Consider the following 57,035-nt stretch of genomic DNA (forward strand, 5'->3'; position numbering starts at 1 on the left):
CGCTCCGCGCAGTTCGCCACCGCCGTAGACGCCCAACTCGCCCCAACCGAGATTGTCGACCATCATGATGACAACATTGGGTCGTTCGGCCGTCTCTGCGAGCGTCGAGGTTCCGGAAAAGACAACGGCAGCTAACGGGAGCAGGAGCGCACTGAACGGATTTCGCATCGGGTTTCCCTCGTCTCGGTTTCACGGTTCGAGGAGGACGTACAGTCCTCGCGTTATCGCCAGGCCCATTGGTAGGACAACCGTCCTAATCTTGGCTGAGCAGGTAGGTCTGTGTCAACGTTGCGTTCGGGGCGGATGCAAAGCTATCTGGTAGCAATGGACAAGAAGATCGTACATTACATACCCGGTTCGGTGGTGGACCTGCTTCAAGAACTGGTTTCTCAGCGCCCGGTTGCGAAAGGCGTCGAAGGGCTTCCGAACGGCGACAGGACCAAGCGTCGGATACTCGACGGGGCGTTGTCACTTTTCATCAATGCCCGAGCAGAAGATTTCACCATGCGCAATCTGGCGAACAGTCTGGATATGCGGGTGGGCAATCTGACCTATCACTACAGGACCAAACACGATCTCCTCGATAGTCTGGTGCGGGACCGACTTGCTGATTACGCAAACGAAATCCTGATATGTCTGCAACTGGACGAGGCCACGCCTCAGGATGCGCTCGACAGGGTCGTGATACTGCTCGTTCAGGATCTGCGCCGACCGGAGATCGCCTTCTTTCCGCAGCTTTGGGCGCTTTCCTTGCATGATGCCACCGCAGCCAGACTGATGGACAGTCTGCATGAGGCAGAGCGTCAGGTGATCTCGGGTTTGATCGGAGCCAGCAAACCTCACTGGCCGCAAACAGACTGCGATGCGCTTGCTCTTCACGTCACTGCGGCAATCGAGGGTCTCACGCTGTTCATTGGCCAGAGCAAGAAGTCCCAAGGGATCTACGCTGCGCCCGAGGATGAGATTCTTCGCGTGCTAAGAAGAGCGATGTAGTCTCGAAGCAGTCGAAAGCAGTCATCCGAGCGATTCGATCAGATGACTGGCAAGTCGGCTAAGTTGCCGCCGGTGCAGCCCGCAGCATTGGTCAACTTGGGCTCGCACCGGCCGACCGATAAAATTCGCAAAATGACCGGTTCGCAGTCGGAGCAGCCGTCCGTGGCGCGGCGCCGAATTTCAGCCCCGGGTAGCAATGTGGGTTTAGTTCAGGGCGCCTTTGGATCCATCATCGCGTGCAGTGTGGCTTTCGTATCGAAATCGAGATTTGCTAGACGCGGCGGGTACACTCGTCAGCCGTCACCTTTCCGGCAAGAGCGCCGCTCGGCCTGGCCTTGGTCTTGCAACTCATAGTGCAAGGTCCAATCGGCTCTTTGCGAAAGCGAATTCTCGTGAGCGCCTTGCCCGTCGGATGGCGTCGAACAGAAGCTCGGGTCATGGCTTATTCCCGCTTGACGCCCTCCCCGCGATTCCCTAAACACCCCCTCGCCGTGGCGGAGTAGCTCAGCCGGTTAGAGCAGCGGAATCATAATCCGCGTGTCGGGGGTTCAAGTCCCTCCTCCGCTACCATTTTTTCATTTTAATGTTGGGCTCTTAGTGTAAGCATGCGTCTTTTGACACATACTTATCTGGAATCAGCGGCCATGGGACAGATAGGCGTGATTGCGTAGTGGAGGATTTCTGGCTCATCTGAACCGTTAAGGAGTGACGGTGAGACATGTATCGGGAACACCGAAACAGCCGGCCGAAAAGGTCGTCGTGGACATCCGTCGCAAGACACGGCGCCAGTTCAGCGCGCAGGAGCAGATCCGCATCGTGCTGGAAGGTTTGTGTGGCGAAGTCAACATCGCGGAACTCTGCCGTCGCTAGGGGATTGCCACTAGCCTCTACGACACATGGTCGAAGAAGTTCCTGGACGCCGGCAAGAAGCAGCTCGCTGGCGATACGACACGTCAGGCCACAGCGCCGGAGGTGAAGGAGTTACGCTCGGGGACGGCGGCGCTCAAGGAGCCGTCGCCGACCTGATGCTAGAGAAACGATCGCTAAAAAAAACATTCTCGGGGATGGGGACGACGAAGCATGAGGCACCCAGCCTCTGAAACGCTTAAGATCATTCGAATCGTTGAGCAGTCTCACCGCCGGTTAAGCGCACACTGGAGACGTTCGGCATTCCGCGGACCATCTTCTATCGTTGGCACGACCGCTACATGTCTCCGGGCGAAGCCGGTCTCGAGGATCATTTTTCGCGGCGGGATCGAGTCTGGAACCGTATCCCGGACACCGTACGCTGCCAGATCGTGGATCTGGCCTTGGATCAACCCGAGCTGTCGCCACGTGGGTTCGCGGTCCGGTTCACGGATGCGAAGCGCTACTTCGTCTCCGAGGCCACGTTTACGGGCTCCTGAAAGCACGTGACCTCGTCACGAGCCCGGCCTCCGCGGTCATCAAGGCTGCGGATGAGTTCTACGAAAAGACGACCCGGCCGAACCAGCTCTGGCAGACCGACTTCACCTACCTGCAGGTCATCGGCTGGGGCTGGTTCTATGTATCGACGGTCCTCAACGACTACAGCTGTTGCATTGTCGCCTGCAGCTCTGCAGACGATGCGCGCCGGAGATGTCACATCGACCTTGGAGGATGCCTTGGTGGCCTCAGGATACGACAGCGCGACGGTCGCCAATCGACCGCGACCGCTCAGCGGCAACGGATCGTACTGTATCTCTGGCTATCTGGCAGCTTGGCTTGAACAGCAGGGTATGGATCACGTCCGCGGCGTCCCGAACCATCCCCAGACCCAGGGCAAGATCGAGCGTTGGCATCACACCCCGAAGAACCGCATGCTGCTCGAGAACTATTTCCTGCCCGGCGCGCTCGAGGAGGCCATCGGCGACTTCGTCGGGCACTACAGCCACCAGCTGATACCACGACAGCCTCAGGAAACTGACCTCGGCGAATGCCTACTTTGGCAGGGCAGACACCATCCTCAAAAAACCAAAGGAGATTCAACGGAACACAATCGAGAAACGGCGCCTGCTTCTTCGCCAGACAGCCGCGTACCCTAAATCACGAAAGAGCCAGGCCCTCCGCTCACCGTAAGACCACCGTCTTCCAAATCATCTGACGACGGACAATCGTGGGGTCGCGGCATCACTTCAACACTAAGCGCCTGCACCCATCGCTGGGTTGCCGCCCACCGGCTCCAGAGGTCGTGCAGTGGCTGGCCCCCTATCTGGAGCCGCTTCGCTAGCCACCCTGATAGTAGCAACCGAGCCCACATGCACAAAGACAGAAACCGGACAAACCGATGGGGCAGGCCATACCTAGCTCAGTCAAAAGCCTCTGCGACTACGAACCGCCTGAAAGCATACTGCATTGCGAGCGTTGCCAAGCCTCCAATTAGGATCAGCGCCAGCCAACTGACCACGCCAGCCAAGACCAACGTGGTCTTGAGCGTTATGAACGCGAATGCCCCAAGACCACCCGCTACCATCAAGGCAAAGAGAACGATTAGCATCTTCGCTATGAACTCGAGTAATGAACGACCGAGAAACTCGAAGTCCGCCCGACCCATCGGTATGAGTTTTGCCGGGAACAGCAAGAAGATCGTGTTCTCGACCGCGTAGATCAGAAGCGTCAGCGGAAGCGCAAACACCGCCAGTGCCAGAGCGACGGGAGCGGTGACACGATGTTCAAAGAGCAGGAGGCTGACAATCAATGTGAGCGCAACGACGAAGGACAGCAGCACCTGAACCGCGAGTTGGCCTGCACAGATGCGCCACGGCGCGATCGGCAAAGTCTTATATGTTTCCATCCGGCTCAAGTCGCCGCGAAAATCGCATATCAACGTGCGTGGAAGGATGAACCCGAAGAAGAAGAATACCATCATCAATGCACGGTCGTCCGTGATCGGTATTCCGGTCGCCGAAGAAACGGGCCCCGCGCAGGCGGCCACACCAAGGAATACGGTGATTACCTTCGATGAGTTGCGGTCGGCCTTGATGGCCTGGCGCCAGGCAATGGGCCCCAAGCCTCCGAGCATCGGCGCAGTGCGGATCGAGTGAACCTCGGTCCGATCGATAGCCCAGAACGACCCTCCCTGCTTTATCCGCTCCCAGCGGTCGCTCTTTCGGGCGTATTCGCCCAGAGAGCGCTCCGACGTGCGACCGTCCAGCATGACGACCGTCCACAACAGCGCGACATTGATTAGGACCGCGAGGGTGGCCCAAAAGGCCATATGAGAAACGTAGGTTCTTGCCAGAAACAGTTCTGTAAAAACGATGTAGGGCATCAGGAGGACGGTGCCGATCCAAGAGTGGCGCACCTCCGACAGAAGGTCGAAGACGTTGCGGTCAGGGACAGCCCAGGCGTGGATCATGGCGGCGACCGCAATTGCAAACACCGTCGCAGTCGCAGGCCATTTTATCCGCGCAAGCCGGTTACCTTCGAACGCCTGCCACGCCATGCCCGCGGCTGCGCTGTTCAATTGAACAAACAGGAGCGTCAGAAGCGTGGCTGTAAAGGCTGAAAGAGCTGAACCCGTTTGCGCTTGCGCAAAGGGTGCGATGAGTGCGGCGCTCAGCGCGGCACCGGCAGTATATGCGATGAACTTGTACAGGATCAGATCGCGACGGCTGAACGGTCCGACAAAGAGGAAATTGATCTCCGTCGGCGAAAAGTGAAACGACGGACCCGTCGTCAGCGCCACCGTAAGCAGCGTCATCCCGAGCAGTCCAAGCGGCATGAATGTGCTTATTTGATCGCGCATGGCCTGTGAATCGAGACCTGCACCGCCAAACAGGCGCACGTTCGGAACCGGCTCGCCTGTCGCGATCAGCAGCCAGATGATCCCGCCCAGCGCAAGAAAGAACAACGCGCCGCGCAGGCTCATTATCTGCATCATGCGCAAGCGAAGGCCGCCGCGCATTCGCATGGCGAGAAGGCGAAGAAGAGCAACGTCCATGACTCAGATTTCACTCATCTTTTTATCTTGTGTGATCGTGAAATAAGCAGCTTCAAGCGCCGAATTACTGTCGGATTGACCAAATTCTGCAAGGAGATCGCTCATTGTGCCAAACCGACGGCACTCACCAAGGTTCAGCACCATGACATGTGTGCACAAGGTCTCGAACAGGCTCAGGAGGTGTGAGCTTATGATGATTGCCGCACCGTCGCGCGCGCGTTCGCGTATCGCCTGCTGAATGCCGCGAATACCCTGGGGATCGAGCCCGGTCAGGGGTTCATCGAAGAGGATGACCTTCGGATCGTGCAAGAAGGCGCAAGCGATCGCCACTTTCTGACGCATGCCACGTGACAGGTTGTGAACGAGCGTGTCGCGCTTGTGCAAAAGGTCGAATGACTGAAGAAGCGCTTCAGCGCGTTCCTCGAAGCTCTCGACCTTGTAGGCGGCGGCGGTGAAGGCCAGATGTTCCCAGACCGTCAAAGTGTCGAACAGCCGTGGATCGTCGGGAATGTAACCAAGGCTCTGTTTGGCCGAAATGGGCGCCTTGACGATGTCATGGTTCGCGATGGAGAGGTGCCCCGACGTCGGTGGAACAATACCGCAAAGGGCGCGCAACGTCGTCGTCTTGCCCGCCCCATTCGGGCCGACCAGTCCAAGGATCTGGCCGGGTGCGACCCTGAAGCTGAGGTCTTTGACGGCTGCGAAACCCTTGTAGTGCTTGCTGAAGTTCGTGACTGTGATCATCGCTCTTTGCTCGACAGGCGGTGCACTGCCACATTAGAGCGGCAAGCTCGAAATGGGAATCGGGGATTCCTGTGGGGCGCGGTTTGTAGTTCTCCATATTTGGAGGTGGATCACGGGTTGGCCCCGATGACTGGATTTCCGCCGCCGGATCGCGGCCTGCGTCGCGGCAACCAAGAGCTGCCACGCCGCAGCGGCAAATGTTCGACGTCTCGCTGAACTGCGTCGTCATGCTGATCCAGAGCTTTCGTGAGACCGGGGGTGCCCGATCCGGCCCGATAGGCGCGATCGCTTGGTGCCACTGCAGGGCTAACTTAATGCCGACGTTGAGGCGCGACCGGACATCCACAGTGCCGGAACCCGGCGCCCTGGTGGCAGCGGAGCGCGGCGCCGCCACGGAGCAACTTTGTTTCCCGATGCCCTATGCGCCTCGAGTTCTCATTATGATAATCCGTTATCGCGACGGAACGCGGCCGCACCCGGGGGCAGTAGAAGCGCGATGACTGAACCAATCTTCGCCAGCCCCGGATGCGTGACCCGCCGCACTGGCTGGTGTTTTTTGATGAGACGTCGACCACAAACCAGCTGCTCCGGTTCAGGGGCCGTGCGCCTGGCGGCGACCGGCTGCTGGCTGAGGCGCCCTTTGGCCGGCAGCGCTCATATGATGGGCGCAGTCCTGTGGGCTCCGGCGACAATGGTGGGGTCCCTCCCCCGACGTTCCCGAAGTTTGTTCACCAACCTGCTGAACCGGTCCGTTTTCCGCCCACAGTTCGCACGACTGCACGAGCGCCATGGCCCTGCAGGGATCGCAGGCGCTAGTCGCCGCACTCGCTGATCCCCATCATGATCGTTCGATCCGCGCCGGAATGCGGGTGGGGGACCAAACTACTGAGCCGGCGCGCCGTCGTCGCTGTGTCGAGCATGTGCGGCAGACGCTTAGCGTGCGGAAGCGCCGCGCCTGCTCTACATTGGGACAGCACCGATTCATGCAGAGAAAGGTTCCACAGAACCGCTCCGATGAGGAGGCGCTCACAGCAGGCGTTATCGAGTCGGCTTGGCAACAGGGACGCCATGGTTGCCGGCGGATTGCAGCCCAGCTTTGGCAGTCCGGCTTGCATGTGAACCACAAGCGGGTGGCGCGGCGCGCACTTGTCCGCCATCGATCCGAGGACTATGGCGCGAGGGGCTGAAGGTGCCTCACTAGCAGAAGAAGAATGGACGGCTCTGGCGGACCGGTGGATCCTGTGTACGGCTCCGGCACGAACGCCTGAACCTCGTCTGGAGCTACGGTTTCGTTCAGGACCGGAGCGGCGGTAGCCGAGCTTATCGGGCCCTTAATGTAGTCGATGAGTACACGCGGGAGGCGCTGATGATCCGTATCGAGAGGAAGCTCAATTCAACTGACGTCCTCGACGCCCTGACGGCCCTTTTGATCCAATGCGGCCCGCCCCGGTTAATTCGGCCGGACAACGGCCCTGAGTTCATTGCCCCGAAGGTTCGCGACGATCGGCGCCAAGTGCGCTCATATCGAACCTGGCTCTCAGTAGGAGAACGGCTATTGCGTGTCATTGTACGCCAGGTACCGGGACGAGTTGTGGCGCGACGAGGTGTTCTACTCGCTGAGAGAGGCACAGTTCCTGATCGAGCGATGGCGGAAACACTACAACACCAAATCTCACAGCTCACTTGCCTACAGGTCGCCCGTACCAGAGGCGGTCATATTGATGGATTGGAGACCAACCACGCATTAGCGTTCAGCCTGGACCACACAACGGGATCAGCCCACATTGTAATCTACAGCCTTCAGCGCTTTTATATTAGGCGTTAGGAACTTTACCATCCAGTTGAGTTTCGCCATGGTGCCTCTGTGACTCGAAAGGAACGTATCGCCGAGTTCAGAGTGGGAAAGACTACTCAAATTGGCTGTTAATCCTGTCACAGATCAGACGGGGGAAGTTGCAGCGTAGATGACGAGATCAGAAACGGTCATAGTAGCCGGTATTATGGGCTGGTATCCCTACGGCGGCATCGCTTGGCAGTATCTCCACTATATGGAGGGTTTGCGGCGATTGGGTTTCGATGTCGTCTATTTCGAGGACACGGGTTATTGGGCGCCAGATAATGCTGTCAGTTTCATCACTGATATTATGCGACGGTACGGCTTCGATGGAAAATGGTTCTACCGTTCGGTCAGCGCTGAAGAGCCTTATGGCATGGATGATGATACGTTCGCGCGGGTGCTGTCTCAGGCTGCTGCGGTGTTCAACGTCACCGCGTCTACGGTCCTCAAGGACGAGTTTAAAAAGGTGCCGCTTCGCGCGCATATCGAAACCGACCCGGTAGAGTTCCAACTGAAATATAACCTCTACAAGTTGGGAAAAGCGTCCGCTGAGGATGAGCGCTTTACCGAATATCTTGAGAATATCGACAACCACACTCACCATTTTACATTCGGTGAGAATTTCGGTGCCTCGGATTGTCCGGTTCCGATAGAGGATTATAGCTATATTCCGACAAGGCAACCTGTCGTTACCGACTGGTGGGCAGGGCGAGATAGAGCGTCGGCAGCGGTGCAACCCAAGCGCTACACGACAATCGCGAACTGGGATCAGGAAGGCGAAAAGGATGTGGAATGGGATGGCAGGCCACAACGATGGAGCAAGAGTGCAGAGTTTCGTCGGTTCATCGATCTGCCCAAGCGCGCATCTGGCCGGTTCGAACTGGCACTCGCCAATCTATCGGGGAAGAACGCGAAGATCACAGCAGAAGAGATCGGCGCTCTGACCGAGGCAGGCTGGCACCTCGAGGACGCGGTTCGCATCTCGGACGATGCGGATACCTATCGGGACTACATCACCGGTTCGAGCTGTGAATTTACCGTCGCCAAAAGCCAGTACCACATTTTGCGTAGCGGCTGGTTCAGCGATCGGAGCGCCTGCTACCTTGCTGCCGGGGCTCCTGTGATTACGCAGGATACCGGGTTCGGGAACATCCTGCCCACCGGACTGGGTCTCTACCCCTTCACAACTATGGAAGATGCGGTTGCGGCGACTGAGGCGATCGAAGCGGATTATGCGGCGAACTCCGATGCCGCGTTGCAGATCGGTAGAGAGTATTTTGAGGCAGAGAAGGTCGTTGGTGCCATGACAAGCGCCATGGGCCTGACCTGAGGAGCCCCAAGACCTATCTTCCGACGTCCGAGTCCTCCCGCAACAATTCCTCGATATCCGTACCGCGCCCAACAGGCAGACGCGCGATGCGATATTGGTCGGCGATAGGCAGGTCGTTGATGCCGCCACCGTAGAGAAAGGCGGTTGTGTAGCCGACTTCGCTCAGGAAATCGGCCGTCAGACTGGGGTTGTCGGCATTGCCATAAGGGTAGGCGAGAGAGTCGACAGGTGTGCCCAATCGGTCTTCAAGTACCTGGCGTGAGGCTTTCAGCTCATAGGCGAGATCCGCATCCCCGATCTCGGACAACTGCGGATGCGTTACGGTATGGCCCTGCACCGCGACGCCGTTGGCATTCAGTTCAGCCAATTCGCTCCATCCACACATTGCTTCGGTCGGCTCGACATTGAAGTCAAAGCTGTTGGTCCCACCCACGTAGGCCGTCGGAACAAAGACGACTGCAGGATAGCCCTTGTCTCGCAGCGCAGGTAGCGCCTCGGTCAACGTAGAGAGGTAGCCGTCGTCAAAGGTGATGAGCAATGCGCGTTCCGGAATGAGGGATGGGTTCGCAAACGACCGGCGAAGCAGGTCCAGGTCAATGACGTCCCACCCGGACCTCTCGATGACGTCGAGCATCCTGGTGAATTCGGTCGTCGGTACGTAGTTCCAGGTTTCCCAGACCGGATCCGAGGGTTCGCCGATCTTGTGCAGACCGAGGACGGCGAGGCGGCGGCTCATAATGGGTGGCCTCGAGATTCGCTCGATTGCCGGTGAAGCGGCACCCGTCGAGTGGTCCTGATGCTTTCCTGTTGCATCAGAGCGCGCTGTTCATGACAGTTTCCGCAATGCGCTTTGCGTCGAATTCTTCCACCGCCAAGGCCCTCGCCGCCTCGCATTGTCGCGCATAGTCGCTCTCGACGATCTCGAAGGCTTCGCGTGCCGACTCGTGCGTGGAAAAGCGGTGCATGCCCTCGCCGTTGCGCAAGATCGTGCTGGGCCCGGTATCCTGAACGACAACGGGCTTGGCACTCGCAAGATAGCAGAGTGTCCGGTCGCTGACCCATGCATTGGCGAAGTACATGCAGGACGGTTTGGCGCAACTGAACTCGCCGCGTGATCCGGCGATGTAGGACATGTAATCCGTTGGAGTTGACGAGACCTCAGAGGCCAACCTGATGCGCCAACCGCGCTTGAGCATGAACCTAAGATCATCAAGGTCATAGCCGTAATCGCGTAAAGCCTCCGCGGACGAGGGGGCGTCGTCCGAGTCGTAGGTTGCCGTAGCTTTGTCGAGGTCGCCGGCTTCTACATCCAAGGCAAGTTCCAGCGTAACCGGAAGTTCCTGTGCCAATATGGAGTACTCGATAAACGTCGCGCGCTTGTTGTTGTCGAGCATGGTCCCTTGGCCATCCGTCAGCCAATGGTGCCCGTACCAACCAGAAACGGTTGTGTATCTTTGGGCATCAGGAGAAAGCGCCGGTTGCCAGGTTTCGGTATCAACGACGGGCCGGGTGCGCTTCCATTCAACGCCGCAATCGGGGAAACGGGCGTCGGGCCGTCCTACGGTTTCTCCGGTTGAGAAATAGATGTCATGCGGCGAGAGTTCGACCTGGCGGTTGCCGACCCAGAACTGAAGGAGGCCAGGGTCTATATCGACCAACGCGGTTTTCCGAAATCGCGCGAGGATACTTGCCGGGAGCATGTAGTTGAAATTCAGCAGTAGATCGATCTGACCAAGGTACTGGTCGAGCGCGACATCAGACATTACCGGAATTGATCGCAACCGGTCTACGTCCGGATCATGTTGCACCAGGAGTGCCCGGCCCTCCAGTCCGATCCGTGCAAGGCGGGTCTCGTGCACTTTCATCGTTTCGGGCGTGATATCCGCCAATGCAGGCACGTGCTCGAGCCAATAAACGTCACAGCCGGCGCGGCGCAGGCCGAGCGCCCAATTGGCGTAGACCCACCAGTGCCCCCCTCCCGTCGGGTACGTCGCCACATTGGTGACGGAGATCATCACACGCGCCATAGGTCTCCATCCTCAACTTCTCGCCCCGATAACTCTACGTGTCCGGAGGATTCGAGCAAACCCATAGCGTGCGCTGTTTTTGATGAGTAATCGAATGAAGCGGCTAGTGCGGTAACCGTATTTGCTGGTTTCGCGTGGAGCGCGAAGTCTATTCCGTCCCGAAGCTGCTCTACTTTAATTCGCCTGACAAACGGCAGCTGTTTTATTATTGTGTAAACATGATCTTGGCACCGTCTGATCCGCTCGGGGACGAAAACCCGTCTGCCGCAATTTGTGTCGTGGGCTCAGGCCCTGCGGGCCTCGCCGTTGCAGCAGCTTGCCGCGAAGCTGGGCTTGACGTGCTCATGATCGAAGCTGGCTCGGACGGTCCTCGCCGATCCGACCCGTGTGTGGAGGTATCACCAAGCGGGCTCCCTTACGGAGACGTATCGGAAATGCGCGCAATCCGACTGGGCGGGTCGGCGTGGCTTTGGGCCGAAGGATTTGGCGCATGGGCCCGCGGGCATGTTCAGTTGCGCCCTTTGAACCCTTGGGATTTCTGCTCCGGAGACGGGTCTGGCGACAATGACTGGCCAATAAGCTTTGCTGACATCGCCCCGGCTACCCATCAAATACTGTCTTCGGTCGGCCTCGCAGACCACGGGTATGCGCTTGCGGGGCAGGGGGCAGACATGCTCGAAGCGATCGCGCCCCCTCACGAAGATTGGTCCATTTTACCACTACCAGGCTTTACACCGGTGCATTTCTTGTACCTTCACAAGGATGCATACATGGAGCGTGTGCTGGGGCGCTTGAGCGCCGATCCCGGCTTGCGGATTGCCGTAGATACCGTCGTGTGTGGTCTTAGATTGAGTGATGCCGGCGATCGTGTCGCCAGGGTGCTTTGTCACAGTAAAGCTTTGGGCCATTTTTCTTTGGCTGTCGGTGACGTTGTACTCGCGACAGGTGGTATCGAGAACGCCCGCCTACTCCTTGAACTCGAACACTCATTGCCGGGGAAGTTGCACAAATGCATTCCCGGAGAGCGCTTCATGGACCATCCCCAGGGCATCTGTGGTCTGCTGGTTCCTCAAGTGCCGTATGCGCCAGGAATGCAGCGCTGCTTGGCACTCGAAGCCGACAGGGCCGGCCAGATGGTACGCTGGATGTTCGAGTTGGAAGCGGCTACGGCGCAAGCGAAAGGCTTGCCGGGGATCGGCTTTAATCTGTGGCCAACTGAACCCGAATGGCTTCCGGATGAGCTGTCAAATATCGCGTGCGCGCTCAGTGGTGATGGTTCTCCGGCGAAACCTAACGAAAGCCGCTCGGCCTTAACTGCCATTTCATTTATGTCAGAGCAAATGCCCAACCCGTCGAGTGCGGTCACGCTCGGTAATGAAACTGATAAGCTGGGACGACGGTGCGCGAAGATCGATTGGCGGCTGGAGGCGACTGACCTTCAAGCGGTCCTTGGGGGTATTCAACTTTTTCGCGATGCGATGAAGAAGACCGGTCAGGGCAAGGTCTACCTTCCTGGCTTCACCGAGAATCCCGAGAAAGAGTTCCTTGCGATGCACTGGTCAGGTTCGGCGGTGCCGCTCGCAGGCTCGCATCATCATATGGGCACTACGCGGATGCATCACGATCCTTCACGCGGTGTTGTTGACGCAAATTGCCGTCATCACCAGCTGTCAAACCTATACGTGGCTGGCTCATCGGTCTTCACGACTGGAAGTTACATAAACCCTACACTTACAATAATGGCGCTGGGTCGTCGCCTTGGCCAGTATCTGGCTGGTTCGCGCCAGTTTTCAAGTGGAGGCGTGTAGGTGTCGTCGATTTACAAATGTTCGCCAGAACCGTTTTATTTAAGGTTGGAGTTTTTCAATGATTTAGGATCAATTAATATTATTATTGGCGTGTGATTTTGGTTGGGTTCGGTTTGGAGGTGGGCCTTTTTCATAAGATAATCCGTATTTTTCCATACGTTTGGGTTGAGCGCCGATCCTTGCTCATTATCCTAATGGTCTCGGTAGCGGCGAGTGCTCTTACAGTGTTGGCGCCGTGGCCGCTGAAGTTGTTGGTGGATGTCGCATTGGCCGATGCCAGGCCCGGGAGTGTTTTGGAGCGGCTCGGAATCGGTGATATATCCAGCCGCAGCATTGTCTTGCTCTGCGGCATCGCAACAGTGCTCATCATGGTTTCGGTCACACTTGCAGGTAATGCGCTGCAATGGTTATGGGCGGCCGCCGGGCATCGAATGCTTTATGCGCTTGCAGGGGACATGTTCTCTCAGGTCCAACGTTTGTCGTTGGTTGATCACGCAAAGCGAAACACTGGCGATCTTCTCAGTCGTATCACTGGAGACAGCTGGTGCGTTTATAGTCTTTCCGCAAAGCTGCTTGTGACACCTGGTCAGCAAATCTTGACCCTAGTCGGGGTCGCCGCTGCCGCAACGGCTATCAGCCCGAGCCTCACAGCTCTGATGTTCCTCACAGCACCTGCTGTTGTCTGGTCAATCTTTCATTTCGGACGCCCGATACGCAGTCGGGCCCATGGCACGCGCGGGGCGGATGCAGCAATCACAAGTTTCGCTCAACAAACAATAGTCAGTATCCCGCTAGTTCAGGTGTTTGGACTTGCGGACCGAAATGCTCGAACGCTCGCTGAACTAGGCAACTCTGTCGTCGGCGCGGGGCAGCGTATGGTTATGGCAGTCGATGGCTACGCGCTGATAAACGCTGTAGCGCTGTCGTCAGGATCGGCGCTCATTCTCTTTTTCGGCGCAATCCAGGTCTCGAACGGAGATCTCACGATTGGCAGCCTGTTGGTGCTGATGGCCTACCTGAACAGCCTCACGATAGCCGTTCGGTCCCTACTGGGGAATTACGGTCAAGTTCGCGCCATCGAGGCGAGCCTGGATCGGGCGATCGAAGTAATAGACATGGAGCCGAGGGTCCGAGAGAAGCGCGGTGCGCCGGCGCTCGTATTGCGCAACCGACACGGCGCCAAGGTCGAGTTCGACAAGGTTTCCTTCGCTTACGACGCGGATCGGCCCGCGCTTCGCGATATCGATCTTACGATTGGTGTGGGAGAAACCTTGGCTCTCGCGGGGCCTACGGGTGCAGGAAAGTCGACACTTGCCGGCCTCATCCCGAGGTTCTTCGACCCGCAGGCCGGCGAGGTTCGGATCGACGGTCAGCCTGCTGCGGAAGTCTCGTTGAGTAGCCTTCGTGCTCAAGTTTCGATTGTCTTGCAGGAGCCGTTCCTGCTGCCCCTGTCGATCGCAGAAAACATCGCCTTCGGACGGCCGGATGCATCATTCGAGGATGTCGTCGCCGCGGCGAAGTCCGCCAATGCCGATGAGTTCATCCGACGCTTGCCTGACGGCTATGAAACCGTTCTCGGCGAGCGGGGCGCGCAGTTGTCCGGGGGTCAGCGTCAGCGCATTTCGCTCGCTCGCGCCATTACCCGAGATGCACCTATCCTGATCCTGGACGAGCCGACATCGGCCATCGACCCCGAAACCGAGGAGATGATCCTCGGCGCCTTGTCGCGCCTGCGAGAGGGGCGGACGACACTGGTCATCGCCCATCGTTTGTCGACGATCGAAACTGCTGACCGCGTTGGTTTTCTGGAAGGTGGACGTCTTGTGGAACTTGGGACGCACGCGGAGCTCTTGAGCCGGAAAGGGCGCTTTGCCCAGTTCGCCGGGTATCAACTACGCGATCCGGTTTCGAGGCCGCCGCGGTGACGGTGCTGGGCCTCACGCTCCGCGCCGCCCTCCGCCACCGAACCCCGTTGGTGCTTACCGTCGCGATCGTGGGGGTTCAGATCCTCATAGCACTCGCGGTGCCTTGGCCGCTGAAACTCGTAGTGGACAATGTGTTGGGAAATGAGCCGCTTCCCGGTGCGCTGTCGGTTATCGCCCCAATCGTCGGCCCCGGGCATGTCGCGCTGGCTCTCGGGTTTCTTTGCATCGCCTTCGTTGTTCTGCACAGCTTGAGACAGTTAAGCCAGTTTGCGCGAAACTACGTGATGGCGCGGGTCGAGGGGCTTTTGCGCATGGACATGGCGGCGGAGCTGTTAAGGCATCTTCAGAACATAAGTGTCATGTTTTTTGCGAAGGAGCGTGTGGGTGATCTGACGCAGCGGCTGACCGAAGACAGCCGTTTTGCGGCAGATCTGATCAGCCTTGTCTTTCTGCCTGCGTTGACGTCGCTGGGTACTCTGATCGCGATGCTGGTTGTTTTGTCGGCGCTGTCTCCGACTCTTGCCTTGGTTGCGCTGTGCACGGCCGCACCGGTTCCGTTCGTCGTCCTTTACTTCAGAAAACAGATCAGCGACCGCTCGTTCGAGCAGCAGGAAAGCTTCGGCGATGTCATGGCCGAGGCAGAGCGGTCGATCACGTCGATCCAGGTCGTGCAAGCTTTCAACCGGGAAGACGATGGGAACCGTCGGTTCCGCTCGCAGACCGAGCGGGCCGTGAAGGCGGTCCTTCGTGCAACATCCGTTCAGCTTTCCTTTGATTTCGCCTTGGGTGCGATCAACGCGCTAGGTACTGCGGCCGGATTGGTCGTTGGCGGGCTTCTTGTGCTGGAGGGGCAGGCCACTGTCGGAACGCTACTGATCGCGCTGAGCTATCTGCAGGCGGTCATGGGGCCGGTCGGTGAACTGGCTGCGGTCGCTGCCGCATATGGTACCGCCGTGGGCAAGGGCCGTCGCGTCGTCGATATCCTCGACAGAGAGGTCGACGTGCAGGATCGTCCGAACGCAGTGCCGCTTGCGGCGACGCTGCCCGGCACCGGCCACTCATTCCGGTTCGACAATGTCCACTTCTCATACTCCGATGGATCGCCTGTCATTGAAGGGGCCAGTTTCCAGATCGCCGCAGGCGAGACCGTCGCTCTTGTCGGGCCGACTGGCGCCGGCAAGTCGACCCTGGCTGCCCTTCTTATGCGGCTGGCGGACCCCACGTGCGGCAGGATCCTGATCGACGGCACAGACTTGCGGGACGTGGCTTTACGATCGCTCCGTGAGGCGTTTTCGGTTGTGTTGCAGGACAGCTTCCTTCTTCCGATCTCTGTCGCTGACAATATCCGGCTTTCAAAACCAGATGCGACACCACAACAGGTCGAGCAGGCGGCGAGGATGGCACAGGCTCATGATTTCATCAGCGATCTGCCGGATGGATACGAAACCGTCATAGGCGAGCAGGGAGCGACCCTGTCCGGCGGACAGAAACAGCGGATATCATTTGCCAGAGCGATGTTGCGGCAAGCGCCGGTTCTCATCCTCGATGAACCGAGCTCTGCTCTCGATGTGGAGACCGAGGCCGCCATGTTCGATGCGCTGGCCGAGCACTGCAAAGGCCGGACCGTGGTGCTGATCGCGCACCGGCCGGCGACGTTGCGTGTCGCAGACCGGATTCTGCAACTGAAAGACGGCCGGATATCGGAACTCGCCCAGCGCGACGGGCCGCCTGCGGAGAGCCCGGGAGGTGCGGCGCGAAACCCTTGAGATATTTCACCAGGAGGTGCCGTAGCAAATTTTGGGCTGCCGATCCGAAGTCGGTTTTCGACTTCGCCTGCTGTAAAGTGCTCTCCACACGGCAAAGTACGTAGATGGGCGCAGGTCACGGGACGGCGAAGGTGAACTATGGCTAGGATCGTAGTGTGCGGATACATCATTCGTCACCCGCTGGCGGGGAATATGCACGCCTTCCTGAGCTACGTTGCAGGACTGTCCCGACTTGGCCACGAGGTCACCTATATCGAGGAAAGCGGGTGGGACGCATCGTGCTTCGATCCCAACAGCCAATGCCATACTGACGACCCGACGGCCGGAATCGCAGCCTTTCGCACCATGTTGTCGGCCTATTGTCTCGACACGGTACCTTTCGCCTTTGTTGATAGGAAGACGTATGAAGTTCATGGCAATCTGAGCGCCACGCTGAAGGCGACGTTCACGCAAGCTGATCTGGTCATCAACGTTGGTGGCGTATGCTGGCTGGAGGAGTTCGAGCACGCGCCGCGGCGCGCTCTGATCGACATGGATCCACTGTTCACACAGTTGGGCAGGTTCGCACAAACCGACCTTTCTCGATATGACGCCTTGTTCACATACGGTCAGAACATCAACGGTGAAGATTGCCTGGTTCCTACGCTCGAGAGGCGTTGGGTTCCTGTTCTGCCTCCGGTCGTGACTGATATCTGGGACAATGCCGAGGGCGCAGAAGACTTGGACCTCTCCAACCCGAGGTTCACTACCGTCGCCAATTGGAGTGCCTATGGCGATATCGTTTTCCGGGACGAGGTATTCGGACAGAAGAACTTGGAATTCGAGAAGATCATCGACCTGCCAGAGCTCTCGGATGCAGCGTTCGAGTTGGCAACAGAGAATATGGGCGAGGATGTTCGGCATCGCTTCATCCAGAGCGGATGGCGGATCATTCGGGGTCGAGACGTTACTCTGAGTGCGACGGCCTATGCGGAGTACCTGCGTGAATCAACCGGCGAGTTCAGCGTGGCGAAGAACGCTTATGTCAAAAGCCGCTCCGGTTGGATTTCGGATCGCACCGTGTGCTACCTCGCCACCGGCAGACCTGCGATTGTCCAGGATACCGGGGCCGGCGGGCGCGTTGAGGCCGGGGAGGGGTTTCTGACATTCAACGCGGTCGGGGACGCTGTCGAATGCGTCGCCGACGTTCTGGCCGATTACGATTTGCACCGGCGAAGAGCGCGGGAAATTGCCCGAGAGATCTTCGACTATTCGAAAGTACTGCCGGGCCTCGTGGAAGCCGCGCTCGCCTGACATAGATGCAGGCTTTTCGCACGGACGGTCTCCGGCTCGGCAAGCGAAGCTTTTAGTCAATCGGATGCTGGACGGAATAATGGCGTTGCCGTAGGCTTTTATAGAGCGTTTAGAGCGTTCTCATAGATGCGTGATCGAGCGTTGTCGGTGTTGGCGGGGGAGTATAATCCGGTGCCGAATGATCCTTCGGTAAATATCGCGATACCGACATTCAATCGGGCAGACCTGCTTCGATTAAGTTTGCACAGTGCGCTGTCACAGGATTATTCAAACTTTCGGATCACGATTATCGACAACGCATCTTCGGACACGACAGACGCCGTCGTTAGATCGTTTCCTGGTGAACGTGTCACCCACATCCGCAACAACGAGAACATTGGGCAGTTTCGCAATTGGAACAAGGCACTCTCGCTTAACGACTCCGACTTCGTCATGATCTTGCAGGACGACGACATCATTCACGAGAGCTTTGTTTCGAAGTCGGTAAGAGCGCTTGTGGATCGGCCAGAGGCTGCGTTCTCCTTTTCGGATGCGAGTGAGATAGATATCGCCGGCGACGTCATCGCGAACCAGAGGAATTGTGACCGGATCCCGCCTGGGCTGCTGCAAGGAGATGACTACCTCGAGAGCATCGTTTCGGGTGAGAATTTGGTTGTGCACATGTCCAGTGTGATGTTGCGACGATCGGCCCTTGAAGCAATCGGCGTTTTCGATACGCCTCATTCCAGGACCTCGATCGATTTCAATCTGTTCTTCCGTCTCGCATCGAAGTTCGATCTGACATTCGTGGCTGAAAACCTGGTCCAGATACGCCGGCATGAGGGCGCCTATCACCGGCGTGCCGAAGTGGACACGCGGCCTCTGGCAATGTTGGGCGAGCGTCTTGATGCAGGTGCGTATCTCTTGAAGTCGAACAAGGCCAATGACCGTCGGTTTCGCGACTGGCTATGCGAAAGACTAGTTCACCTGAACCTGCGCCGCAGCGAAATGATGTCCCAGATGCTGCCTGATCTAAACTTGGCTGAAGAAGAAAAGCGGCTGATTGCCGAGGCCGAAATCAGGGCGCTCGACCCGTTGGATGGTCCAGCTATCATCGTCGATGACGGCGCATTCGGATCATTGAGCCTGGCGGGGCGGCGCGCTCTGCCCTTTCTAGAGAAGGACGGTTCCTTTTGGGGGCCGCCTGACACTGATGAAGTTGCCATTCGTGAGCTTGAACGCATGCGAGAGGGCGGGGCGCGATTCATGATCTTCGTCTGGCCGGCATTCTGGTGGTACGACTTCTACCGCGGTTTGCGTGACCATCTGTTTGAGCGCTATCGCTGCCTGACGAACAACAGTCGACTCATTGTTTTCGATTTGGGGGGATGAAGAGCCCCGGGACGCCTCTGCTGAGCATCGGTTTGCCCGTCTTCAATGGCGAGAATTTTCTCGCACAAGCCATCGAGTCCCTCCTGTCCCAAGACTTCCAGCAGTTCGAGCTAATTATATGCGACAACGCCTCGACCGACCGAACCGAGGCCATTTCCCGGGCATTCGCTGAGCGCGACGCCCGTGTTCGATACTCTCGCAATTCCGAGAACCTGGGTGCGGCGGGGAACTGGAACAGGGTCTTCGAGCTGTCGTCCGGGCATTTCTTCAAGTGGGCTGCGCATGACGACATGCATGAGCACCGCTTTCTCTCCAGTTGCCTCGCGTTGCTTGAAGCCGAACCGGATGCCGTTCTTGCCTACACCCGTGCGATCTCGATCGATGCTGACGCACACCGCTTGCGGGAATGGTCATCGCATCCCGACATTTGTTCTTCAGACCTTTCGGTGCGATACGCGCGATGGTTGGCTGTGCCGACGGATCCTCTGCCGTTGCCCATCTTTGGCGTCATGCGTGCCGATGTACTGCGCCGCACTCGGGGCTTCGCCTCTTACCCCGATGCCGATGTCGCTTTGCTGACTGAGATGAGCCTGCACGGCCCGTTTGCGGAGGTGCCAGAACCACTGTTTCTGCAACGGGAGCACGGCGGGCGCGCGGGTCCAAAACTGGCAGGGGACCCCTATTCGGCCGTGAACTTCTGGGATGCGCGGACGGTGCGCCCCTTGGGACTACCGCACTGGAGTCTTTTGGCTGGCCAGGTTTCGGCAATCTTCAGAGCGCCCCTGGCCCCCTCGCAACGGCTGGCCTGTCTTAGAATACTTGCAGGCTGGATTGGGCGGAAACGCCGTCTTCTCTCCAAAGACATGATGATTTCGTTGGGTCACATGCCGGCGGTCGGGCCGCCGGTGCGACGCTTGATGGAAAACATGCGCCTCAAGGCATGGCGCCGTCAGATCGACGAAACCCTGCGAGAGCTCGATGCGACGATCCCGCCAGACGCCGAGTATCTGTTTGCGGATGACTCCGCGTTCGGAAGTGAGATGAAAGAAGGTCGCAGGATGCGATCGTTCGTGGAGGATCCGGATGGGCATTCCGTTTCCCCAGAAAGTGACGACGCTGCAATTTACGAACTTGAGCGATCGCGCGAGGCGGGGATCACTTTCCTGGCGATTGCCTGGCCGTGCTTCTGGTGGATGGGCTACTACAAGGAATTTGCCGACTATCTCGACAGTACCTATCCGCGCGTTTTGGAATCCGAGCAGCTCATCGTTTTCAGGCTGAGGGACGAGGCTGGTTCCGCCGATGGCCAAGGCGAGGTGGGTGAGAACGCCTAGTCTACCGAACTACAGGGCGCTGGACATGGGGGCCTCGGTTCGGGGCAGCGGGAGAGCGTGCAGTTCGCTCAGCCTTTCGGCTGCAGGACGAATTCTATCCCGACATACGGCCCGGAATCCGAGGTTCGCCCGCCTCCGGCGAAAGTGCTCGTTTCGCGGTCCCAGCGCTTTCCGAAAGTTGCGCGCAGCCGTCCGTCGATACCGTCCAGGTCGAGGAGGTCCTCGGTCAACTCAAATCCCCCGTAGAGGGAACGCTCAACGAGATCGAAATCGCCTCCGTCGAAGTCGCCCTCGTACAGGTAGTAGTCACCACCGAGTACAAGGTCGATACCTGGAGAGATGCCGAGATTAAGCGAAATACCCGCCTCTATCTCGTTCTCGATGGATGATGGATTGAAGTTCACGGTTCTGTCGAGCGAAGTGTACCAGTACGTGGACCACCGGTCTGCCGCATAGCTTGCCGCCAGATCCATCTCCAGGAGCCGATAGTCGCTGGCCAAGGATCCGCCCCCGACAGCCTGATAGTATTCCCACTCCGCATCAGCTGTGAGGTAGACCCCCCTTAATGTCCGTCCGGTGCCCAACGTCACGGAATAGTAGCGATCTGGCGCGCTTCCATCCGGCAAATGCACGTTCTCGAAGGTCATGGAAATGTAAGTGTATCGCCCGGGATCATAATCTGGCCCGCCATAAGTGGACGCGGTGATTTCGAAGCCGTTGCGGGTTTCATCCTCCCGGGGTCCCGCGAAGCCGACCTCGCGTTTCAACTCGAATATCACTTCGAGCCCGGGTGACCGAATACGCGTCCCAAGGCCGAAGGTTTCGGTGCCGGGGAAGGGAAACGGGCTGTCAAGAATGACCTCATCCACCAGGTCCTCTACGCGGACGTAATCCTCCGAGCTCCGCGCATATTCGAAGATCGCCTCGACCTGCGTGTTCTTGACGGAATAGACGTCCAGCGCCGTGATCACGTCGATTGCGGCGCCGTAGAGAGGCCCCTCGCCGTCATCGTCATCATCCGACCGCGACCCGCTGCCCAGGAACTCGAGGGACAGGCGCTGAGTAAGATCCAGTTCGAAGTTCAGTTCCGCGTATCTGGCGCGGTCCACTGCATCTCTTCTGGCGTCAAGATCGAACACACTGGAGATACTGGCCCCTATGAGGCCAGTCCGGTCGCCAAGCACAAAGGGGTGCTCGACACCAAGAATTGCAGAACCCTGTTCCGGGCCATCGAATGTATCGCCCTCGTACTCTATTCCGTAAATGAGGCGCGGTTGCTCCGGATCGTCTTGCGCCAGCGCCGAGCCGGGCACGAAGCCTGTGGCGACCGGAATGAGTAGCCCCACCGCCGTGCCTGCCGAAAGCCCGAAGCGCACCCTCAAAAAGGTCCAGTCGGTGAAGCAGGATCGGTTCGCAATAGGCCGGCCCAAGTCTGTTATATTTCCCCGCTGAACTCTCCGTCTTTTCAATCCGAGGGACGGGAGCATCTTCATTAGCTTATTTTGTTTTTCGTTATCTGTAACCATTATTCATTCAGGAACGCCGGTGCGATATTTTCCAGCAAGATTGCATCTGCTTGGGACAGTGCGCTCCACACGATCATGGCAAGAACCATAAGCGCCATGCCCAGTGCCGTGGCAGCTATCCATGCGCCTGACAGGGCTGCAGCCACGGAGAGTCCTGCGAAGAGCGCAAGCAGCAGCCACACGGGGCGAAACACGACTGGCCAGCTTTTGAGGCGGTAGAGCTGTTGGCCGCCACCATGATCCTCGTTCATGACCAGCAATCGGATCTCGCCGAATATCGTCGGGCCCACGGCAAGGTCCCAGTCATCGAAATCGCCACCGCTCACGTGAGGCTGGTTTTCGATGGCTGCACGCAGCCGTTCGACGACTTTGGAGGAGTCTGTCCAAGCCTCGGTCCACCATTCCATTCGTCGATATCGTGCAACGGGGCGCAGCCTCGCGTGTCCGCTCCCCCACGGGCCAAGGCGAAAGCGAATCCGACCTATGAGGCGATGGAGCGGCTGAAGCAGGTGCAGCGCGAACACGATCGCGCGGAGCTGCCAATCAGGGCGTCGAGGTGGAACCTCTGGATAGGATGTTTCGAATTGGGCAAGTTTCGCGCCGCGAATTGCCATCGTCACGCTGAGCGCCAACGCACCTAGACCGAGTGCCAGCGCAATGAACAGCACCGGCCAGTCAAAGCCAAAGACGCCGAGTGTGAGGAGGATTATGGTAAGGGCGGCCCATTCAGGCATCAACGGCAGAGCTCCAGCGGTTGTTTCCCTGCTGCCATAGATCGATTGGAACGGAGCAGTGCCCCAGCGGCCGAAATAGATATGCTGGGGGCTGAAGAGTGACTGCAGTTTGCCGCGGCCATAGAGCTGACCGACCCAAGTGAGGTGTCCGGCACGGTTATAGCGGTTGGGCCATTTCTCGGCCAGAAGGGCTTCTGCCCGTGCATATCCGCGTTGCTGTTTGAGGTAGGTCGCGATCGAGGGACGACGGTGATGCCAGACCATTGCGGAATGGCTGAATCCGATAACACCGCCGGCTTCCTCGATCCTCCAGCAAACATCGACGTCATCGCCCGCTACGCGGAACCTCGGATCAAATCCCCCTATAGCGACAAGTGCGTTTCGTCTGAAGGACATGTTGCATCCTGGGATGTGCTCTGCGACGTCGTCACTCGAAAGCACGTGGATCGGACCACCAGGCGCGTTAGCGACGCATTCGGCAAGATCAGGGTCTTCCGGCGGTGCGAGATTGGGACCGCCAACTGCATGAATGTCTGGAGATTTGAAGCCTTGGGCAAGGTAGTGCAGCCAGTGCGGATCCGGATAAGCATCGTCATCGATATACGCGACAATCTCTCCGGTCGCGTTCTCAAAGCCGGTATTTCTGGCAGCGGAAAGGCCGCGGTTCTCGGTGGAAATTAGATGGACGCCCTCGCGATCCGCGATCGCCGCGGTCCCATCGGTGGAGCCATCGTTGACCACGATTATCTCGTAGTCCGGATACTCCAGGCGCGACAGGTGATCGAGAGTCTCTGCTATTGTTCGTCCGCCGTTGTACGAGCAGACGACGACCGAGATTCTCGGCCAGTGCTCCCGGGCAATCGGGACCCGCGCGAATTCAGCAGACACTGCGTCGAGCGCGGGCTTCGGGTGTCGGTCTCTGTCCACCAGGCCGAAATCCCAGTCGGTGATCTCATGGCCTGAGCGGTGCCATTCGTCGGTCCAGGCGAACACGAAGGCGCCGGCGACACCGGCCTCGAATACTGTGCGAAGCTGACTGGCCAATGAACTCGCCTGCTTCTCCAGGCCGTTTCGATGGCTGTCGAGCCCGATCTCTCCCATGAGGAGGGGCTTTTCGCCCGCGATGTTCTGCAATCGGGCGAGATATGCCGACAGGCGCTCCATATCCTCGAGATACACGTTGAAAGATACGAAGTCCGAGAAGCTGAGATCCAGGTACTCGGTCGTGGGAAAGTTGACGTAGGTGACCAATGCGCCGGGATCCATGCGGCGCACCATCGACGCCAGCCGTGCGAGAAACTCGGACACACGGTTGCGACCGTGCCAGCGGACGACACTGGCGGGTATCTCGTTGCCCACGGCAAAGGCAAGGATCGCAGGGTGCCCCGCAATCGGTCGGATGGCAGCTTCTAGTCGACGTTCGATATCCTCGGCGCGGGTCGGTTCGTCGAGGAACGCGACGTGTTGCTCCCACGGAAGGCCGACAAGGACAACCAGACCATGATCTTTGGCAATATCAAGCAGCCACATCGGCGGCACGATGTAGACGCGCACGGCGTTCGCACCCATGCGCGCGATGGCGGAAAAATCGCTGGCGACAGTCGCTCTGGGCGGGAAATCCCCCGTTTCCGGAGATGACGCAAAGGTGCCATAGGTTACGCCGCGAATGTAGAGCTTGCGATCGCCGAGGAAAAGAAACTTGCCGCGGACCCGGGGCCGAACCGTCGCGCTCGCGGTGGGGGGCGCTTTGAACGGAACCTGAAGCTGCATGGCGGTATTCTACCCTCTAGGCTGTTGCTTGCGGTGCTTCTAGGCGACGTGGTCGATCAGACTGCCACGTGCGCGTCTCCACGCCGCGGTGTCGCTTACGATCTGGTCAATCTCCGACCTGACCGCCTTCCACCCCAAAGCCTGTTCGGCACGGCTCGGGTCGGCAACGAGGGCCGGAGGGTCGCCCTGACGGCGCGGGCCATATTCGACCACGGGCGCCGTCCCGACCGCGCGGGTGACTGCCGCGATTACCTCGCGGATCGAGGTACCCTTCCCGGTACCGAGGTTGAGGGTGAGACCACTACCGGACTCAGTGATTCTGCGAAGCGCCGCGACATGCGCATCCGCGAGGTCGCAGACATGGATATAGTCACGGACCGCCGTGCCATCCGGGGTGGGGTAGTCGGTGCCGTTGACCGTAACCGACGGCCTGCGCCCAAGCGCGGCATCCACGACAAGCGGGATCAGGTGCGTCTCGGGGTTGTGCGCCTCGCCGATCTCACCATCGGGATCTGATCCGGCCGCGTTGAAATATCGCAGCGACGCTGTGCGAAGCCCGTGTGCCGCGCCGTACCACCGGGCCAGTTCCTCGAGCATTACCTTTGAACTCCCGTATGGATTAACCGGCGCCTGCGGCATCTCTTCGTGAATGGGAATGCTGTCGGGCTCTCCGTAGGTGGCACAGGTCGACGAAATCACGAGGGAATCGACCTCGGCTTCACGCATGGCGTCGAGTACATTGATGGCGTTCGCGACGTTGTTCCGGAAATAGGCCGAAGGGTCGCTCATCGACTCGCCCACGTATGCGTAGGCGGCGAAGTGCATCACCGCGACGACGTTGTGGGTACGCATCGCGGTCAACAAGGCGTCCTTGTCTTCCAGTGGCGCAGCCACGTGCGGCCCCCAGCGGACCGCCCATGCGTTCCCGCGCCTCAGGTCGTCATAGACAACGGGGCGAAAGCCTTGCTTCGCCAGAGTTTTGGCGCAGTGGCTCCCGACAAAGCCCGCGCCGCCAGTCACCAGAATTGAGCCACTCATGCCATGAACTGCGTGGAGCCTGCGGCGCGCTTCTCGTTCGCCACCTGGTAGCTGGCGATCCGGCCGCTTGATATGATCTGCTGGAAGTAATCAAGCGTTCGCGTCAGCCCCTCTGCAAGAGAAACAGTCGGTTCCCATCCAAGCTGCTTCTGTGCTGCGGAGATATCGGGGCGGCGGCGCCGAGGATCGTCCTGTGGAGCGGGGCGAAACACCAGATTGATCTTTGAACCCACGATTTCACGGATCCTCTCGGCCAGTTCCAGCACCGTGATCTCATGCGGGTTGCCGAGGTTGATCGGTCCACTGACATCCGCCGGCGCGTGACAGAGCTGCCAGATACCTTCGACAGTGTCGTCGACATAGCAGAACGACCGCGTCTGCTCGCCCGAGCCATAAATTGTGAGGGACTTCCCCGTCAGTGCCTGGCGGAGGAAATTCGATACCACGCGACCGTCGTAGGGATCCATTCTGGGGCCGAATGTATTGAAGATCCGGCAGACGCCAATGTTCGTTCGCCTCGTGCGCTTCATGTCGAACAAGATCGTCTCGGCGGCGCGTTTCCCTTCGTCGTAGCACGCCCTTGGACCGATCGGATTGACAGCGCCGCGGTAATCTTCGGTTTGGGGGTGCACCTCCGGGTCACCATACACTTCACTGGTCGATGAGTGTACGAGCCGGGCCCTGTTCTGGTCCGCGACCATAGCCGCGTTCAGGGTACCCTGAACGCACGTTCGCAACGTGTGTATCGGGTCCGCGCGGTATCGCGGAGGCGAGGCGGCACAGGCCAGGTTGATGACGAGGTCTATCTCCGCCTGAAAGGGGTCGATGACATCGCCTTCGACGAAGCGCAAATCTCCTGGCATGTCGGAAAAATCAAGGTTCTCCGAAAAACCTGTAACGAGATTGTCCAAGACGATTACATCGTGTCCCGCATTTAAGAACTTATACGTTATGTGCGAACCGATGAAACCGGCTCCGCCGGTAATCAAGACGCGCCGACCAGCCATGATACCCCCACATTGCAGCGGCAGCTGCACTGTTACCGTTTACACAGAGTACTATTGGTGAAGTTTCTTGGACTGCCCGCTCTGAGCTTAACAAATTACTTACTCACAGAAAACACATATTGGAAATGCGGGCTCATTATCAACCTTAAGCTGATATAATGTGTTCGACGTGTTCATTGCCTCGCGGGCGCCGCCGAGTGTTGTGAAGTGCTAATAGGAGGGTAAATCTGATTGCTGAACTGCGGCTTGGCTGAGCCGCCGCGCCGGTCGAACCCCTCATGTTTGGACTGAGTGGGTTGGAAAGGACTACGCGCGCCGTAGCCCATTTGATGAGCCCCTGTACGATTGTTCACTCGGTACTTGCTGTGGAGAGCATTGAGCGCCCAGAGTTTGGGGAGGGCAAAAACAAAATACACGCTACGTTCTTAATTACCCTATAAACAGGATGTTTTATTTTGCCCAATAATTACATTCCGGACTCGAGCTGATTTCATCCAGGTTTTCATGCGGTTTCACCGATTGATGTTAGGCTTGGAAGTGAAGCGCTTGGCTTGGGTATTTGAGGGTCCAGTGCGGAAAGTGGCTGCGGTAGTAGCTCCTCGATTCATTGAACCGGTTGCTTGTGCGGGCTGTTGAATGGGCGTCTCGCTAGCGAGAGGCGTGTCGCCGCATCACACTGCGCGTCGGGCCGATCGGCCCTCTTCGCAGTGGATCTGTAGATCCGCTTGCGGTTCGCCTTCCAGCCTTCCCTATGAAGAAGGGCGTACAACCACCGAAAGCCATAGCGTCTGTGCGCCTCCACATGATCCCTCAGACGGATGCCTCCACGTCTGAATCGCCTCGCGACTGAAACCAATAGGGGGCCGCTCAAAGACCATCGAGTGCAGGCCCAGCGTTCCTACTGCGCGAAATTAGTGTGACAGTTCCAAACGATTTCACGGCGCGGTCTAACCTCAGCATTTCATCTGAGGGCGACCGGCAGCATGGATCTGCCCGCAGTCAGTTCGGTGACCAGTCGCTTGAGCTTGTGACCTGCTCCCCTCTGAGTCCGCGTTTATAGGTTAGCTTTGTTCAGGGTTTGGTCCTACTCTGAAGTCCGGTAATATAACAGCAGGGTGAGCCCGTCGAAGCTCGAGTGCGCGTGAGGATCCCATTTGGATCCGCTGCTGAAAAATGTAGGCGCACTGACCGAAGTTTCTGGCAGCGCTACGGATGAGCGGATCGGGCGCGAGCAGACACTTCCTACCAGCTTAGGTCTGCTACATGCTCGTGGGCGGTAGCGTCGACCTTCTTCGAGACGCCGTGGCTTCCGATACGCGATATATTGCATCCGCTGTGCTGGAGAATATCGCGCGTAATCCCGCTTCAGGCACATCGGCAAACAGTTTGCAGAGCGTCGCGCATTGGCGTTCTAGCGGGCAGTTGACCCGTTCGACCGGCAGGTTCGAGCCATAGAGCATACGGCTGGGGCCGATGCGGGACAGGGCATGCTGCAGGAACGGGTGCAGGATATCAGGTGCCCACGCGCGGTCCACGGTCCAAAGACCCGAGACCTTGAGGAACACATTGGGGAGCGGCGCCAGGGCATCGATCCCGGCTCTCCAGGTTGAGGCGTTGCCGGGAAGCTTCGGCTCGAGGTGGGCGAAGTGGTCGAGAACGATCTTCAGGTCCGGGTGTGTGCGGGCGAGTGCTGCGACCTCGTGCAGTTGTTCTGGCACAACGACCAGCTCCAGGCACAGGTCGTGACAGGCCAGGACCTCTGATGTTTCGAGGAAGCGGGAATCCGACATAACGCCGGGGCTGTGCGCGACACGCCAGCGACCGGCCGTGTCCCACGCGACCGGGGTGCGTATTCCGCGCAGGGCGGGGAAGGCGAGATGGCGCTCGATCAGGCCTTGCGCCCCAGGGGCAGAAAGATCCGCTTCGGCCACGATCACGATAGGATGACCGCTTTCGTCCGCAAGAGACTGGACCCAGCGGGTTTCCTCGACCGGATCGGCGGCGCCGCAGTTCGCCTGGACATGCACGCTGCCGGAGAGGGGCAGGCCCGCGAACTCGGCCTGATGCTCGCGCGGCCCGTAGTCTCGTCGGATCAGTGCCTTGTCCCCGAAGCGCGCGGGCGGGGCTTCGGGCGACAGCCAGCGATAGGGAAACCGGTCCAGTTCCCAGAAATGGTGGTGGCCGTCGATCAGGGGGATATCGCCCAGAAGGTCCCTCAACCGAGCGATGCCATTTTGCGCGCTGTCCATATCGGCCATGCTCAATAGGTCGCGCGGCCGCCCGACAGATCGAACACCGAACCGGTCGTGAAGCTGTTTTCGCGCGAGCAGAGCCAGGCGATCATTGCTGCCGCCTCGTCCAGTTCAAGGAACCGTCCGCGCGGGATCTTGGACAGCATGTAGTCGATATGCTCCTGCTTCATCTGGTCGAAGATCCGGGTCCGGGCGGCGGCGGGTGTGACGCAGTTCACCGCGATGTCCTTGTCGGCCAGTTCCTTGCCCAGCGATTTCGTCAGACCGATAACCCCGGCCTTCGAGGCCGAATAGGCCGAGGCGTTGGGGTTGCCCTCTTTCCCGGCGACCGAGGCGATGTTGACGATGCGTCCGTAGTTCTGTGCCAGCATGGTCGGGACGACCGCCTTGTTGACGTGGAAGGTGCCGATCAGGTTGATCTGGGTGATCAGATGGAACTCCTCGACAGGGTAGTCCGCAAGCGGGGCGTTCGACCCTGCGATGCCCGCTGAGTTCACCAGAATATCGACGCGGCCATGCGCTTCGAGCGTCGCGTTCATAGCGGACTGGACGCTGCCCCAATCCGCGATATCGACTTCATGGGCCGTCGCGCCCTCCAACGCTTCGGCGGCCTCGGCGGCCAGCGCCCCATCCCGGTCCCAGATCGCGGCGCGTGCGCCGCCATCGGTCAGTTTGCGTGCGACCGCCTGGCCGATCCCTTGCGCGCCGCCGGTTACGATTGCGGTCATTCCCTCGAATTGCGTCATGATGCGACTGTCATTCCTTCGTTTCTGGCAATCTTCTGTTCCGCGCCGCCGGCTTGTCCGGAGGCGACGATGGCGTGCAGTGTCTCGACCGCGCGAGCGCCGACTTCGCCGGGGCTTTCGTTCGTGCCCCGGCCTTGCGCGAGGTCCGCGAGCCGGTCGGCTGCGCCTTCGCAGCTGTAGGTCCAGGCGCCCGGCGCGACCTCGGCGGTCTCGGACCGGCCGTCGGGCAGTTTGAGCACAAGCCGTTCGGTCTCGATGTCCAGCAGGACGGAGCCTTCGGTGCCGTAGATCCGCAGTTCGACCTCGAACCCGTGGCCTTGCGGTACGCCGCAACTGCCCGACAGGACGCCGGTCGCGCCGCCTTGGAACCGAACGGCCGCGGCGTCGTGCAGGTCGATGCCAGCGGGCGAGTCGAATAGCATCGCCCTCACGCTGTCCGCCCGCAGATCGGTCAGCCAGTACAGCAGGCCGAGCGCGTGCGAGAGTTGCCCGTAGGCGTAGCCGCCACCCGCGTCAGGAGATTCCCAAGTGCTGCGGTCGGGCTGGATGGCGATATGGCGCCAGTTCGCAAGGCCGCCGCCGGAAAAGATCTGCCGTGTGAACGAGGCCATGTGGCAGACGACATGCTCGATCCGGCCGATCCGGGCGACCATCTCGCGCATCCGATCGAGGCCGGGTTTGTAGTGCCAGCCATAGGCAACCAGAAGCTCGCGACCGGCTCGCCGGGCGGTGGCGACAAGCTCCCACGCCTCGGCGGGATCAAGACACATGGGTTTCTCGACCAGCACATGGCAGCCTTTCTCAAGAAACGCCTTGGCCTGCTCGAAGTGTAGGTTGTGCGGGGAGGAGATGACGGCGATGTCGATGTCCCGGTCCAGTACCTCGCGCCAGTCCTCGGTGGCGAAGGCGAAGCCGAACTCGGACCGGATGAGTTCCAGTTCGGTTGCGCCCAACCGGCAGACGCTGTCGAGAACGACGTCGTCGCGCGCGGCGAGCACCGGAATGTGCATGCGATAGGCGAAATGGCCCGCACCGATGATAGCGGCTTTCACTGCCATGCGCGGCACCGTTGGCTTTGGTTAATCATGTGCTTTCCCGTATTTTCAGGTGATACCCGATGTCCTGCACCGGCTTGCCCGCCGACTCGCCGCCGAGCCGCTGCAGCACGAGGTTCGCGGCAGTCTCGCCGATCTCGCGGCCCTTGATCTGAACGGTGGTCATCGGAACAGGCAGAAGCGCCGAGAGGCTGAGGTCCCCGAAGCCCGCGATGGCGACGTCCTGCGGCACCTTGAGGCCATTGGACAGGGACCAGAGCATCGCGCCATGGGCCGGCAATTCCGCCAGGAAGAAGACCGCATCCGGTTTGCGCGCGCGGTTCATCATTTCGCGTATCAGCGGCCCGCCGCTATCGATCGAGGCGGGGTGGTCGAACTCGACGATGGTGTCGTCGCGCACCTCACGCCCGGCCGCGTTCATCGCGGCGATGAAGCCGCGGGTCCGGTCGATGGCCTGGTCGTTGCTTGACGTCGCGCCCCCGGCAAGGACGATGTCCTTGTAGCCCTTGCCGATCAGGTAGCGTGTCATCTCGGCCGCCGCCTCGAAGTTGTCGAAACCCACGGCAGTGTCGATGATCTGGTCGCGCACGTTCCAGGTCTCGACCACCGGCCCGTGGAAACTGTTCAGCAGTTTGCGCGTTCCGTCGGTGTGCGAGAACCCGGTGACGATGATCGCGTCGGCCTGCCGGGCGATGAAGGTGCGCACGGCCTCTTCCTCTTTTTGCGGGGACCAGGCGCTGACGGCCAGCAGCATCTGCAATCCCTTGCCTTCCAGCACGCCGGTCAGGCCTTGGGCGAAATCCGCGAACAGCGAGCTGGCGAGGATCGGCACCACGACCCCGATCATGTCCGAGCGCTGCGACAGCAGGGACCGGGCCGTCAGGTTGGGGATATAGCCGATCTCCTCGATCGTCTTCTGGATCTTGTCGCGGGTTTCCTGCTGGACCGTCTCGGGCTGGCGCAGTGCACGCGACACGGTGATCAGCGACACGCCGGACGCCTTGGCGACGTCCTTCAGGGTGACTTTCTTGCGCTGGCCGGTCTCCGTCGGAGGCATGTCTTTGTCCGTATTTGTCGTCGATTGCGCACGAGAGTACCGCGGCGCGGCGGGATTTGAACCGGTTTCCTTCCGGGGTCGTACGCCGATAAAACGTCATTGACATTCGAGTATCATTGCGATTAGCGTCCGTCAACAAGCAATGACATACGAATGTCATGCAATATTCGCACGCAGCGAAGCGTCGCCCGGTCGGGCTTTCAGGGAGGAAGAATGATGATCAGACCGCTCAATCGCCGACAGTTCCTCGGCACCACCGCAGCCGTGGGCGCCAGTGCGCTGCTGCCAGCGGGAGCCGCCCGCGCCGCATCCGGCGATCTGTCCGTCTGGAAGTTCGGCGGCACGCCCCAAGAGGTCGAGCACTGGGCGCTCCGCAACGAGGCGTTCGCAGGCGCGAATGCCGACATCGACCTCAACTATTCCTATTTCAACGGGCAGATCCGCCGCCAGAAGATCCTTGCCGGGTTCCAGACCAACCGGCTGGCGGATGTGATCGTCGCCTTCGGGCAGGACATTCCCGAATTCGTCGGGTTCGGCATGGTGCAGCCGCTGGACGATATCGCAGGCGACCGCATGGCAGGCTGGAAGGATCGTCTGGTGCCGGAAGTGCTGAACTCGGGAATGCACGACGGCAAGCTCTACGGTCTGCCGACCTATGTGGACATGGCGAGCTTCCTGGCGGTGAACCTGGACGCGCTGGAAGAGGCCGGGTTCGACCGCCCGCCGGAAACCTGGTCCGAACTGCGCGAATACGCCAAGGCGATGACCAAGCCGGACCGTCCGGGCATCGCGTTCCCGGCCACGACGGCGCCGGTCGACATCAACATCTTCGAGGGGCTGGCCTACGCCAATGGCGGCCGGATCTTCGACGAGGAGACCGAGAAGGTCACGCTCAACGATCCGGGTGTCGTGGACGCACTGCAGCTTTACGTCGACCTGATCGCGGACGGCTCGACCCCCGCCGCGACCTCGCTGACCGAGACCTTCTTCCGCGATACAGCGCAGCTCTTCGGGCAGGGGCGCTCGGCGATGTGGATCGGGCTGTCCTGGCTGAACACGCCCTGGGGCGTTTCGGAGGACGTTCGCTGGACCGGCGTCCCGTTCCCGCGTCCCGACAGCCCCAGCGGCAGCTTTGCACCCGTCAACGCGATCATGGATCCGACGGCGATCCTGATGGTCTCGTCGCGCGCGCAAAACCCCGAAGCGGGGGTCGAGTACATCGATTTCTGGTCGCAGGACGAGCAGCTCGAGATTTGGGGCGGACGGCCCGAAGTCGCGCGCATTCCCGCCGGCAAGGCGGCCTGGGACAACGAGGAACTGGCCGAGGTCTGGCCGAATTGGGTCTCGGCCTATGACGCAGGCACGCTGTTCGAGGGCGCGGCCTCGATGCCGCGGTTCATCGGCGTCTCGGCCATCGAATCGGCGCTTGGCACCGCAATCCAGGAGGCTGTTCTTGGGCAGAAGACGGCGCAGCAGGCGCTGGATGACGCCAATGCCGCCGCACAGAGCCAGATCGACCTGATCCGCGGCTGACCTCACGAACCGGATGGGCCCGAAGACAATGCAAAGCGATCGCCTGCTGGCGTATTTCCTTATCCTGCCCGTGGTGGCCGCCGTTCTGGCGTTCGTCATCGGGCCCACCTACAACGTCGCGACCCTGAGCCTGACCCAAGTCGTCATGGGGCAGGAGCGCGGCTTCGGAACGCTCGGGAATTTCCGGGCGCTCCTTGCGGACCCTGTGTTCGGCACTGTCGTGCGAAACACAGCGATCTGGATCCTTGGCGGTACCGTCCTGTGCGTCAGCGTGGGACTGGCCGTTGGCACGTTCCTCGCGGTCGAGTCCCGCCTGACCACCGGGCTACGCGCGCTGATCCTGCTGCCCTGGGTGCTGCCCGACGTCGTGACCGCGATGGCCTGGAAGTGGATGCTGCACGGGCAGGTCGGGATCATTGGCCAGACGCTCGAGTCTACCGGCCTGACCGAGCAGACCGTTTCATTCCTCGGCGATCCGGACCTGGTGATGTGGGTCCTGGTCGTGGTGCTGATCTGGCGCAAGATGCCGCTTGTGGCCCTGATCCTCTGCGCTGCGATCCGGTCGGTTCCCGACGATCAGCTCGAGGCCGCGCGGATGGACGGCGCGACGGCGCTGGAACGCTTCCGCTTCGTGGTGCTGCCGAACATCGCCTTCTCGCTGACCGCCGTGACCGTGATCTCGATGATCTGGATCACCGCCGAATTCGCGCTGCCCTGGATCATGACCGGCGGCGGGCCGGCCAACGCCAGCCAGATCATGGCGACGTACATCTACCAGCAGAGCTTCGAGTTCTTCAATTGGGGCGTGGCCTCGGCCATGTCGGTGATCAACCTCGTGATGCTGGTCGCCATCGTCGCCCTCTATCTCTACGTCAATCGCCGCTCCTGGGCATCGGAGGGTTCGAAATGAACGAGCAACCCCGCACCCTGTACTGGACGCTGCTCAGCCTCGTCGGCCTGCTGATCGCGATCTACATCCTGTTCCCGGTGTTCTGGCTATTCCTGGCATCGTTCAAGACCCAGGCAGAACTGGCGCAGCTGCCGATCTCGTTCTGGCCGCAGACGCCGACTCTGGAGGCATACGAGGCGCTGTTCTCTCCGACGCATCAGAAAGGGCAGTTGCTGGACTGGCCCCGACTGATCGGGAACAGCTTCTTCATTGCGGTGACCTCGACCGTCATCGTCGTCACTTTCGGCACGCTCGCCGGGTATGCATTCGCGCGGCTGCAGTTTCCGGGGCGCGATCTGATCCTGGGCGGGTTGCTGGTCAGCCGCATGTTCCAGGGGGCCGCACTGCTGCTGCCGACCTATCGGCTGATGAGCATGATCGGCCTGCAGGACAGCCTGTTCGGTCTGGTGCTGCTTTACAGCGCCTTCGGCCTGCCGTTCGCGACCTGGATCATCGCCTCCAGCCTGCGCGAGATCCCGCGCGAGCTGGAAGAAAGCGCCATGATGGACGGCGCCAGCCGGTTGCAGAGCATGGTCATGATCGTTCTGCCGCTGGCGACCCCGGCACTGATCACCGCCGCGATGTGGCATTTCGTCGGCGCGTGGTCCGAGTTTGCCTTCGCTTCGATCCTGCTGGAGTCGAACGAGAACAAGACCGTCACCATCGGCCTTGCCAGCTTTGTCGAGCTCTTCACGCTGGAGTTCCAGTACGTCGGCGCCGCTGCCACCATCGTCGCGATGCCGATCATGCTGATCTTCTTCTTCGGTCAGCGCTACTTCACCCGCGGCCTGCTGCAAGGGGCGGTGAAGGGATGAGGATCGTCAGCGTAGACGCACGGGCCGTGGACTGCAGTTTCCAGTCGCAGAAGCTGCAGACCTCGCGCGTGGCCTCGCCCATGTCCCGCTTTCCCCGGTTCGCCGAGAAGCGCGCCAGCTGGATGTGGCCGACCCGCAAGGCGTTTGTCCGGGTCGAGGCCGAGGACGGCAGTGTCGGCTGGGGCTGCACCAATGGCGGCGAGGTGGTCGCCCTGATCGTGGCCGAGCATCTGTCCCGGCTTCTGGTTGGCGAGCAAGTCTCCGACCGCGCCGAGCTTGCGGAGCAGATGGTGCTTTCGCTGCTGCCCAACGACCGGTCCGGTTTCGCGATGATGGCCGTCGCGGCGGTGGATATCGCGCTTTGGGATCTGGCCGCGAAGCTGGAGGGCGTTGCTCTGGTCGAGCTGCTGGGCGGCGCTAAAGCCGATGCGCTGCGCGTCTATGCCACCACGCCCGAGCCGGAGCGGCTTGCCGGTGCGGGCTTCCAAGGGCTGAAAGCTGCCGCTCCCTTCGGGCCAGAAGCCGGGGCCGAGGGGTTGGCGGCGAACATCGACCTGCTCGAGCGGTTCCGCGAAGCTGCGGGGCCGGATACGCCGATCATGATCGACGCCTTCATGGCTTGGGATGCCGAGTACGCCCTGCGGTTTCTCGATGCAGCCGCGCATCTGAACCTGCACTGGCTGGAAGACCCGCTACCGCCGCATGATCTGGACGGCCTGCGTCGCATCCGGGGCGAGCGGGGCAGGGACGTCACCTTCGCCCTCGGCAATTTCTGCTTCAGCCGCTGGGACTGCAAGCAGCTGCTGGACGAAGGGCTTGTCGACGTTCTGCAACCCGATGTGGCCTGGGCCGGGGGGATTACCGAGACGCTGGCGATCCTCGACCTCGCCGAACGCGCGAAGGTGCCGGTCATCCTGCACAACAGTTGCGAACAGCCCTGGGCGCTGGCCATCGCCGCCAGCCGCCAAAGCGATCCGCTGGTCGAGTTCGTGGACCGTGGCGACAGCTCGCCACTTTACGAACTGCTTGGCCCCCGCGCCGCGATCTCGGACGGCCTCGTCACGGTGCAGGGCGATCCGGCGGGCAACAGGCCCCAACAGAATGTCGCGCAGCTCTTCGACGGCGAGCGCCAGACCAAACTCGAAAAGGTGAGGTAACCAACATGGGCTCGGTCAACCTGAGAAATATCCGCAAGGCCTATGGCTCGGTCGAGGTCCTGCACGGTGTCGATCTCGACGTGTCGGACGGCGAGTTCACCGTGCTGGTCGGCCCCTCGGGCTGCGGGAAGTCCACGCTCCTGCGCTCGATCGCGGGGCTGGAGACGATCAGCGGCGGCGAGATCTCGCTTGCCGGATCGGTCATCAACCACCTGCCGCCGAAGCAGCGCGACATCGCGATGGTCTTCCAGAGCTATGCCCTCTACCCGCACATGACGGTCGCGAAGAACATGGGCTTCTCGCTGCGGCTGGCCAAGCAGCCCAAGCCCGAGATCGACAGCAAGGTGAACGCCGCCGCCGAGATCCTCGACCTGAAGCCGCTGCTGGACCGGTATCCGCGTCAGCTGTCGGGTGGTCAGCGCCAGCGTGTCGCCATGGGCCGCGCCATTGTCCGAGACCCGGAATTATTTCTGTTCGACGAACCGCTGTCGAACCTCGACGCCAAGCTTAGGGTGCAGATGCGGGCCGAGATCAAGGAACTGCACCAGCGCCTGAAGACCACGATGATCTATGTCACCCACGACCAGATCGAGGCGATGACGATGGCCGACAAGATCGTGGTCATGAATGGCGGCCACATCGAGCAGATCGGTGCCCCTTTGGAATTGTTCGACCGTCCCGCGAACATCTTCGTCGCCGGGTTCATCGGCTCGCCTTCGATGAACTTTCTGCCCGGCCGGATCGCGGGCGGCAAGGTCGAGACCGAAGCCGGGGTGGTGCTTGGCGATGCGCCGGTATCCGCGCAAGACGGGCGTAGCATCACCGCAGGCATCCGCCCCGAGGATCTGAACTTCGCAGACACCGGTCTGCCAGCCGAAGTGGCGGTGATCGAGCCGACCGGAAGCGAGACGCAGATCCTGCTCAGGACCGCCGCCGGGCAGTTGACCCTGACCACGCGCGAGCGGCTCGGGCTGGCCGTCGGCGAGACGGTGCACTTGGCCGTGACGCCCGGGCGGCTGCATGTCTTCGACGCCGAAACCGGCGCGGCCATTCGCGACGGGCGCCCGCAATGAAGATCACCGACGTACGGGTCATCCGCTTTCGCACCCACGCCGATCGTTGGGACATTCGCCGTGCCGGGTTGCTGCCCAAGGCCGAGGTCATTGAGACGATCACCTGCATCGACACCGACGAGGGCGTCAGCGGCTACTTTCTCGGCGGCGGCAAGCATGGCGACCAGGACGGCATGTTTCCCGATGAACAGCGGATGATCGAAGGCCGCGTGCGCGACATGCTGATCGGGGTCGATCCGCTCGACCGCGAGAAGATCTGGAAATGGATGTGGGTCGCCAACCTGCCCGAAGTGATCCAGAGCGTCATCGACTGTGCGCTGTGGGATCTGGCCGGGCGGCTGGCCGACATGCCGGTCTACAAGCTGATGGGGGCGGCGCGCGACAAGGTGCCCGCCTATGCCTCGACCTATCCCAACATCGGCAAGCCCGAGGTCTATGCCGAGCATGCGCTCGCCTGCAAGGCCGAGGGGTACAAGGCCTACAAGATCCATCCGCACTATTTCTGGAATCCCGATACCGGACAGCCGACGCATGGCCGGCCCTCGAACATCCGCGCCGATATCGAGACCTGCCACCTGGTGCGCGAGGCCGTCGGCCCGGACATGGTGCTGATGTACGATGTCTGGGGTACCTATCACACGATTGAGGAAACCATCCGCGTCGGGCGCGAACTGGAGAAGCTGGATTTCTACTGGTTCGAGCACCCGATGCCCGAGTACCGTGTCGAGAGCTACCGCCGCCTCTGCCGCGAGCTGTCGATCCCGATCCTGGCACCCGAGATCGCCGCCGGCGGTGTCTTTACCCGTGCCGAATGGATCCTGCAGGGTGCATCCGACATGAGCCGGATGGACATCCGCCGCGGCGGCGTCACCGGCTGCCGCAAGACCGCCGTGGTCTGCGAGGCCTACGGCCAGCGCTGCGAGATCCACATGGCGGGCTGGGCAAATCTTCAGGTCATGGGCGCGACCTCCGAGGACACCAGCGAATGGTACGAGAAAGGGCTACTCGCCCCGGGCGTCGACTACGACGCGCCGCACCCGTACCTGAAGCGCAATTGCGATCCCATGGATGCGGAGGGCTATGTCGCCCTACCGACCGCACCCGGTCTCGGCTACGAGATCATCTGGGACTATATCGACGACAACAGGATCGCCGCATGAGCCTCTACCGCCGTGCATGGAGCATGCAGCTGCGCGAAGGGGCCGAGGCCGCCTATGACCGCGCGCACGCCGAGATCTGGCCGGCGCTACTCGACCAGATGAAGCAGAACGGCATCCGGCGTTATTTCCTCTACCGCGCGGGCCTCACGGTCTTTGCCTTTCAGGAACGCGCGACGCCGCATCCCGAAGCGGGAGCGCCTGTAACCGAGCTGATGCGCGAATGGTGGGCCAGGATGGCCCCGCTGATGCTCACCGGCCCCGAAGGCCGTCCGCTGCAAACCGAACTGACCGAGGTATTCGCCTTGTCCGATCCGAAGGAGCCCTGCCCATGACCGGTATCGAAGGCATCGTGCCGATCCTGCTGACGCCCTTCGACGCGGCGGGGAAGATCGACTACACCAGCCTCGAATGCGAGGTCGCGGCGACGCTGGACGCCGGTGTGCATGGCATCGGCATCGCGATCGGCAGCGAGATCTTCAAACTGACCCAGAATGAGCGCCGGGACATGCTGCGCGCGGTCTCCGCTCAGGTCGCCGGCCGGGTGCCGGTGGTGATGAACACCTCCGCCCCCGGCACGGACGTAGCGGTCGAACTGGCCGAAGAGGCGGCCGAGGCGGGCGCCACGCGGCTGATGATCTGGCCGCCCGATTTCTTCCCTACCGGCCCGGATGCCGTGGTGCTGCACCTGAAACGGATCGCCGACGCCACGGGCCTTCCGATCATCCTTCAGGACGTGCCGCAATCACCGATCCCCGCGCCGCTTGCGCTTCGCATCGCCGACGAGGTTCCGCTGGTCGACACGATCAAGGTCGAGACCCAGCCGACCGTCGGGCAGGTTACCCGCATGGTCCAGGCGCTCGACGGCAGGCTTGCGGTGCTGGGCGGTGCGGGCGGCGGCACGCTGGTCGAGGAATTCCGCCGAGGGGCACGAGGCACGATGCCCTTCGCAAGCCAGGCGCGAGAGTTCGTGGCGGCGTGGTCCTGCCTCACCGCAGGGGACGAAGCCGGCGCCGAGCGCATCCTTGAAACCCGCGTCCTGCCGGTCAGCCGCCTCGGGTTCCAGTCCGGCGACATGTTCTACCACGTCCACAAGGCGCTGCTGGAAAGCGCAGGGGTTTTCCAGACGACGACCGTGCGCCCGCCGACGGCCCCGCCGGACGGGGTGACGGCCGGCGAGTTGGCGCGGCTTCTGGACCGCCTGAGCGGGGATGTCGCGTCAACCTGATGAATGGTCGGCCCGCGTTCAACTCCGGCGCTGGAACAGGATCACGACCAGCGCAAGCAAGGACGAGCCCAGCATCAGCAATAGCGATACGGCGTTCAGAAGCGGCGTCGAGCCTTCCTTCAGGCGGTCGAACATCGCAATGGTCAGCGGCGCGTCCGATCCGACCAGCATCAGTGTCGTATTGAAGTTCTCGAAGCTCATCAGGAACGCCACCACCACCGCCCCGACCATCGCGGGGGCAAGGAAGGGCAGGGTGATCGTCCGCACCGCGACCAGCCGGCTTGCGCCGAGGTTCAGCGCCGCTTCCTCGAGCGTGCGGTCGAACTTCTGCAAGCGGGCCGAGATGACCAGCGTGGCAATCGTGGTGATGAAGCTGAACTGGCCGAGCACCACCAGCAGCAGGCCCGGGCGAAGCGCCTGCAGGTCGATCTGCGCCGCCTCCCACAGGCCATTGGCGAGCCTCGACGAGAATACCAGGATCGAGATGCCGAGAACGATGCCCGGGATCACCAGTGGCAACAGCATCAGGACGTACAGCAGTCCCTTGCCCCGGAAATCGTAGCGGTTGAACAGGAAGGCATTCGTCGTGCCGACGAAGACCGACAGGAACGACACGCTCACCGCGACAAAGGCCGAGGTGCCGACCGCGCGGAGGATGCCGCGCTCATGGAACACGCCGATCTGCGGGCGCTCGTCGCCGAAGAACCAGTTCCAGGTGAACCCCTCCCACGGCAGCGAGGGAAACTGGCTGTCGTTGAAGGCGAAGACCGCGACCACCGAAAGCGGCAGCACGAGGTAGAAGAAGAACAGCAGCACGTAGCCGCCGTAGATCAGGCGAAAGCCGCGGGATTGGGGTATGGTGGGGATCATGGCTTATCCCATCGTTTCCTGCAGCGTCCGCCCGGTCAGGCGCAGCATGCCCCAGACGATCACGGACGACAGCACCAGCAGCATGAAGCCGAAGGCGGCGCCAAGTTCCCAGTTCGAGCGCACGATGAACTGGTTGTAGATCATCTCGGTAAACCAGAGGCTATCCTTGCCGCCCAGCATCGTCGGCGTCAGGTAGTTGCCCAGCGACAGCATGAAGACCACGATCGAGCCCGAGACGATCCCCGGCATGGCGTGGGGAATGATGATCTCGCGCAGGATCGACAAGCCGTTTCCGCCAAGATCGTACCCCGCCTCGACCACGCTGTCGTCAAGGCTCTCGAGCGTGGTCACCAGCGGAACCACCATGAACAGCATCGACGTGTAGACGAGGCCCACCATCATCGCGGCGTCGTTGTAGAGCATCTCGACCGGCTGATCGGCCAGCCCCGCCCATTGCAGCAGGTTCGAGATCAGCCCGGTCTCCCGCAACAGGATCATCCAGCCGAACGTGCGCACCAGTTCCGAGACGTAGAACGGGATCAGGCACAGCATGAACAGCACCTGCTGCAGCCGTCCCCGCGCCATTTTCGCGATGTAGTAGGACACGGGAAAGGCGATCAGCAGCGTGATGGCGGTCGCGAGCACCGACATCACCGCCGTGCGGAAGAAGCTGCTCAGGTACAGCGGCTCGGTCAGTGCCTTTTCGTACTGGGTCAGACTGGTCTCGTAGACGCCGAAGCTGATGCGCTCGCGCAGCGAGATCACAAGCATGTCGAGATGCGGGATGAGGATCAGCAGCCCGAGCCACAGAACCAGCGGGGCCAGCAGCAGGATGAAGCCGATCCGGGCCTCGGCGCGCATCAGGCAGCCCCCCGGAAACAGCTCGCCTGTGCGGCGCCCCACCCGATGTGCACGAGGTCACCCTTTCTCAGCGCGGCGAACTCGCCCGATTGGGGCAGCGTCACCTCGACGGTCTCGCCCACCTCGTCCTGCACCAGCACGCGCGAGGCCGCGCCGTTGAACAGGATGTCGATCACCGTGCCTTGCAGATGGTTGTCGAAGCCGGGCAGGGCTTCGGCGCTGCCCGCAAGCCGGATCGCCTCGGGGCGGACGAAGATCTCGGCCGCGTCGCCCGTGGCCAGCGCGGTCTTGGCCGTCGCGCGGATGGACAGCCCGGTCTCGGTGCGCAACTGCAGGACGTCGCCCTCGGTGCGTTCGATCCGGCCCGACCAGCGGTTTGCGTCGCCGATGAACCCCGCCACGAAGGGCGTGTCGGGCCGGTAGTACAGGTCCTGCCCGGTGCCGACCTGCTCGAACCGGCCGGCATTCATCACGGCGATCTGGTCGGACATGACCAGCGCTTCCGACTGGTCGTGGGTGATATAGACAAAGGTCGTGTCAAAGGCCGCCTGAAGCGCTTTCAGTTCGACCTTCATGTGTTCGCGCAGCTTGAGATCCAGCGCGCCCAGCGGTTCGTCCAGCAGCAGGACATCCGGCTCCAGAACCATGCAGCGGGCGATGGCGACTCGCTGCTTCTGACCGCCGGATAACTCGTCGACCTTCCGCCCGCCGATCCCCGGCAGGCCGATACGCTCGAGCGCCTCGTCCACCTTCAGGGCAATCTCGTCCTTGGGCCGCTTCTGCCGGCGTAGGCCGTAGCCGATATTCTCGGCGATGGTCATCATCGGGAACAGCGCGAGGTGCTGAAAGACCATGTTCACCGGGCGCTTGTTTGGCGCGGTGTTCAGGACCGACCCGCCCTTGATCCGGATATCGCCGGAAGTCGGGTCCAGAAACCCCGCGATCATCCGCATGATCGTCGTCTTGCCGCATCCCGACGGGCCAAGGATCGAGAAGAAACTGCCCGGCGGCACCGAGAACGAGACATTGTCTACGGCGGTCGTGTCGCCAAACCTCTTGACGAGATCGGCGCATTCGAGATCAGGGGTCATGCGGGGTCCGTATATGTGGCGGCACCCGGATTGCCGGGTGCCGCGCGTGTCATTGGATCAGTTTGCGGCCTGAACGCGGTCCAGGACGTCGCCTTCGATGGCTTCCAGACCGGCGGGCACCGGCGGATACCACTTGATGTTGTCGATGGCTTCCTGCGGGAAGCTGGCCTGGTACTTCGCCTTCAGCGCGTCCTCGGCGAACTCGTCCGCCCCGGCCGAGGCGGTGAAGTTGCCAGCCGCTGCGGTGATCTTGGCCGCGATCTCGGGCTGCATGACGAAGTTGATCCACTCGTAGGCCACGTCGTCGGCCTGGCCTTTCGCGGGCAGCACGAACGTGTCGATCCAGCCCAGCGCACCCGAGGCAGGCGCGACGAAGGTGATGTCCGCGTTATCCTCGTTCAGTTTCCAGCCACCGGTGTCCCAGGCCATCGAGGCGGTGACCTCGCCCGAGCGTACCAGGTTCATCAACTCGTCGCCGCCGCTCCAGTAGGCTTTGACGTTGGTCTTGCACTCGATCAGCTTGGCGCCGACCTTCTCCATGATCTCGGTGTACTTCGCCTCGTCGCCATAGGCGGCGAACGGGTCTTCACCCATTGCGAAGGCAAAGCCGATCAGGGTGGGGCGCTTCAGGCGGTAGGACACCTTGCCCGCAACCTCGGGGGCGCAGAGGTCGGTGTAGTCCTTGACCACGTCGCCGGCCTCGGCGGTGTTCAGGACCAGGCCCGAGGTGCCCCAGACGTGCGGGACGCCATAGACATCGCCGTTCACGGTGGTGTTCGCCATCGTTGCTTCAAGCATCGACGGGATGAACAGGTCCTGATCCAGCTTCGACACGTCGATCGGCTTGTAGATGCCGAACTCCATCTGCGGGCCCATGATGCGGTCCTGACTGGGCTGCGCCAGGTCGAAGCCGCCGCCGCCGGTCGCGCGGAGCTTGGCGATCATTTCCTCGTTGTTGGACTTGGTGACTTCGACCGTGTGGCCGGTCTGTTCCTCGAACATCTCGACCACATCGTCGGGGGCATAGCCGCCCCAGGTCAGCAGGCGAAGCGTGTCTGCCTGCGCGGCGGCGCTCAGGCCGACCAGCATCGTGCTCGTCAGAAGGGTTGCTCTGATCATTGGTGGATCCTCACTGTTGTAGCGGATGGCTGCTACAAGCATGCGCACATTGAACCATATGGTCAAATTCTTGTTTGCGCCGATTTGGTGGTGGCGCGGCAGTTCGCATGCTTTCCAGCCTTTGCCGGTGCTTGCTGCCGTCGAGCGGGTCAAACTGGTCGACATATTTTTATAGTCGGCGGTGTACTGGCCCGAAGATGGCTACCGACGATATTAGGCAACTGTTTTTCGCCAGGCGAGCTGCCGAACCGCAAAAAGCTTGAACTTCGATCTCGGGCCGGAGGTTAGCAAAGGGCTTTGCCAACCCAATGGTGAACGACGTCAGTTCTGCATTCGGCCGGTGCGGATAGGCGTCAAGAATTTAGCCGGGGAAACCTCTTCAACCCTGCCTCCTCAAAGGCTCTTCCCGCGTCAGAACTGACTTGAAGATCACCGGCAAAGACACCTTCCGCGTGATTGACGGACCAATAGTCTAAAATAATCTGTTCACATGGTCCGTCTCCACTGAGTCGTCCTATTTGAGCGTCAGTATGTCTTTTGCTTCGATCGGGCCTTCAGCCCTTCGCGCCTCCAGATACGCTCAATTCGCTTGTAGTTCACGTGCCACCCCTCCTGGTTCAGCAGTGTGGTCACCGGCCTGTAGCCGTAGCGCCCGTAGCCTGTAGCCGTAGCGCCCGTACAGCGTAGCAAGTTCGATAATATCCGCCGTCAGGAGTTTATCATCTGGCCGGCCTGGCGGAATCTCGCGCTGTGTCGAGCGGTGCTGACCGAGCGTGCGACAAGAGCCGCGCTGCGAAACGCCAAGCGTCTGCCGCACGTGATCGATGCACGTCCGATGGCGCGAAGGGCTTAGTAGTTCGCCTTTGCGGCCTCGGCCAGGATCAGTCTGTCCAACGTCAGATCGGAGACAGAACGTCTCAGCCGGGCCATCTCCTTCTCCAGCTGCTTGAACCGTTTCAGCCGATCCCGGCTCATCCCGCGATACTGTCGGCGCCAACGTTAGTATGTCAGCTGCGGCACCCCGATCTGCCGCACCGCCTCCGCTAAGCTCACGCCTTGCCCTTGCAGCACTTCAACCTGCCGCAACTTCATCACGATGTCTTCGGGGTTCTCTCGCTTCCCAGCCATATCCTGCTCCTCCATCCTGCGGGAGCAAAGCTACCCCAGTTGGCGGACCACTTCAGTGGGGGGCATTCCAGTCGGGCGCAGCTAGTCGCTCAACATGCTAGACGGCAGCAGCGCGCATGACCTGACGCCTGATGCGAGCCTGCCTGAGACCACGTGGCATGCGCCGCGCCAACGCCCGGATAGTTGAGGCGGACAGCGACTCCGCCATACTCGTTCCTTGCGGAATAATTGCGCCTAGCAAACGGATCGCCGGGCTCGGGCTCGGAGCGCGAACGATGCTGACCGACGCGGTCGGCGGAAAGAGCCACGAACTCCCGAAACGTAGCTTGCCGCCACCGATCGCCCCTGCCTAAACTCCGGACTTGCCAACATCTCCGGCCAGCGGGCTTCGGGCATGAATAACGGTTTCTGAAGCTTGGGGAGAAGCGCCCTCATGGAAAGATTTGCCGCGGATCTGGCGCAGATGCAGCGCACGCCCCTCAGTCAAGATCACGTCGATGCCTTGCGCAAGGTGGGCACGACACGGACCATTCCGGCCGGAGAAATCGTCATCCGGCCCGGTGAGCCGATGACCGAGTTCCTCTATATCGAGAGCGGCGAAATCGAGGTGGTGCACCCGACAACGGGCGAGCGCATGATCGCCGCGACGATGGGGCCTTCCCAGTTCACCGGAGAGATCGGCATGCTCTCGGGCGCCGCGTCGATGCTCCAGATGCGGGCCTGCTCGGAGACCAGGGTCATCGCGGTCCCCAATACCGCGCTGGTCGCGCTGATGTCGCGGATCCCCGAAATGAGCGACATCATTCTCACCGTCTTCGCCGCGCGCCGCCGGGGCAATGTCGAGCACGGCCAGACGGTGCTCAAGCTTGTCGGCGCCGACGTGGACCCGGGGATACAGAAGATCGCGCAGTTCGCGTCCCGCAACAGGATCGCCGCGCAGTTGATCGACCTCGAGAGCGCCGAAGCAGCTAGAGACAGGGCCGCCTGCAACCTGCCGGAAGGATCCCCAGGCGTGGTCTTTGGCGGCGACGTGATCCCGGAGCCGACCCCGCAAAAGCTTGCTCGCGCACTGGGTCTGGAACTGGTGCTGACCGATGACGAGGTCATCGACGTCCTGATCGTCGGCGGTGGGCCGGCGGGGGTGGCGGCGGGTGTCTACGCCGGGGCCGAGGGGCTTTCGGCCGTGGTCGTCGAGGATATCGCCATCGGCGGGCAGGCCGGGACCTCGAGCCGGATCGAGAACTACATGGGCTTTCCGACCGGGATCTCCGGCGGTGACCTTGTCTGGCGCGGAGAGGTCCAGGCGATGAAGTTCGGCACGCGCTTCGCGATGCCGGTGCGGGTCGAGGCGCTCGACCGTCGCGATGGCCTGTTCTGCGCCAAGCTGTCGGATGGGCGTGAGGTCTGTGCCAAGGCCGTCATCGTGGCGACCGGCGTGCAGTATCGCAAGCTCCCGCTGGATCGGATCGAGGATTTCGAGGGCGCCGGGATCTATTACGCAGCCACCGAGATGGAGGCGCGGTTCTGCCGCGAGACCGAGGTCATAGTGGTGGGCGGCGGGAACTCGGCAGGCCAGGCAGCGATGTATCTCAGCCGCGTGGCGCACCACGTCCACCTGCTCGTCCGCTCGGACAGCCTTGCCGAGTCGATGTCGCGCTACCTATCCTCAAGGCTTGATGCCGATCCGCGCATCTCGATCCACTTCAACACGGAAATAGAGGCGCTCGAGGGGGACAGCCGGCTTCGCAGCGTGGTTCTGCGCGACAAGCCTGCCGGCAAAACGCGGCAAGTAGACAGCCGGGCGGTATTCATCATGGTCGGCGCGGCGCCCAATACTGGCTGGCTGGGTGAGCATGTCGCCCTCGATGCCCGCGGGTTTGTCCTGACCGGCACCGAAAATGGCGGACGGTCCCAGTTCGAGACTTCGACCCCGGGCATATTCGCCGTGGGGGACGTCCGCGCGGGATCAGTGAAGCGCGTCGCCTCGTCGGTCGGCGAAGGTTCGGTCGTGATGAGCGCCGTCTGGCAGCACGTGAACAGGATGTAAGGACGCCCACACGGCCCGGGGTTGCGGTCAGCCCAACTCTCGCCGTGCAGCCGGAATTACGGCCTGTTCGAAGAGCCGCATCAGATCCCCGAAATGGCCGTCGCTGCGGGCGGGAAGTTTCGGGTCTGAGGTCAGCGCCATCGTCAGCTTGAGGCTCGGGACCACGCAGATCAGCTGCCCGCCATAGCCGCGGGCGAGAGCATAGTCGTCGCCGCCCGCCTTGCCTATGAACCAGCCGTATCCATAGCCGAGGCCCGAATATGGAGAGCGCGTCCGCGGCACGAAGGATTGCTTGACCCAGGCTGCGCTCAGGATCTGTCGCCCCTGCCAGGTGCCGCCCAGCCGGTACATCTCGCCGAAGCGCAGCATGGCGGGCAGGCTCAGCGACATCTCGTTTCCTCCGAGATACCGACCTTGCGGGTCGCGGGTCCAGGCGGGGATCTCTACGTCCAGCGGCTCGCCGAGTCTGTCGCGGGCAAGGGCGAGGAGGCTCTGCCCCGTGACTTCCGTGAGCACCGCGCCGAGGATGTGGAACGCTCCGGTCGAATAGAGCATCCGGCCGCCAGGTTCGGCCACGAAGGGACGGGACAGGGCGTCCGCGACCCAGTTCGGGCTGCTGACCCAGTTGCCGTAGTTCGCGCCCGACGTTCGCTCCAAGCCCATCCGCATGGTGAGCAGTTGCTCGACCGTCAGCGCCCCGACGCCCGGCTCTGCACCGGGCGGAACGAGTTGCGGCGCAAGCTCGGATAGGGTCGAGGTCCGCGATGGGATTTCGCCCCGGTCGAGGGCGGTTCCGGTAAGGGCGGCGACGATGGTCTTTGAGACCGACTTCACTGGAACCGCCTGGCCGATCGACGGGCCGCGGAACACCTCGGACACCACCTCGGTGCCGCCGATCCGGATAGCGATTGCGTTGCACTGCTCCAGCGCTCGCGCCTGGTCGATGACTGCATCCCAGCCCGATCCTTGCGCAAATGCTGGGGCCGCAAAGAGCGCGGCGGATGACAACAGGAAATCGCGGCGTGCCAAATGGTGCATCGAAATCGTCCTTCCGGTTCCATTGCTCCCAACATGGACCCTGCGCCGCAGATATCCGAGTCCCCGGACCGCCACTGCGATCCACTTTTCCGTCATCTGTTCCGAGCCCGGGGGATAAGGACCAGCAAGGTCACGCAGTCATGGATCATCTCGTTTGCAGGGATCGTTCCGTCTTACGGCCTCCAGTCCCCGGCTGTAGGTTGGGAAGCTCCGGCACCCTCTGACAAGCTTGCGGTAGCAGCCAAACGCTCCGGGTCTCCCGTTCGCCGACGCCGGTCGTTTGTCGGCGCCACAAAGCGGGAGTTGAGGCCTTGAGAACCTACGTCACGCCAGCTCGCTACCGTCTGGGCGCGAACCGGAACCTCGGGAGCAGTTGCCTAATCGCCTTCGCCGACGGTGGTCAGGGCAACACCGGCTTCGGTCAGCATCTGCTCGGAGACTTCGAAGCTGTGATCAAGGGCCCCGTCGAAGGTCGGGCGTGGCGGGCAGACGACGGCGGTGATACCGCTCTGGATGATCGCGCGGGCGCAGTCGGCGCAGGGGAAGCGATTCACGTAGATCGTGCAGCCTTCAACCGGGGTGCCGACCCGCGCGGCATTGTAGATCGCGTTCCGCTCGGCATGTTCAAACCAGTGGAATTTTTCGCCGCTAGCGCGGTCGAAGCGGGCGTCGTCCGCGTCAGATACTCCCCGCGGCAATCCATTGTAACCGGATGCCCGGACCTCATTCGCGCTGCCGACGATGACGGCACCGACATGGAAATCCCTATCTTCGGACCAAGCGGCTATGTGGTCGGCCAGGCCGAGGAACCGATTGGCCCACTTTTCCGCGGCCATGTCAGACGACCTCGGCTGGAGAAAGCGCATCAAGAGCGGTCTTCTGCGCCTCGGTCAGGTCGGTGAAAGGCGGCAACGTGGCCTCCCAGCCCGGATCGCCGGTCCGTTGAGCTACGAGATATTTGATCGCCGGGATCAGCGGTTGGGCCGCGACGCCCGAGCGAAGCGCGGCGATCCGGTCGGCAAGCTCGGGCGATGTGTCCCCCGCCCAGACACGCGCGCAAAGCGCAGCGGAGAGGTTTGCCGTGGCCGAGATGCAGCCCGCGAAGCCCGCTTCGGCGGCCACTGACAGGCTGGTTTCCGAACTGGGGAAAACCGCGAAGCCGGGCACGTCCGAGATGATCTTTCGGCAATAGTCCAGGTCGCCCGACGAGTCCTTGATGCCTCTGAACCGGTCGGGGGCCAGACGGTGCAGCTCGGCGATTACCTCGACCGGGATCACGAGACCGGTCATCTGCGGATAGTTGTAGAAGTAGATCTGGATGTCGCGCCCAGAGAGCGCATCGTCCAGGGACATGTACCAGCGGACCAGACCGGCGTCCGACACGGGCGCATAGTAGTAGGGCGGCAGCACCAGCGCGACACGGTAGCCGACGTCGTCGGCGGTCTGGGTCAGCGCGATCGACTCCGCCAGAGACGGCGTGCCGGTGCCGACCATCAACCGCTCTGGCCCCAACGCGCGGATCGCCCATCCCATCACCTGTCGGCGGGTCTGCCCGTCAAAGGAATTGGCCTCGCCGGTCGAGCCGAGGATGTTCAGCCCGTCGCAGCCGTTTGCGAGCGCCCAGCGGCAATGCTCCAGAAACGGGGCTTCGACCGGCTGACCAGTGGCGTTCACCGGGGTGGGTACGGCGGCGATCACTCCGTTCATCGGGGTCTCCTTCAGTCTTGCGGTTCTGGCTCGCGCCTTGCGAGGCCGGCGAGGTCCGGATGGTCGGGCACCGGCGCGTCGCCCTTGCGCCAGCCACCAGGTTCGGTCATCTGCCCCGAGGCGTCATGGAACACCTCGGCGTTGATCCGGGCAAAGACAGCTTCGGCCGGGTCAAGTTCGTCGTCATAGCGGATCGCGTCAACCGGGCAGATGCTTTCGCACATGCCGCATTCGATGCATTCCGTCGGGTGGATGTAGAACATCCGCTCGCCCTCGTAGATGCAATCGACCGGGCAGGACGTTGTGCAGATCCCATCCTTCACGTCGATGCACTGGCTCTGGATCACGAGGGCCATGGTTCACTTCCCCTGCCAGACCGGGGCGCGCTTCTCACGGAAGGCGCGCACGCCCTCCTTCCCGTCCTCGGAGAGGAGGGCCGCCATCAGGGCGGGGGTCTGGAGCGCGCGGGCCTCCTGGGGTGTCAGGTGGGCGGTCTGCCGGATCGTATGCTTGATCGCCCAGAGCGACAGCGGTGCGCATCGCACCACGTCGGCGATCCAGGCATCGACCTCGGCATCCAACTTATCCGCGGGCACCACGGCATTCGCCAGCCCATAGTCGAGCGCCTGCTGCGCCGAGAGCATCCGACCGGCCATCATAACGCCCGCCGCGATGTTACGGGGGATCAGCCGGCTGAGTTGCACCATGCCACCGTCGAGCGGCAGGCGTCCGACGCGGGCTTCCGGCAGGCCGAAGCGGGCAGTTTCCGAGGCGATGACAATGTCGCAACCTAGCACCATCTCGAACCCGCCGCCGAGCGCCACGCCGTTCACGCGTCCGATCACCGGCACTTTCAGCGAGGTCCGCAGCGAGATGCCGCCGAAGCCGTTGGGGTTGGCGGCCGCCCAGTACTCGAGCCCGGTCTCGCCCTCGTCCGACTTCAGGTCCGCCCCGGCGCAGAACGCGCGGTCACCCGCGCCGGTCAGCACCACGCAGCGAATATCGGCGCGGCGTTCGATCTCGGCCCAGATGCGCTCCAGCGAGGCGTCGGTGGCGGCGTCAACGGCGTTCATGCGCTCCGGGCGGTCGATGGTGACGCGGGCCACATGGTCCGCGACTTCGAAATGGACGGTCATACCGCCTCCTGTCGCGCGGTGACGCGCAGGCCGAATTCGCGGATCACCTCGTCGGTGTGCTCGCCCAGTTTCGGCGGGGTATGGCGCACGATCACCGGCGCATCGGACAGATGCACTGGCGAGGCGACCAGCGTCAGATCCCCCAGGATCGGATGCTCGATATCCAGCAGCATGTCATTGGCCACCGTCTGCGGGTCGTCCAGCGCCTCGCCCAGCGAGCGGACCGGCGCGCAGAGCAGATCCTGCGCCTCGAGTCGTTCGATCCAGTAGGCGGTGGTGTTCTTCGCAAAGTTCTCAGCAAAGACGCCTTGCAGGAAGGGCTTGTTTGCGCGTTGCGCCGCGAGGCTGGGATAGTCCGGTGACAGATCGGCGATCTCAAGCGCCGTGCAGATGTCGCGCAGCGGGTTGGCCTTGAACGCGCCGACCAAGACCAGAGCGCCGTCGGTGGTGTCAAACACGCCGGTCAGCGGCATGGCAGCCCAGTTCAACACCTCGCGGTGCTTGGACCACTGGGCGGCCTCCTGCATCTGCATCGCCAGCATCGAGTCATAGAGCGACACGCCGACCTTCTGACCCTTGCCGGTCTTCTCGCGCCCCAGCAGCGCGGCCAGGATGCCCTGCACAAGATGCATGCCGGCGGTGTAGTCGCACAGCGTGGTGGGATAGATCGACTTCGGGATCGCTGGGTCCTGGGTCTTCTCCATCACCCCGGTCATTGCCTGGGCCAGCACGTCCTGCCCGCCCTTGTGAGCATAGGGGCCGACCTCGCCGAAGCCGGTGCCCGAGGCGCAGATGATCCGTGGGTTGATCTTGCTGAGGCTATCGTAATCGAAGCCGAGCCGCTTCATCACCCCGGCGCGGAAGTTGTCCACGACCACGTCACAATGGGCGACCAGGTCCAGCACCATCTGCCGTCCCTCGGGAGACTTGGTGTCGATCTCGACCGAGCGCTTGTTGCGGTTGAGCGACGAGAACACGGCGTTGTTCATCGCCTCTTCGCTGGGCTCGCCGAAGAAGTTGCGCGACAGGTCGCCCGCGCCGGGGCGTTCGATCTTGATCACGTCCGCGCCGAAATCGGCCAGCATCTGCGTCGCGCACGGGCCCATCATCACCTGGGTGAAGTCCAAGACGCGCACGCCATCGAGAGGGAGAGTTGGGGTGCTCATTGATCAGGCCTCGACAGGTTCTTCGACTAGCGCATTGGCTGAGGGCACATCGCCCGGGTCGGCGCCCTGGGCGCGCATCTGCTTCTGGATCAGCTTGGCGTCCACGTCGCGCAGTGCGCAGTTCGCGTTCAGCGCCTGGGTGACGGCGACGCCGGCGGCCTCGCCTTGGGACATGCATGGCGGGATCTCGCGCGACTGCTTCTGTGCCTCGCTTTCGACCGAGTAATGCCGGCCCGCGACGATCAGGTTGTCGATCCCCTTGGGCAGCAGTGCCCGGTAAGGTGTGTAGTAGTCGCGACCCCGGCAAACGCTGTCGGCAAAGTGGCGGCGGGACTTCACGTCGTCCTTTGTCACAACGTATTCGCCCTGAAGCAGGCGGGTCTGGCGGATGCCCATCTGTTCCGCCGCGCCCAGCATCTTGGCATTCTCGAAGCCCGGCAGGTTCTCGCGGGCGAAGGCCAGAAGGCCCATCATTCGCTCGCGGCCCTCGTACTCGGCCTGGACCATGTGTTCGGGCGACAGGCCGTCATAGCCGGGCATGTGCGGGCAGTTGCACCAGACGATGCCGGGCAGGGGCGTCTTGAGCCACCACATGCCCCAAGCGCCGCCGATGATGCGCCGGGCCTGCCGGTCGAGCTTCTTGTATTCCTCGGGGTTGGCGTACTCGAAGGCCTCGGCCTTGTCGGTGTCCACGTCGCACAGGCGGAACACGGTCGTCACGATGAACTGGCCGTCGATGTACGACGCGCCGGCAGATTGGCCAACGTCCAGATCCCCGGTCGCGTCGATCACCATTTTCGCGCGGATCGCCTGCCGACCCAGTTTGGTCTGGCAGATGATACCGGTGACGCGGCCATCCTCGAACATCGCTTCCGAGAACCACGAATGGGTGCGCAGGTTCACGCCCGCCTCGCGGACCAGATCCAGGCTGGTGCGCTTCCACGCATCGGGGTCGAAGGCGACGGCGTGGATGATCGGCTGCGGCATGCCGGTCTTGTGGAAATCGATGCAGCCCCAGCGGGACCACTTTTGCCACATCTCCCAGTTGGTCAGGCAATCCTCGCTGGGCGGGTAGACGGCGCCGCCCTGGCGTTCCATCCGGTCGACGAATTCGTTGACGATGCCGGTGGTGACGATCTCGTTGCCCTCATTCACCATGTCGTCGAGCACCAGCACCATGCCGCCCGAGGCCATGCCGCCCAAGTGGTGGTACCGCTCCAGTAGAGTGACAGAGGCGCCGTTGCGCGCGGCCGAGACGGCAGCGGTAACACCCGCGGGCCCGGCGCCCACGACGACGACATCGGTGTCTGCGACGACGGGGATCTGTTCGGATCGGCAGGTGACGTGGTCTTTGATACGGTCGGTCATTTCGGACAAACTCCCTCTGTTGCGCCGCGATGTCTTTGCAGATCGGGGCGCGAATTGTTTCGTTGGGCCAGTGGCTTAGGCTACCAGCGAATGACAGCGCGTTCGACGGCGACGACGGTTGCGAACATGATCACCGAGAGCCCCGAGGACATGAATACGGTCGCGTAGAGCAGCGGCGAGTTGAAGTTGAAGGTCGCATCGATGATCAGCGCCCCAAGCCCGAGGTCCGCGCCAACCCACTCGCCCACAATCGCGCCGATGACCGAGGTCGTGGCCGAGATCTTCAGCGCCGAGAAGAGAAACGGCAGCGAGGAGGGCAGGCGCATCTTCCAGAACACCTCGGACTTCGAGGCGGATAGGATCCGCGCCAGTTCCAGCGTTTGCGGTGTGACTGATTGCAGGCCGCGCACCATGTTCACCAGCGTCGGAAAGAAGCAGATCAGCGCCGCGATCACCACTTTTGCCGTGATGCCCGGCCCGAAGATCAGCACCAGAATTGGCGCGATCGCCAGGATCGGGATTGTGTTGATGAAGACCGCGATCGGGAAGAAGGCACGTTCCACGTGGCGGGAATGGACGAAGGCCACAGCGATCAGGATCGCGGCAAGGTTGCCGACGACGAAGCCCGCGACGCTTTCGAACAGGGTGGGCCAGAAATTCTCCATCAGCAGGGGGAACTTGTCGACGAAGGTTGCTGCCACGTCCGAAGGCGCGGGCGCGATATAGGTCGGCACGCCGAACGCCTTCACTCCGATTTGCCACAGCGCGATCAGCCCGGCGGCGGTGCCAACTGGTATCGCCACGGCCATCAGCTTGCGCTTGCGCGCCTCGGCCAGTTCCAGCGCTTCGTGGTCTTCGATTTCGATGTTCTCGATGACAGCCATCAGCAGGTCTCCAGCAGATCGCGCAGGTAGCCGCAGTACTCGTTGAATTTCGGCGTATCGCGCATCTTGATCGTGCGCGGGTCGGGCAGGTCGATGTCCACCACCTCGCGCAGGCGTCCGGGGTGCGCCTGGAGCATCACGACCTTCTGGCCAAGAAACACCGCCTCGGAGATCGAGTGCGTGACGAAGAGGATCGTCGTTCCGGTCTCGCGCCAGATGTCCAGCAATTGCAGGTTCAGCCTGTCGCGGGTCATTTCGTCCAGCGCGCCAAAGGGCTCGTCCATCAGCAGCAGCTTGGGCTGGCAGACCAACGCGCGGGCGATGGCGACGCGCTGGCGCATCCCGCCCGAAAGTTCGTGGGGCAGGGCGTCCTCGCGGCCTTTGAGGCCAACGAGTTCCAGAAGTTCGGTCGGGGTGCGGTTGCCGATCGGCAGTTCGATCCCGCGCTTGCGTCCGATCTCCAGCGGCAGTTCGACATTCTTCAGCGCGCTGCGCCAAGGCAGCAAGGTCGCGTCCTGGAAGACGAAGGCGAACTCGCGTGCCAACCGCGCCTCTTCCGTCGATTTGCCCAGCACCGAAACCTCGCCGCTCGTCGCCGGGATCAGATCCGAGACAAGCCGCAGCAGCGTGGACTTGCCGCAACCCGAGGGGCCGAGGATCGTGTAGAACGCGCCGTTCTCGATCTCCAGGCTCAGGTCCTGCAGCGCGGTGAAGTTGCCGAAGCGGACAGAAGCCCGCTTCAGGATGGCGGCGGTGTCCATGTTGGTACCGTCCAGCATATCGCTCAACCCAGCTTGGCGCGGGTGTCGGCGGTCTGGTCCAGCACCGACAGGGTCATCACGTCGTCGACGGCGGGTGCGTCCTTCTCGAACTGGCCCAGATCGTCATAGGCGCTGATCTGCGCCTCCCAGTTATCGCGGGTCATCACGCCCCAGCCGTTGGCGGCGGTATTGCCGTTGAACGAGTAGTCCATGACCATGTCGACGGTCTTCAGCTCGTTCTCGCGATCGAGGTTCGGATAGCGCTCGACCAGCAGATCGACGCCCGCCTCACGGTTTTCGTAGACCCAGGCCCAGCCGCGGGCCACGGCGCGCAGCATACCGGCTACCTGTTCGGGGCTTTCTTCGAGGGTCCTGTCGGTGACGTAGTAGGGGTTCGCGTAAAGCTTGATGCCCGCGTCCCACAGGGTCATGTCGACCCGCTCTTCGCCCAGGACCTCCAGCGCGCTGGTATTGGTCTTCCAGCCGGTGACCACGTCCACCTGGCCGGTCATCAGCGGTGCCATATCCGAGCCCATGACGATCACCTCGACGTCGTCTTCCGAGATGCCGTTCTTGGCCAGCAGCGCCTGCAGCAGGATCCGCGCGGTGCCGTTGGTCGCAACCTTCTTGCCGATCATGTCCTTCGGCTCGCGCACCGGGTTCCGCTCCAGCGAGAAATAGGTGAACGGGTGCTGCTGGTAGCCTGCGGCGATGCACTTGACCGGCAGCCCCTGCGAGCGGGCCAGCATCAGCGACGGGCTGGACGAGATCGAGCCGAGGTTCGCGCGGCCCGAGGCGACCGAGGCGACGCCGTCGACGTTCGGCCCTCCGGGCACGATGTCCAGTACAAGACCCTCCTCGGCGAAGAAGCCCTGCGCGTCGGCGGCGACCTCGCCCAGGATGCCGTTGCTGGCCAGCCAGCCAAGCTGCAGCGTGACCTTGGTCTCGCCGGCCGCGAAGGCGCGGTCGAAGCCGATCATGTTACCGGTGAAGGCGGCGGCACCGGCAGCGCCGAAGCCCTTGAGCAGTTTTCGGCGGGAGAAACCGGGAGTCCGGGGAAGGGTCATGGTCAGTCACTCCTGTTGGGGCGGTTGTTGTCGTTCTGCGCCTGTTTTTCAGGCTTATCACTTGACTGTAGGCACGGGGTTGGCGATGCAGGTAGAGCAAAGTTCTGCCAACGGTGAGGCATTTTCTGCATCACCCTGCACGGGCGTACCGGATGATCCACTCCATCTTTCTGAAGTATTTCAACGAGGTTGCCCGGCAGAAATCGATCCGCAAGGCGGCGATGGTACTGAACGTCTCGTCCACCTCGGTTAACCGCAAGCTTCTGAGCATCGAGGACAAGCTGGGGGTGTCGCTGTTCGACCGCACGCCGGAAGGGGTGGAGTTGACCGCCGTGGGCGAGATCCTGCTGGAGCACTGCCGCAAGACGCTGCACGACTACGAACGTGCGATGGTGATGATCGACGACGTGCGCGATCTGCGGACCGGGCATATCGACATCTACACCATCGATTCGATCGCCGTCGGGCGCCTGCCGCGCGCGATGAACGAATTCAGCGAGACTTTTCCCGATATCTCGTTGTCAGTTACCGCCGCGCAGCCGGAGGACGTCGTCGAGGCCGTCGCAAAGGGCGATGCCGATATCGGCGTGGCCTTTACTTTCGACGGGCACCCGGACGTGCGTGTGCTGTCAGAAAAATCCGCGCCCTTCGGTGTGATCATGCCGCCCGATCACCCGCTGGCCGGGCGGAAGGGCCTCACCATCGAGGACATCGCCGGCTACAAGCTTGTGCGGACTATCGACGCGCGGGGGCGGAATTCGATCATCGACCAGGCGATGTCTTCGTTGGCGGCGGATCTTTCGGTGCACATCTTCACCAACACGTTGTTCCTCGCGAAGGAGATGATCCTCGCGAATCAGGGGATCGGGCTCTACACGAAAATCGGGTTCTACGACGAGGTCGAGGCCGGGGAACTGCGCTTCGTACCGCTCGTGCAGGAAATGCTGAACAACAGCCGTATCGGCGTGATGGTATCCTCGGCGACCGCTCTGGACCCGGCCAAGAAGCTCATGTGCGACGCTATCGGCAAGGAGATGCAGCAGCTGCGACTGGATTCCTGATCCGCCGCCGCTAATCGGCCGAGGCGTCCTCATCGCTGGGCGGGTCGAAGATCACGAAGAAGCTCCACGCGCACCAGGCGGCTGCGGCCGCGAACAGTGCGCCCCAGAGCGGGTTTCCGGATAGGAACTCGACGACCGCCCAGCCTCCGGCCAGGGCGACGACGAGGATCCGCCGCCAGAGCGGGATGAAGATCGGGTTCTGGAGGTCGAAGAATTTCATGAGGCCGAGCTAACCGCGCCCGGGT

General features: G+C 61.6%; 46 protein-coding genes, 1 tRNA gene and 5 pseudogenes. 24 read left to right on the top strand and 28 right to left on the bottom strand.

Going from position 1 to position 57,035, the window contains the following annotated elements; genetic code table 11:
• The first annotated feature begins 324 nt into the window (after positions 1-324).
• The 3 genes and pseudogenes from ACW9UR_RS20745 to ACW9UR_RS20755 all read left to right on the top strand — a co-directional run bounded on the left by ACW9UR_RS20745 (position 325) and on the right by ACW9UR_RS20755 (position 3,090).
• Positions 325-993 (top strand): TetR/AcrR family transcriptional regulator, encoded by a 669-nt coding sequence (locus ACW9UR_RS20745; RefSeq protein WP_458918981.1) that lies wholly within the window; start codon positions 325-327, stop codon positions 991-993.
• A gap of 493 nt (positions 994-1,486) precedes the next feature.
• Positions 1,487-1,563: transfer RNA gene (locus ACW9UR_RS20750), tRNA-Met, on the top strand.
• Positions 1,564-1,704: 141 nt separating this feature from the next.
• A pseudogene (locus ACW9UR_RS20755) lies at positions 1,705-3,090 on the top strand (DDE-type integrase/transposase/recombinase).
• Between the two features lie 229 nt (positions 3,091-3,319).
• Here ACW9UR_RS20755 and ACW9UR_RS20760 read toward each other — a convergent pair.
• Together ACW9UR_RS20760 and ACW9UR_RS20765 are read right to left on the bottom strand one after the other, a co-directional pair.
• Positions 3,320-4,954, bottom strand: coding sequence for a putative ABC exporter domain-containing protein (locus ACW9UR_RS20760; RefSeq protein WP_458918982.1), 1,635 nt, complete (start codon positions 4,952-4,954; stop codon positions 3,320-3,322).
• 3 nt (positions 4,955-4,957) lie between these two features.
• Positions 4,958-5,698 (bottom strand): ABC transporter ATP-binding protein, encoded by a 741-nt coding sequence (locus ACW9UR_RS20765; RefSeq protein WP_458918983.1) that lies wholly within the window; start codon positions 5,696-5,698, stop codon positions 4,958-4,960.
• Positions 5,699-6,681: 983 nt separating this feature from the next.
• On the opposite strand from ACW9UR_RS20765, the gene ACW9UR_RS20770 reads away from it, so the two are divergent.
• From ACW9UR_RS20770 to ACW9UR_RS20785, 4 genes and pseudogenes are all read left to right on the top strand, one after another.
• Positions 6,682-6,885 carry an IS3 family transposase gene (locus ACW9UR_RS20770; protein ID WP_458918984.1) on the top strand — a complete coding sequence of 68 codons (204 nt, stop codon included), beginning with the start codon at positions 6,682-6,684 and terminating at the stop codon, positions 6,883-6,885.
• Between the two features lie 77 nt (positions 6,886-6,962).
• Positions 6,963-7,181 (top strand): annotated as a pseudogene (locus tag ACW9UR_RS20775) (DDE-type integrase/transposase/recombinase); the annotation flags it as partial.
• A gap of 73 nt (positions 7,182-7,254) precedes the next feature.
• Positions 7,255-7,446, top strand: a pseudogene (locus ACW9UR_RS20780) (integrase core domain-containing protein); the annotation flags it as partial.
• Positions 7,447-7,662: 216 nt separating this feature from the next.
• On the top strand, positions 7,663-8,865 hold the full coding sequence (locus ACW9UR_RS20785) for a hypothetical protein (RefSeq protein ID WP_458918985.1): 1,203 nt from the start codon (positions 7,663-7,665) through the stop codon (positions 8,863-8,865).
• 13 nt (positions 8,866-8,878) lie between these two features.
• Here ACW9UR_RS20785 and ACW9UR_RS20790 read toward each other — a convergent pair whose 3' ends face one another.
• Together ACW9UR_RS20790 and ACW9UR_RS20795 are read right to left on the bottom strand one after the other, a co-directional pair.
• Positions 8,879-9,601: a polysaccharide deacetylase family protein gene (locus tag ACW9UR_RS20790; RefSeq protein WP_458918986.1), complete on the bottom strand. Its 723-nt coding sequence runs from the start codon at positions 9,599-9,601 to the stop codon at positions 8,879-8,881.
• A 76-nt stretch (positions 9,602-9,677) separates the two neighbouring features.
• Positions 9,678-10,892, bottom strand: coding sequence for a hypothetical protein (locus ACW9UR_RS20795; RefSeq protein ID WP_458918987.1), 1,215 nt, complete (start codon positions 10,890-10,892; stop codon positions 9,678-9,680).
• Between the two features lie 218 nt (positions 10,893-11,110).
• On the opposite strand from ACW9UR_RS20795, the pseudogene ACW9UR_RS20800 reads away from it, so the two are divergent.
• The 7 genes and pseudogenes from ACW9UR_RS20800 to ACW9UR_RS20830 form a co-directional block, all read left to right on the top strand.
• A pseudogene (locus ACW9UR_RS20800) lies at positions 11,111-11,242 on the top strand (NAD(P)-binding protein); the annotation flags it as partial.
• A 321-nt stretch (positions 11,243-11,563) separates the two neighbouring features.
• Complete coding sequence (locus ACW9UR_RS20805; protein WP_458919290.1) at positions 11,564-12,700, top strand: GMC oxidoreductase; 1,137 nt, start codon at positions 11,564-11,566, stop codon at positions 12,698-12,700.
• 119 nt (positions 12,701-12,819) lie between these two features.
• Positions 12,820-14,625, top strand: coding sequence for an ABC transporter ATP-binding protein (locus tag ACW9UR_RS20810; protein WP_458919291.1), 1,806 nt, complete (start codon positions 12,820-12,822; stop codon positions 14,623-14,625).
• The gene (locus tag ACW9UR_RS20815) at positions 14,622-16,391 is read left to right on the top strand and encodes an ABC transporter ATP-binding protein (RefSeq protein ID WP_458918988.1); all 1,770 of its coding nucleotides are present in this window, start codon (positions 14,622-14,624) and stop codon (positions 16,389-16,391) included. The genes ACW9UR_RS20810 and ACW9UR_RS20815 overlap by 4 nt, the downstream gene beginning before the upstream one ends.
• Before the next feature lie 138 nt (positions 16,392-16,529).
• Positions 16,530-17,684: a hypothetical protein gene (locus ACW9UR_RS20820; protein ID WP_458918989.1), complete on the top strand. Its 1,155-nt coding sequence runs from the start codon at positions 16,530-16,532 to the stop codon at positions 17,682-17,684.
• A gap of 126 nt (positions 17,685-17,810) precedes the next feature.
• Positions 17,811-19,055, top strand: coding sequence for a glycosyltransferase family 2 protein (locus ACW9UR_RS20825; protein WP_458918990.1), 1,245 nt, complete (start codon positions 17,811-17,813; stop codon positions 19,053-19,055).
• On the top strand, positions 19,052-20,389 hold the full coding sequence (locus ACW9UR_RS20830; RefSeq protein WP_458918991.1) for a glycosyltransferase family 2 protein: 1,338 nt from the start codon (positions 19,052-19,054) through the stop codon (positions 20,387-20,389). The genes ACW9UR_RS20825 and ACW9UR_RS20830 overlap by 4 nt, the downstream gene beginning before the upstream one ends.
• 68 nt (positions 20,390-20,457) lie before the next feature.
• Here the strand turns inward: ACW9UR_RS20830 and ACW9UR_RS20835 are convergent, their stop codons facing one another.
• From ACW9UR_RS20835 to ACW9UR_RS20870, 8 genes are all read right to left on the bottom strand, one after another.
• Positions 20,458-21,819 carry a hypothetical protein gene (locus tag ACW9UR_RS20835; RefSeq protein ID WP_458918993.1) on the bottom strand — a complete coding sequence of 454 codons (1,362 nt, stop codon included), beginning with the start codon at positions 21,817-21,819 and terminating at the stop codon, positions 20,458-20,460.
• A gap of 95 nt (positions 21,820-21,914) precedes the next feature.
• Entirely contained in the window at positions 21,915-24,419 is a 2,505-nt protein-coding gene (locus tag ACW9UR_RS20840; RefSeq protein ID WP_458918994.1) for a glycosyltransferase, read from the bottom strand.
• A 39-nt stretch (positions 24,420-24,458) separates the two neighbouring features.
• Positions 24,459-25,457 carry a UDP-glucose 4-epimerase GalE gene (galE, locus tag ACW9UR_RS20845; RefSeq protein ID WP_458918995.1) on the bottom strand — a complete coding sequence of 333 codons (999 nt, stop codon included), beginning with the start codon at positions 25,455-25,457 and terminating at the stop codon, positions 24,459-24,461.
• Positions 25,454-26,464, bottom strand: coding sequence for a UDP-glucuronic acid decarboxylase family protein (locus ACW9UR_RS20850; RefSeq protein ID WP_458918996.1), 1,011 nt, complete (start codon positions 26,462-26,464; stop codon positions 25,454-25,456). The genes galE and ACW9UR_RS20850 overlap by 4 nt, the downstream gene beginning before the upstream one ends.
• 1,259 nt (positions 26,465-27,723) lie before the next feature.
• A complete protein-coding gene (locus ACW9UR_RS20855) occupies positions 27,724-28,713 on the bottom strand; it encodes an amidohydrolase family protein (protein WP_458918997.1) in 990 nt (329 codons plus the stop codon).
• Positions 28,714-28,724: 11 nt separating this feature from the next.
• A complete protein-coding gene (locus tag ACW9UR_RS20860; RefSeq protein WP_458918998.1) occupies positions 28,725-29,462 on the bottom strand; it encodes an SDR family NAD(P)-dependent oxidoreductase in 738 nt (245 codons plus the stop codon).
• Positions 29,459-30,520, bottom strand: coding sequence for a Gfo/Idh/MocA family protein (locus ACW9UR_RS20865; protein ID WP_458918999.1), 1,062 nt, complete (start codon positions 30,518-30,520; stop codon positions 29,459-29,461). Before ACW9UR_RS20865 ends, ACW9UR_RS20860 begins: the two co-directional genes overlap by 4 nt.
• 25 nt (positions 30,521-30,545) lie before the next feature.
• Positions 30,546-31,574, bottom strand: a complete 1,029-nt coding sequence (locus ACW9UR_RS20870; protein ID WP_458919000.1) for a LacI family DNA-binding transcriptional regulator — start codon at positions 31,572-31,574, stop codon at positions 30,546-30,548.
• Positions 31,575-31,787: 213 nt separating this feature from the next.
• Between ACW9UR_RS20870 and ACW9UR_RS20875 the strand changes: the two genes are divergently transcribed.
• From ACW9UR_RS20875 to ACW9UR_RS20910, 8 genes are read left to right on the top strand one after another with little or no spacing between them, the layout of a single operon-like run.
• On the top strand, positions 31,788-33,107 hold the full coding sequence (locus ACW9UR_RS20875) for a substrate-binding domain-containing protein (protein WP_458919001.1): 1,320 nt from the start codon (positions 31,788-31,790) through the stop codon (positions 33,105-33,107).
• 28 nt (positions 33,108-33,135) lie between these two features.
• Entirely contained in the window at positions 33,136-34,017 is an 882-nt protein-coding gene (locus tag ACW9UR_RS20880; protein WP_458919002.1) for a carbohydrate ABC transporter permease, read from the top strand.
• Complete coding sequence (locus ACW9UR_RS20885) at positions 34,014-34,871, top strand: carbohydrate ABC transporter permease (protein ID WP_458919003.1); 858 nt, start codon at positions 34,014-34,016, stop codon at positions 34,869-34,871. The genes ACW9UR_RS20880 and ACW9UR_RS20885 overlap by 4 nt, the downstream gene beginning before the upstream one ends.
• Complete coding sequence (locus ACW9UR_RS20890; RefSeq protein ID WP_458919004.1) at positions 34,868-36,028, top strand: enolase C-terminal domain-like protein; 1,161 nt, start codon at positions 34,868-34,870, stop codon at positions 36,026-36,028. The genes ACW9UR_RS20885 and ACW9UR_RS20890 overlap by 4 nt, the downstream gene beginning before the upstream one ends.
• Positions 36,029-36,033: 5 nt before the next feature.
• Positions 36,034-37,101, top strand: a complete 1,068-nt coding sequence (locus tag ACW9UR_RS20895) for an ABC transporter ATP-binding protein (protein WP_458919005.1) — start codon at positions 36,034-36,036, stop codon at positions 37,099-37,101.
• Positions 37,098-38,261, top strand: coding sequence for an enolase C-terminal domain-like protein (locus ACW9UR_RS20900; protein ID WP_458919006.1), 1,164 nt, complete (start codon positions 37,098-37,100; stop codon positions 38,259-38,261). Before ACW9UR_RS20895 ends, ACW9UR_RS20900 begins: the two co-directional genes overlap by 4 nt.
• Entirely contained in the window at positions 38,258-38,593 is a 336-nt protein-coding gene (locus ACW9UR_RS20905; protein WP_458919007.1) for an L-rhamnose mutarotase, read from the top strand. The genes ACW9UR_RS20900 and ACW9UR_RS20905 overlap by 4 nt, the downstream gene beginning before the upstream one ends.
• Positions 38,590-39,486, top strand: coding sequence for a dihydrodipicolinate synthase family protein (locus ACW9UR_RS20910; protein ID WP_458919008.1), 897 nt, complete (start codon positions 38,590-38,592; stop codon positions 39,484-39,486). The genes ACW9UR_RS20905 and ACW9UR_RS20910 overlap by 4 nt, the downstream gene beginning before the upstream one ends.
• Positions 39,487-39,504: 18 nt before the next feature.
• Here the strand turns inward: ACW9UR_RS20910 and ACW9UR_RS20915 are convergent, their stop codons facing one another.
• The 5 genes and pseudogenes from ACW9UR_RS20915 to ACW9UR_RS20935 form a co-directional block, all read right to left on the bottom strand.
• Entirely contained in the window at positions 39,505-40,356 is an 852-nt protein-coding gene (locus ACW9UR_RS20915) for an ABC transporter permease (RefSeq protein WP_458919009.1), read from the bottom strand.
• A 3-nt stretch (positions 40,357-40,359) separates the two neighbouring features.
• Positions 40,360-41,217: an ABC transporter permease gene (locus ACW9UR_RS20920; RefSeq protein ID WP_458919010.1), complete on the bottom strand. Its 858-nt coding sequence runs from the start codon at positions 41,215-41,217 to the stop codon at positions 40,360-40,362.
• Positions 41,217-42,308 (bottom strand): ABC transporter ATP-binding protein, encoded by a 1,092-nt coding sequence (locus ACW9UR_RS20925; RefSeq protein ID WP_458919011.1) that lies wholly within the window; start codon positions 42,306-42,308, stop codon positions 41,217-41,219. Before ACW9UR_RS20925 ends, ACW9UR_RS20920 begins: the two co-directional genes overlap by 1 nt.
• A gap of 57 nt (positions 42,309-42,365) precedes the next feature.
• On the bottom strand, positions 42,366-43,427 hold the full coding sequence (locus ACW9UR_RS20930) for an extracellular solute-binding protein (RefSeq protein ID WP_458919012.1): 1,062 nt from the start codon (positions 43,425-43,427) through the stop codon (positions 42,366-42,368).
• A gap of 537 nt (positions 43,428-43,964) precedes the next feature.
• Positions 43,965-44,555 (bottom strand): annotated as a pseudogene (locus ACW9UR_RS20935) (IS3 family transposase); the annotation flags it as partial.
• 433 nt (positions 44,556-44,988) lie between these two features.
• Between ACW9UR_RS20935 and ACW9UR_RS20940 the strand changes: the two are divergent.
• A complete protein-coding gene (locus tag ACW9UR_RS20940; RefSeq protein ID WP_458919013.1) occupies positions 44,989-46,602 on the top strand; it encodes an FAD-dependent oxidoreductase in 1,614 nt (537 codons plus the stop codon).
• Positions 46,603-46,629: 27 nt separating this feature from the next.
• Here the strand turns inward: ACW9UR_RS20940 and ACW9UR_RS20945 are convergent, their stop codons facing one another.
• The 10 genes from ACW9UR_RS20945 to ACW9UR_RS20990 all read right to left on the bottom strand — a co-directional run bounded on the left by ACW9UR_RS20945 (position 46,630) and on the right by ACW9UR_RS20990 (position 55,729).
• Entirely contained in the window at positions 46,630-47,640 is a 1,011-nt protein-coding gene (locus ACW9UR_RS20945; protein ID WP_458919014.1) for a serine hydrolase domain-containing protein, read from the bottom strand.
• A gap of 377 nt (positions 47,641-48,017) precedes the next feature.
• Positions 48,018-48,476: a deoxycytidylate deaminase gene (locus tag ACW9UR_RS20950; RefSeq protein WP_458919015.1), complete on the bottom strand. Its 459-nt coding sequence runs from the start codon at positions 48,474-48,476 to the stop codon at positions 48,018-48,020.
• 1 nt (position 48,477) lies between these two features.
• Positions 48,478-49,347 (bottom strand): dihydrodipicolinate synthase family protein, encoded by an 870-nt coding sequence (locus tag ACW9UR_RS20955; protein WP_458919016.1) that lies wholly within the window; start codon positions 49,345-49,347, stop codon positions 48,478-48,480.
• A gap of 11 nt (positions 49,348-49,358) precedes the next feature.
• Positions 49,359-49,703 (bottom strand): indolepyruvate ferredoxin oxidoreductase subunit alpha, encoded by a 345-nt coding sequence (locus tag ACW9UR_RS20960; RefSeq protein WP_458919017.1) that lies wholly within the window; start codon positions 49,701-49,703, stop codon positions 49,359-49,361.
• Between the two features lie 3 nt (positions 49,704-49,706).
• Complete coding sequence (locus ACW9UR_RS20965; protein WP_458919018.1) at positions 49,707-50,483, bottom strand: enoyl-CoA hydratase-related protein; 777 nt, start codon at positions 50,481-50,483, stop codon at positions 49,707-49,709.
• Positions 50,480-51,649 carry a CaiB/BaiF CoA transferase family protein gene (locus ACW9UR_RS20970; RefSeq protein WP_458919019.1) on the bottom strand — a complete coding sequence of 390 codons (1,170 nt, stop codon included), beginning with the start codon at positions 51,647-51,649 and terminating at the stop codon, positions 50,480-50,482. The genes ACW9UR_RS20965 and ACW9UR_RS20970 overlap by 4 nt, the downstream gene beginning before the upstream one ends.
• Before the next feature lie 3 nt (positions 51,650-51,652).
• Positions 51,653-53,017 (bottom strand): FAD-dependent oxidoreductase, encoded by a 1,365-nt coding sequence (locus tag ACW9UR_RS20975; protein ID WP_458919020.1) that lies wholly within the window; start codon positions 53,015-53,017, stop codon positions 51,653-51,655.
• 80 nt (positions 53,018-53,097) lie between these two features.
• Complete coding sequence (locus tag ACW9UR_RS20980; RefSeq protein ID WP_458919021.1) at positions 53,098-53,901, bottom strand: ABC transporter permease; 804 nt, start codon at positions 53,899-53,901, stop codon at positions 53,098-53,100.
• Positions 53,901-54,680: an ABC transporter ATP-binding protein gene (locus ACW9UR_RS20985; protein ID WP_458919022.1), complete on the bottom strand. Its 780-nt coding sequence runs from the start codon at positions 54,678-54,680 to the stop codon at positions 53,901-53,903. Before ACW9UR_RS20985 ends, ACW9UR_RS20980 begins: the two co-directional genes overlap by 1 nt.
• A 5-nt stretch (positions 54,681-54,685) precedes the next feature.
• On the bottom strand, positions 54,686-55,729 hold the full coding sequence (locus ACW9UR_RS20990; protein WP_458919023.1) for an ABC transporter substrate-binding protein: 1,044 nt from the start codon (positions 55,727-55,729) through the stop codon (positions 54,686-54,688).
• Positions 55,730-55,881: 152 nt separating this feature from the next.
• Between ACW9UR_RS20990 and ACW9UR_RS20995 the strand changes: the two genes are divergently transcribed.
• Positions 55,882-56,790, top strand: a complete 909-nt coding sequence (locus ACW9UR_RS20995) for a LysR family transcriptional regulator (RefSeq protein ID WP_458919024.1) — start codon at positions 55,882-55,884, stop codon at positions 56,788-56,790.
• A 10-nt stretch (positions 56,791-56,800) separates the two neighbouring features.
• Here ACW9UR_RS20995 and ACW9UR_RS21000 read toward each other — a convergent pair whose 3' ends face one another.
• Positions 56,801-57,010, bottom strand: a complete 210-nt coding sequence (locus ACW9UR_RS21000; protein WP_458919025.1) for a hypothetical protein — start codon at positions 57,008-57,010, stop codon at positions 56,801-56,803.
• Positions 57,011-57,035: the final 25 nt, after the last annotated feature.

Source organism: Halovulum sp. GXIMD14794 (assembly GCF_054457455.1).

What these genes read in the sequence shown, in the direction of transcription:
- ACW9UR_RS20745 (WP_458918981.1), top strand. Translation starts at nt 325, where the DNA reads ATGGACAAGAAGATCGTACATTACATACCCGGTTCGGTGGTGGACCTG.
- ACW9UR_RS20760 (WP_458918982.1), bottom strand. Translation starts at nt 4,954, where the DNA reads ATGGACGTTGCTCTTCTTCGCCTTCTCGCCATGCGAATGCGCGGCGGC.
- ACW9UR_RS20765 (WP_458918983.1), bottom strand. Translation starts at nt 5,698, where the DNA reads ATGATCACAGTCACGAACTTCAGCAAGCACTACAAGGGTTTCGCAGCC.
- ACW9UR_RS20770 (WP_458918984.1), top strand. Translation starts at nt 6,682, where the DNA reads ATGCAGAGAAAGGTTCCACAGAACCGCTCCGATGAGGAGGCGCTCACA.
- ACW9UR_RS20785 (WP_458918985.1), top strand. Translation starts at nt 7,663, where the DNA reads ATGACGAGATCAGAAACGGTCATAGTAGCCGGTATTATGGGCTGGTAT.
- ACW9UR_RS20790 (WP_458918986.1), bottom strand. Translation starts at nt 9,601, where the DNA reads ATGAGCCGCCGCCTCGCCGTCCTCGGTCTGCACAAGATCGGCGAACCC.
- ACW9UR_RS20795 (WP_458918987.1), bottom strand. Translation starts at nt 10,892, where the DNA reads ATGGCGCGTGTGATGATCTCCGTCACCAATGTGGCGACGTACCCGACG.
- ACW9UR_RS20805 (WP_458919290.1), top strand. Translation starts at nt 11,564, where the DNA reads ATGCTCGAAGCGATCGCGCCCCCTCACGAAGATTGGTCCATTTTACCA.
- ACW9UR_RS20820 (WP_458918989.1), top strand. Translation starts at nt 16,530, where the DNA reads ATGGCTAGGATCGTAGTGTGCGGATACATCATTCGTCACCCGCTGGCG.
- ACW9UR_RS20825 (WP_458918990.1), top strand. Translation starts at nt 17,811, where the DNA reads ATGCGTGATCGAGCGTTGTCGGTGTTGGCGGGGGAGTATAATCCGGTG.
- ACW9UR_RS20830 (WP_458918991.1), top strand. Translation starts at nt 19,052, where the DNA reads ATGAAGAGCCCCGGGACGCCTCTGCTGAGCATCGGTTTGCCCGTCTTC.
- ACW9UR_RS20840 (WP_458918994.1), bottom strand. Translation starts at nt 24,419, where the DNA reads ATGCAGCTTCAGGTTCCGTTCAAAGCGCCCCCCACCGCGAGCGCGACG.
- galE (WP_458918995.1), bottom strand. Translation starts at nt 25,457, where the DNA reads ATGAGTGGCTCAATTCTGGTGACTGGCGGCGCGGGCTTTGTCGGGAGC.
- ACW9UR_RS20850 (WP_458918996.1), bottom strand. Translation starts at nt 26,464, where the DNA reads ATGGCTGGTCGGCGCGTCTTGATTACCGGCGGAGCCGGTTTCATCGGT.
- ACW9UR_RS20855 (WP_458918997.1), bottom strand. Translation starts at nt 28,713, where the DNA reads ATGGACAGCGCGCAAAATGGCATCGCTCGGTTGAGGGACCTTCTGGGC.
- ACW9UR_RS20860 (WP_458918998.1), bottom strand. Translation starts at nt 29,462, where the DNA reads ATGACGCAATTCGAGGGAATGACCGCAATCGTAACCGGCGGCGCGCAA.
- ACW9UR_RS20865 (WP_458918999.1), bottom strand. Translation starts at nt 30,520, where the DNA reads ATGGCAGTGAAAGCCGCTATCATCGGTGCGGGCCATTTCGCCTATCGC.
- ACW9UR_RS20870 (WP_458919000.1), bottom strand. Translation starts at nt 31,574, where the DNA reads ATGCCTCCGACGGAGACCGGCCAGCGCAAGAAAGTCACCCTGAAGGAC.
- ACW9UR_RS20875 (WP_458919001.1), top strand. Translation starts at nt 31,788, where the DNA reads ATGATGATCAGACCGCTCAATCGCCGACAGTTCCTCGGCACCACCGCA.
- ACW9UR_RS20880 (WP_458919002.1), top strand. Translation starts at nt 33,136, where the DNA reads ATGCAAAGCGATCGCCTGCTGGCGTATTTCCTTATCCTGCCCGTGGTG.
- ACW9UR_RS20885 (WP_458919003.1), top strand. Translation starts at nt 34,014, where the DNA reads ATGAACGAGCAACCCCGCACCCTGTACTGGACGCTGCTCAGCCTCGTC.
- ACW9UR_RS20890 (WP_458919004.1), top strand. Translation starts at nt 34,868, where the DNA reads ATGAGGATCGTCAGCGTAGACGCACGGGCCGTGGACTGCAGTTTCCAG.
- ACW9UR_RS20895 (WP_458919005.1), top strand. Translation starts at nt 36,034, where the DNA reads ATGGGCTCGGTCAACCTGAGAAATATCCGCAAGGCCTATGGCTCGGTC.
- ACW9UR_RS20900 (WP_458919006.1), top strand. Translation starts at nt 37,098, where the DNA reads ATGAAGATCACCGACGTACGGGTCATCCGCTTTCGCACCCACGCCGAT.
- ACW9UR_RS20905 (WP_458919007.1), top strand. Translation starts at nt 38,258, where the DNA reads ATGAGCCTCTACCGCCGTGCATGGAGCATGCAGCTGCGCGAAGGGGCC.
- ACW9UR_RS20910 (WP_458919008.1), top strand. Translation starts at nt 38,590, where the DNA reads ATGACCGGTATCGAAGGCATCGTGCCGATCCTGCTGACGCCCTTCGAC.
- ACW9UR_RS20915 (WP_458919009.1), bottom strand. Translation starts at nt 40,356, where the DNA reads ATGATCCCCACCATACCCCAATCCCGCGGCTTTCGCCTGATCTACGGC.
- ACW9UR_RS20920 (WP_458919010.1), bottom strand. Translation starts at nt 41,217, where the DNA reads ATGCGCGCCGAGGCCCGGATCGGCTTCATCCTGCTGCTGGCCCCGCTG.
- ACW9UR_RS20925 (WP_458919011.1), bottom strand. Translation starts at nt 42,308, where the DNA reads ATGACCCCTGATCTCGAATGCGCCGATCTCGTCAAGAGGTTTGGCGAC.
- ACW9UR_RS20930 (WP_458919012.1), bottom strand. Translation starts at nt 43,427, where the DNA reads ATGATCAGAGCAACCCTTCTGACGAGCACGATGCTGGTCGGCCTGAGC.
- ACW9UR_RS20940 (WP_458919013.1), top strand. Translation starts at nt 44,989, where the DNA reads ATGGAAAGATTTGCCGCGGATCTGGCGCAGATGCAGCGCACGCCCCTC.
- ACW9UR_RS20945 (WP_458919014.1), bottom strand. Translation starts at nt 47,640, where the DNA reads ATGCACCATTTGGCACGCCGCGATTTCCTGTTGTCATCCGCCGCGCTC.
- ACW9UR_RS20950 (WP_458919015.1), bottom strand. Translation starts at nt 48,476, where the DNA reads ATGGCCGCGGAAAAGTGGGCCAATCGGTTCCTCGGCCTGGCCGACCAC.
- ACW9UR_RS20955 (WP_458919016.1), bottom strand. Translation starts at nt 49,347, where the DNA reads ATGAACGGAGTGATCGCCGCCGTACCCACCCCGGTGAACGCCACTGGT.
- ACW9UR_RS20960 (WP_458919017.1), bottom strand. Translation starts at nt 49,703, where the DNA reads ATGGCCCTCGTGATCCAGAGCCAGTGCATCGACGTGAAGGATGGGATC.
- ACW9UR_RS20965 (WP_458919018.1), bottom strand. Translation starts at nt 50,483, where the DNA reads ATGACCGTCCATTTCGAAGTCGCGGACCATGTGGCCCGCGTCACCATC.
- ACW9UR_RS20970 (WP_458919019.1), bottom strand. Translation starts at nt 51,649, where the DNA reads ATGAGCACCCCAACTCTCCCTCTCGATGGCGTGCGCGTCTTGGACTTC.
- ACW9UR_RS20975 (WP_458919020.1), bottom strand. Translation starts at nt 53,017, where the DNA reads ATGACCGACCGTATCAAAGACCACGTCACCTGCCGATCCGAACAGATC.
- ACW9UR_RS20980 (WP_458919021.1), bottom strand. Translation starts at nt 53,901, where the DNA reads ATGGCTGTCATCGAGAACATCGAAATCGAAGACCACGAAGCGCTGGAA.
- ACW9UR_RS20985 (WP_458919022.1), bottom strand. Translation starts at nt 54,680, where the DNA reads ATGCTGGACGGTACCAACATGGACACCGCCGCCATCCTGAAGCGGGCT.
- ACW9UR_RS20990 (WP_458919023.1), bottom strand. Translation starts at nt 55,729, where the DNA reads ATGACCCTTCCCCGGACTCCCGGTTTCTCCCGCCGAAAACTGCTCAAG.
- ACW9UR_RS20995 (WP_458919024.1), top strand. Translation starts at nt 55,882, where the DNA reads ATGATCCACTCCATCTTTCTGAAGTATTTCAACGAGGTTGCCCGGCAG.
- ACW9UR_RS21000 (WP_458919025.1), bottom strand. Translation starts at nt 57,010, where the DNA reads ATGAAATTCTTCGACCTCCAGAACCCGATCTTCATCCCGCTCTGGCGG.